Consider the following 57,671-nt stretch of genomic DNA (forward strand, 5'->3'; position numbering starts at 1 on the left):
GCCGGTAGTAATATTTAAATAATAATTTTCCTGTTCGTAATCAAATTGATAGCTTTTAGCTAAATCCAGTAAACAGGTATACACCTCCTCAAAATCCCACGGGTCATGTATATGCACTGCTACCGGATTAACCTGTGTATCCGGGGCAATGGTTTTAATATCCTGAATAATTTCAGCCAGTAACTCATTATCATTGACCTGATAAAGCAGCTCAAAGCGGGATACCGGTAGTTCCGGATGATTACAGACATCAACTGTTGGCCGCCAGCGCCCCCAGCGTTTTCTGCCTTTACCGCGCTGGTCAAGCACATTACCTAAAAAGCCGAATACAACGTTTTTCCTGTTCATAGGATTGTTTTACTGGTTTATAAATATAAATAAAATTATATATAAATTTATAAAATCATGCTGGATTTAATCAATAAAGATCTGGCAAATAATTTAAAAGTATAATTATTTAATTAAGAAAATTAATAGTTTATAAAAAATATCTAAAAAATTTACCTGTTGGTACAGTAATTGCAATAAAGCCTGTGTCTGCAATACATGCTGTCTGATATGGCAGTCAGGTGCATAGCGAATGCTGCCGGATTCGCCGCAAGGCCAATTTATTTGCATTATCAACATGTATTCCTGAGTATGAAAGACACCTCCCTTTCACGGAGTATTTTTGAATAGCTCACTGGATAGAGCAATTGGCACCTAACCAATCTGTGACAGGTTCGATTCCTGTTTCAAAAACCACGTAGTAATACTTGTCGTATTAAGCAATACCAGCCAGTAAATGGGAATAAGCAGAGTAGCAAAAGCTTAGGCACAGGAAAAACCGGTTAACCGAACAAACTCAACATCGTTGTTTTTGTCTGGGTAAAAAAACCGGATAGCAGGCAAAAAATTTATTAACCATAATCAGGCAGTAATCAGATTAAGGTTATCAATCTTTCCCCTGTTATTCCGTTACTTAATCCATTTGATTGTGTTCATCCGATTTACTGGCTGCAATAGACTGGAGAATGAATATGTTAACCATAATCGATGTAAAAAAAGGTGAGCTGGCTGTTGTAAATAAACGGGATGAAATCAACACCATCGTTAGCGCTGGCCGGCATACTTTCTGGGATCCCTTTTCAGCAATAACTTATTATCCGGTAGATTTGGCCGATACCGAAATCGAACCGAACATCGCTGAAAAGCTACTTAATTTTTATCCGCAGCTAGTAGAAAAATATTGCCATATCGTTAACGTTGCCGATAATGAAATTGCCCTGCGCTATGAAGAAAACATGCTGGTAGAGATTATCATGCCCTCTACCAAAGCACTGTACTGGCAGAGTTATAAGGCGCAATCGATTAAAAAAGTCACTTTGCAGCAGGGCTACCGCCTGCCGGATGAAATAGCGCTGGAACTGATACAGGCCAAAAATACCGCCAGATTAATTACCGGTATCGACAATATCAAACTGCATTATTTTGTAGATGAGCAGATTGGCACACTATTCGTAGATAACCAGTTTGTACAGATTATTCCGCCAAAATCCGTAATAGGCTTATGTGAATTCAAACATAAACTTGTATTGGGAAAATTCAAATTACAGGACAACCGTATCGATGACCTGCTGGCGGCCACGATTGAGCAGAATGCACCAGAACAGATGCAGCAATACTGTGTACAGATGCAGGTAGGCGCTAATCAGGCCGGATTACGCTTCGAGGATGACCTGCTGGTAGAAATCCTGCCGCCGGGAACAAAACGATTATATTGGCAGAATAACTGCAAGCAGCACATGCAGACTATTGAGCTGGCTGCCGGCTATCAGCTATCTGAGCAAATGGTACAGCAGTTATTACAGCCTAAATTGCGTCAAAAAGAAGTGATTGGTGACAGCAGCGTGCTGATTGCACAGGTACCGGCCTATCATGTTGGCGTATTAAAAGTAAATGGTAAAGTGGAACAGCTACTGGATGCTGGCATCACCGCTTACTGGCGCTTTAACCGCGAAATCAGCGTTGAAATCGTCGATACACGCTTGCAGACTGTCGAAATTTCCGGACAGGAAATTCTGACCCGTGACAAAGTCAATCTGCGTATCAATCTGGTAGCCAACTGGTGCTATACCGATGTATTAACTGCTTTTGCCAAAGCTGCCCAGCCGGTGGAACTCTTGTACCGGCAATTGCAATTTGCCTTACGCGAAGCAATTGGTACCCGCACACTGGATGAATTACTGGAAAACAAAGATGTGATTGACGAAGTCATCAATGCGCATATGCAGGCGAACATGACAGGCTATGGAATTGAAACCATTAGCGTAGGCGTGAAAGACATAATTCTGCCGGGCGACATGAAAACCATACTGGCGCAGGTAGTGGAGGCTGAAAAAGCGGCACAGGCAAATGTAATCCGTCGCCGCGAAGAAACTTCCGCCACCCGCTCCCTGCTGAATACCGCCAGAGTAATGGAAAGCAATCCAGTGGCTTTGCGCCTGAAAGAAATGGAAACACTGGAACGAATTGCCGAACGCATCGATAAAATTTCAGTTATAGGCGGTCTGGATCAGTTATTACATGGTCTGATCAACATCCCGGCGAAATAGCCGCTTAAACCATACTGATTGATTAAACAGAAAAATAATGAAAGATAAAAATGCAAAAATATGAAGTATTAAAAGAAAATAAAACCCGTCCGGTAAAAATGTGGACTAAAGGTGTACCCGTAGAAGATACTGCCAAAGCACAATTGCTGCAAACCGCAGAACTGCCCTTTATTTTTAAACATATTGCCGTAATGCCGGATGTACATCTGGGACGAGGCTCTACCATAGGTAGCGTGATTCCTACTACCGGCGCAGTTATTCCGGCTGCGGTTGGCGTAGATATCGGCTGTGGCATGATGGCTGTGCAATTATCACTTACCGCACAGGATTTGCCGGAAGACTTAATGCCATTGCGGCAGGCGATTGAAAAAGCCGTACCACATGGCTCTACCCCCGGTAATAAAAAATATGATAAAGGTAGCTGGCATAATCCGCCACCGATTGTACAAGCGTACTGGCAGCAGTTATTGCCCGGCTTTGAAAAACTCACCAGCAAATATCCGCGCTTTTTAAAAGCCAATAGCTTGCATCATCTGGGTACACTGGGCAGCGGTAATCACTTTATCGAAATTTGTCTGGATGAAACTGATCAGGTATGGATTATGCTGCACAGCGGTTCACGTGGTATTGGCCATGCCATTGGCAAATATTTCAGTGAGCTGGCGCAAAAAGAAATGAAAAAATATTTTATTGATACCTATCTGCCCAATAACGATCTGGCGTATTTTGCCGAAGGCACCGAATATTGTCGTGATTATCTGCAAGCTGTGCATTGGGCGCAGGACTTTGCCCGCGTAAACCGTGAAGTGATGATGCACAACACCATTGCTGCATTACGCCAAGTAATTAATGTGCCATTTACCACGCATCTGCAAACCATAAACTGCCATCATAACTACGTGCAGAAAGAACAGCACTTTGGTAAGAATGTATTTGTTACCCGTAAGGGTGCTGTTTCTGCACGCGAGGGCGAATTGGGGATTATTCCGGGCTCAATGGGGGCAAAAAGTTATATCGTGCGCGGTTTGGGAAACACCGAAAGCTTTCATTCCTGTTCGCATGGGGCAGGGCGGGTAATGAGCCGCGCCGAAGCCAAAAGGAGATTTACCGTTGCCGACCAGATGCAGGCTACCGCCCATGTAGAGTGCCGTAAAGATGCAGAAGTCATCGACGAAATTCCACTGGCGTACAAAGATATCGATGCCGTAATGCAGGCGCAGCAGGAGCTGGTGGAAATCAGGCATCAATTGCGTCAGGTTATCTGTGTCAAAGGCTGATGATTTAGCTGGTTTTACTGTATCAGGTATTTAGCCAGCTCAGACTGGCTACTGAATATAATCATTGCAATAAAAAAGGATGGCTATGCCATCTTTTTTATAATCAGAAGTAAATAGGACTGTAACTTAGCTGTTTGAAGCTTAATATAATCTTAAATCAATGATTTATGTAAGAATAGATGTAAGCAAGAAAACGTTGGATTGTTGTGTGCTTGATGCTGACGATGAAGTTTATCTGAAAGTGCAGAATAGTCGGGCTGGTTATGATGAGTTTGTTGGCTCTGTATGATGATGTGCATGTATGTCTGGAGGCTACTGGGGCATATTGGCAATCACTGGTTGATTTTCTGGGTGCTAATGATGTGCGCGTATCTGTAGAGAATCCGGCTAAGGTTCATTATTTTGCTAAAGCCAGTATATTGCGTATGAAGTCTGATAAGCGTGATGCGTTGTTAATAGCCGATTATTGCCAAGCTATGAAGCCAAGGTTGTATAGCCCATTAGATGAATCAGTGGCGGAATTAAGGCTATTGGTAAGCATGTATTATCGTTTAAGGAAACAAAGAGTATCTGAACGCGTGAAGCTGTTGGAGGTTCCGGCGCTGGTAAGGCATTTTGTTGAGTCCAATATAGCGCATTTCGATGCTCAGTTGTTGGAAGTGAAGAAGATGTTGGAAGCATTTTTTGAGGGTAACGCAGATTTAGACTGTAAGCCTAAGTTGTTGCAGACAATTCCGAGTATTGGTTTTAATTCCAGTGCGGTTTTATTATCGGTTTTGGCTTCTAGTAATGCGTTTGAATCTGCGAATCAGTTTGTAGCCTATCTTGGCTTGAATCCTCGCAAGATGGAATCTGGCACATCGTTGAAAGGTGCGGGGCGTGTATCTAAAGTTGGCAAGCCTGAGTATAGGGCTGCATTGTATATGCCCGCAGTGGTTGCTTATTCAAGGAATTTGTATCCTGATTTTGTAGCTAGGTTGCGGGAGAATGGTAAGATGCCGAAAGTTATTATTGTGGCACTTATGCGTAAGCTTGCGATTTATGCGTATACGGTTTATAAGACGAATTTTGTATAAAGTATAAATAAGTGTTAATTTTGTAAGGTGGTTGGAAATTCCTAATCTGTTGTTATTTTGCAATTTTATCCAATATGTGTAAATTTTTTGTTGACACTTAAAATGTAAATACCCCAAACTTAGTACAAGGTTTAGGTAGAAAATAATGCTGCTTGTTTTAGAGTTTTATACTCAATCGGTGTCATATTATTTAATGCCTCATGCGGTCTTTCAGTGTTATAAAGGGTTAGCCATTCTTCAGTTATCTTTCTTGCTTGTTCCAGATTATTAAATAGATATAAATCCAATACTTCTGTGCGATAGGTACGATTAAATCGTTCAATATACCCATTTTGATATGGGCTGCCTGGTTGAATATAATCTATAGTTATACCATGTGACTTTGCCCAATAAGTGAACGTATTTCCGGTGAATTCCGGTCCATTATCTACTCGTATTTTTAGTGGATAACCATGATATTCAGCTAGTTTATCCAGGTAACGAGTAATCCTGCCAGCCGGTAAACTGACCGCAATATCAATGCCCAGTGCCTCACGATTAAAGTCGTCTATCACATTGAAAGTTCTGAAACGCCGTTGATTGCGACTGCTGTCACTCATAAAATCCATTGACCAGCATTCACCTTGTTTATTGGGTACTGATAGTTTTTCTGGGCTTCGTGGAGGAATCCATTGTTTACGCTTTACCCTCAGATTAAGTTTCAATTCACAATACACCCGATACACACGTTTATGATTCCATTTATAGCCGAGCTTTCTGATGCGATTAAAACACTTGGGAAAGCCCCAGCGTAAATGTTTATCGGTAACAGCACTTAGTACTGACATAATCACTGAATCATCCGGTAACTTGGGTTGATAATAGTAAGCACAGCGACTTAAGCCAACAATAGCGTAGCTCATAGCAATAGTAACAGAATGACCTTCTTGTAGTTGTACAGCCCAAGCTTTACGTGCCTTTGTGGGCACTAAAGCTTTTTTATGATTTCTTCCTGAAGCTGGGATTTTAAGCTCAGTTCGGCAAACATCTGTTTAAGCTTACGGTTTTCAGCTTCCAGTTCCTTTAAACGTTTGATATCTGAAATTTCCATTCCGCTGTATTTTTCCCGCCATTTATAGAAAGTTGAATTACCCATGCCATAATTACGACAGAGTTCCTTGACAGGAATACCAGCTTCAGCTTCTTTTAAAATAGCTACGATCTGATGTTCAGACATTTTTTTCATGATTAAATCCTCTATGGGTTAATGGAGAGAATTTTCTACTTTTTGGCTGTACTATTTTAGGGGATAGTTACATTATTTGTAGTAATTACTCACGTTGTTTACAGTAATTTAAGAAATTAATGTAATGAATACATATTATTAAATGTAAAATCTAGATAGGAAATATTTTCTAGTTTTTATATTTTTGGATAATTCTTTTCCACAAGATCTGAATATACTCCCCCTAAACAATCACTACAGAAAAAATCAATTTGTTTAATTATAGATGCAAAATCTAATGGACGAATATAATCAAATTTATCGGTTTTAAAGCCAACATTTAATACAAAGCAATAATCTTCAAAATCATAGATTTTCAGGCCTTTTGAATGAGTTAAATTTTCCATAATAGATGAACATTTAGCAATTAAGCAGATATACTGAAAATTTTTATCTATATAAGTGGTCTTATTTTCAGGGTGAGCCATACAAAAATGTTGATTTGGTGTTATAGCAATTAAATTTTCAAGGTAATCTGCAATTTCAGGGAAATCAGACTTTGTGAAAATATGATGAATTTGGCTTGCTAAAATATTTTCACCTAATTGATAAATTTCAGATTTTCCGTTGCGATATTTATCATTGAATTTACGCACATCTTTTTTCGCTTTTTGCACCAAATATTCTCGGTAATTCTTTGATGGCAGATGTTCTAGCGATTGATGTTCTTGACGTGAAATTTGTTTCGACTTTCCTGATAGTTCATCTCGCCAGTTTGAGCGATTATAAGTGATATCTTGCAATGTAATCAGGTTTTCGGAAATATATCCTTTTTTTGTTCCACACTTTTTATATTTGAATGCTAATGGGTTAATGACCTTTGAAAAAATTCTTCCACACTCTGTACTACCATTAATTGGTGTATGGGTTATCGTGAATAATGTAAACGTTTCTTTTAATTGTTGATAGCTCTCTTTATCTTGTCTTTCAAGAAAATAATTAAAACTAGCTGCCAACTCACTGTCTACTAATACTTTTTCGATATAAAGAGTAAGAAAATTCAATGTATTTAATGGACGTAAAGCAATATCTTTTAATAATTCAAGGTTGTTAATTTCATATGAGTATCTGGTACCAACTTTAGTTTCAATCAAAACTTGACTATAAGCAAGTAACTTAATAGGTTGTCCAAAATACTTATCATATTCATTGCGTGATTTTTGGCTAGGATCTGGTTTTGAAAATATGGCTTGCACATTTTCCTGAGCATATTTACTATCCCAAATATCTTTAACTGTAAAAGGGATTGATGTGCTTGATTGTGTATATTCTAGAATACAGTCAGCAATAATTTGCACGACATCATAAGTGCATTTTTGATCAATCCAACGCGCATTACCTGATAGTCTCACATCGTAATTATATTTTGATAAGAAATTTTGAATCTGGATAGTACTCATTTTATATTCCTATTTTTAAACCAAACCAAAAGACGCTATTGGTATCAATATTTAACGATCTTGTCTGATAATTTCTTGCAATTTGATAAAAATGTCTGAATTCAGAACTTGCATAGTATTTTAACTCATCATCTGATAGATGGTATGAAAATTTAGGTATTAAAACTGCAACTGAACCATTCATAATGTAACCTTTTTGTTTTCGCATTAATCTAGGCTTATAGGTCATATTAGGTGTTAAATAAACATCTTCACGATCAAGATATTTAGCAACGGATAATTTTAATAGTTCAGTTTGATCAATATAAGCATCATAATTTTCTATATCTATAATTTTGTTACCTAAATCGCTAATATTTCTTGATTTTAAAATTCGAACTTGTTCTGAATGATTTTTAATTAACGATGAATTTTTATTTGTAATCTGACGATCTCTGAAAACAGTAAACTTGTTAAATTTTAACTTTTTAAATACCTTATCAAAATCTTGATCCCTATATATAACCCAATAAGGTAAAGCAGAGTCAAAAATATAATTTGCTTTCTGGTTTAATTTTAGTTCTTTAGGTAAAGAATATACATCAATATTTTTTTGATCATTTTCTTTCAAGTTACAAATTATATTGATTGTTTCTATTAATACACCCTTAAAACCTAATTCACCAAAATCTAAAATAGATTGAATCTTGCTATTTGTTAACTTTTTTCTTGTTTCCTTATATTCTGGGGTGTTTAGTAAATTTTTGGGCATAACCAAAGAAATAACGTCTGCACATTGTAACGATTTTTCTAGAAAAAAGGCCGAGAGATTTTTGATATTTTGGCTGTAATTTTCTATATCAAAAAAACTAAAGTCTGTTTTTTTGAGCTTTGTAAATGGTGGATTGCCAATAATTAAATCAAACCTTCTCTCTGGTTGATATAGCATAAAATCATCACAAATAAATTCGAGTTCAATATTATTTGGTAATCGTTGTTGACTATAAATCAATTTTACCCATTCTAAAGTTTTTGGGTTAATATCGATTAACGTGACTTTTACTTTCGGGATATGTTTATATTTCTCAAACAAGAAAGGTAAGAAATTACCTGCACCAACTGATGGTTCACAAATATGTAGTTGAGATTTTTCTACAAAATCAGGTAAATAGTTAATGATTTCTTGAATAATAAAAGGATTTGTATAATAAGCAGAGTGATTTTCTCTTTCACTATTACTCAATTCAATAATACGAGAAAGTACTGTGGTATCTATAGTATTATTTTTGAATTGCGATAAAAGGTAATTAGATAAACAATTCTCATCATTAAGTTGATGTTTTTTGATTAGTTGTAATATTTCTTTCTCTGTCATATCAAATTACTTGCTTAATCTTTTCTGCAACTGTTTTAAATATTGCTGTTGGTACAGCTTCACCAATACTTTGACGAATATTCATCTCATTTTTCTTAGAAATTTTTTGTTTTTCTACTAAAGGTAAATTATTCAATGTTTCTAATGATATATCAATCCATTTAAACTGATCAGGAATAGTCATTAATTTCATTAATTCACGAATAGAAAAGACACGATCATCTATTGGATGCACAGTATTCTGACTTGCTAGTTGATCATTTCTAGTATGGATACACGGGGCAACTTTATCATAAAGTTGGCGAGTGTATTTATCACCATTTTTGGATTTGTTAAGAATTATTTTACCATTTACAATTTTATGAGGACGTTTACTTAATTCGACATTATCAAAAGCACTTTGTCCTTGCTTAATATCTGTTATCCAAGCTCTCATATGTTCAGGGTAAACACGAAAACTATGATAAAAATCATTATTATCATATTCCCCCCAATCAAGAGATTTCATATTGCCAATTACTTGCTCAAGAGTAACTTCATCACGTTCGTCAGGAAAAAATTGACTAGGTGAAAGTAATAAGTTTTTATCTACCCCAATTACTAAAGTTCTTGTGCGAGATGAGTTTGAACCATAGTTCTTAAAATTGATAATTCGGTGTTCAACCTGATAATTTGTTGCCAATTCAGCTAAAATTAAATCACCAATAGCAACCACTTCGCCTTGATTATTCATACAACCTGTTTTCCAAAATGCTTGGACATTTTCTAAAATAAAAAAACATGGACGAATATGCTTTATCATATTTACGCTTTCAACTACAAGACTGTTTCGCTCAATCTCATTTTCTTTTTTCTTATGGTTAGCCACGCTCATACCTTGGCAAGGAGGTGTTGCAATAACTACATCAACACGATCATTACCTAATTTTTGCCAACGCTGGACTTCTTGATAAATGCGTTGTTTGGTTTCATCTTGTTTAATATCACCATTAATATATCCAGAATCAAATCGACACTTTTTATTAATTTTTTGGATATTAATTCTTCTTTCAATTAACTCATTAGTTGCAATACATTCATAATCATTTAATTTAAACCCATAACATCCCACTCCAGCAGATGAAAAAAGACTTATATATGTATGTTTTTTACTCATAAATTTCTCTTTAACATCACCTTGCTATTTTATCTTATATTTGTTTTCTTGAGAAGGTTTAAATACCCCATAGTTAGTACAAAACTGACGTAGAAAATAATACTGCTTGTCTCAGGATTTTATACTCAATCGGCGTCATATTATTTAGTGCTTCATAAAGTCTTTCAGTATTATAAAACGTTAGCCATTCTTCGACTACTTTCCTTGCCTGTTCCAGATCATTAAATAGATATAAATCCAATACCCCTGTACGGTACGAACGGTTAAATCGTTCAATAAAGCCATTTTGATATGGGCTGCCGGGTTTGATGTACTCTATAGTTATACCATGTGATTTTGCCCAATTAGTAAACGTGTTTCCGGTGAATTCCGGTCCATTATCTACTCGTATTTTTAGTGGATAACCATGATATTCGGCCAGTTTATCCAGATAACAGGTAATCCTGCCAGCTGGTAAACTGACCGCAATATCAATGCCTAGTGCCTCACGATTAAAGTCATCTATCACATTGAAAGTTCTAAATCTGCGTTGATTGCGACCGCTGTCACTCATAAAATCCATTGACCAGCATCCATCTTGTTTATTCGGTACTGATAGCCTTTCCGGGCTTCGTGGAGGAATGCGTTGTTTATGCTTTACCCTGAGATTAAGCTTTAATTCACAATACACCCGATACACACGTTTATGATTCCATTTATAGCCGAGTTTTCTGATGCGATTAAAACATTTGGGAAGCCCCAGCGTAAATGCTATAGCACTAGAGTACTGACATAATCACTGAATCATCCTGTAACCTGAGTTGATAATAGTAAGCACAGTGGCTTAGGCCAACAATAGAGCAACTCATTGTAATGGTAACAGGATGACTTTTAAAGCAATAATAGTGGTACAGCCAATTGAGCAATACTAGTAACAAAAAAAGGATGGCTGAGCCATCCTTTTGGTGTGATAAGGTGATTTAAATATCTACCTGCGCATTTAAGGCGTTGTTTTCGATAAATGCGCGCCGTGGTTCAACTTCATCACCCATCAGGGTAACAAAGACATCATCCGCAGCCATCGCGTCTTCGATTCTGACTTTCAGCAGCCGGCGTACGGTGGGATCCATGGTGGTTTCCCATAGCTGTTCGGGGTTCATCTCGCCCAGCCCTTTATAACGCTGAATACTTAGCCCTTTCTGGGCGGTAGTCATCAGTAAGTCCAGTGCCTGAGCAAAGCCGGTAACTTTGTTGCTATTGTCACCTTTAACCACTTCAATCGGCGCATCGATGATGCCGCTTAAGGTGGCGGCCGTCTGGCGAATATTCTGGTAGGCACGGCTTTCAGCAAATTTTTGCTCCAGATAGCTAACCATCTGATTACCGTGCAATTGACGGGTGATTTTAATCATTTGCACTTCATCGTCAGCGCCAATGCGTTCCAGCCTGATATTGTCATCATTAACCAGTGTGGTTAATGTTTGTACGGCTTTTTCGGCACTGGCTACGGTGCTTAAATCCAGATTCTCATTCCAGTAGAGCAGGGCATTCAGTACGGCACTGTCAATGATGCGACTTTCACGCATAATTATGTTTTGTGTCAGAATATATTGTTTGGCAATTTCGGCCAAGGCATTACCCTCAAGGGTGTTGTCGCCAATAATTAGCCGTATCTTGTCCAGTGCCAGACTGAGCAGGAATTGGTCTTTTGCAAATTCGTCTTTGAGGTAGCGCTCTTGTTTGCCGTGTTTGGCCTTGTAAAGCGGGGGCTGGGCTATATAAACATAACCGCGTTCTACCAGCTCAGGCATTTGCCGGTAGAAGAATGTCAGCAGCAGGGTACGGATATGCGCGCCGTCTACGTCGGCATCGGTCATGATGATAATGCGATGGTAACGCAGTTTTTCAGGGTTGAATTCTTCTTTACCGATGCCTGCACCCAGTGCGGTGATTAAGGTGGCCACTTCCTGACTGGCCAGCATTTTTTCAAAGCGAGCCTTTTCTACATTCAGAATTTTACCTTTCAGCGGTAAGATGGCCTGAAATTTACGGTCACGTCCTTGTTTGGCGGAACCACCGGCTGAATCCCCTTCGACCAGATACAATTCCGATAAAGCAGGGTCTTTTTCCTGACAGTCTGCCAGTTTGCCCGGCAGCCCCAAGCCATCCATCACTCCTTTACGCCGAGTAATTTCACGTGCTTTACGTGCCGCTTCACGCGCCCGTGCCGCATCGACAATTTTACCGGTAATGATTTTGGCTTCAGTTGGGTTTTCTTCCAGAAATTCAGACAGGGCTTTGCTTAATACTTCGTTAACCACCGGGCCGATTTCGCCAGAAACCAGTTTGTCTTTGGTTTGAGATGAGAATTTGGGATCGGGCAGTTTAACGGATAATACGCAGGTTAATCCTTCGCGCATGTCATCGCCATTGGTGTCTACTTTGGCTTTTTTGGCTACTTCGTTCGCTTCAATGTAGTTGTTGATGGTACGGGTCATCACTTGACGCAAGGCAGTCAGATGGGAGCCGCCATCACGTTGGGGAATATTGTTGGTGAAACACTGTACATTTTCCTGATAGCTGTCGTTCCATTGCATGGCACATTCGACGCTCATGCCATCTTTTTCACCGGCAGCATAGAAAACTTTTTCATGTAAAGCTGTTTTGTTGCGGCTCATGTATTGTACGAAGCCGGCAATACCGCCACTAAAGGCAAAGTTTTCATGCTTGCCATCGCGCTTGTCGAAAAGCTCGATGCTCACGCCATTGTTCAGAAAGGACAGTTCGCGGATGCGCTTGGCCAGAGTCTCGAAGTGGTAATCGATATTGCCGAAGGTATCGGTACTGGCTAAGAACTGTACTCGTGTGCCCTGTTTGTCGGTATCGCCTACTACAACGAGCGGAGCCACAACATCACCACGGCGGAATTCAACAAAGTGTTCTTTATTATTGCGATAGATAGTCAGGCGCAGCCAGTCAGACAGGGCATTGACTACAGAAACGCCTACACCATGCAAGCCGCCGGAAATTTTGTAACTATTGTTATCAAATTTACCGCCAGCATGCAGAATGGTCATAATCACTTCAGCGGCAGAACGGTGTTCTTCCGGGTGCATATCGGTGGGAATACCGCGACCATTATCTTCGATGGTAATGGAGTTATCAGCATTCACGGCTACGGTGATGTGATCACAATAACCACCCAGTGCTTCGTCAATGGCATTATCCAGAACTTCAAATACCATGTGATGCAGGCCAGTACCATCTTGGGTATCGCCAATATACATGCCGGGACGTTTGCGCACGGCATCTAAACCTTTTAGTACTTTGATGCTGTCGGCACCGTAATCTTCAGAGCTGTGATCTGTCATAAGAATTCTTTACTAAATCTGGAGCAGCGGTCATGCTGTTAAATGATGTACCTGTAGCCGGGATTTGATGCTAAACGCAATTCCGGTTTGCCTGTGTAAACAAGCTTGTTTCAGGGCAATTGACCAAAAGACTATTATAACAGAAAATCAGTTTTTTTTCATCCAGTTGTTATATTTAACATGATGTTTTGTCTGATTTTTATTTATGGATAATAATGCTGAATGTAAATAATAAACTGCCGTAAATCAGTTTGCTGGTTTCATAACGGCAAGGTGATTTACGGCAGTTGCTAAACTATTGTATGAATGGTATTTAAATACGCATCGGCATGACAATATATTTGAAATTCGGATTGTTGGGGATGGTAAACAGGGTGGAGCGGTTTGCATCACCAAAAGCCAGCTGCAAGTCTTCTACATGCACATTACGCAATACGTCCATGAGGTAGTTGATGTTAAAGCCCACTTCCAGTGTATCGCCCTGATAGGCAATTTCCAGTTCTTCGCGCGCTTCTTCCTGCTCGTTATTGTTACAGGTTACGCTCAGCAGACCGGGTTGGATTTGCAGACGGGCACCGCGGAATTTTTCATTGGCTAAAATAGCAGCCCGTTCCAGTGCGCCCAGCAGCTCGGTACGATTGGCCAGAAAGATTTTATCGTTGTCTAGTGGAATCACACGGTTGTAATCCGGAAATTTACCATCCACTACTTTGGAAACGATAATGGTGTCATTGCAGCGAAAACGCACTTGATTATTCAAAAGTTCAATGGTTATCGGCTGCTCGGGAAAGGTGAGTAGCTTAAACAGCTCCAGTACGGTTTTGCGCGGCAGAATGACTTCTGCTTTAGGTAAATCGGCTTCGATATTGCAGGCTGCATAGGCCAGACGATGCCCGTCGGTGGCAACCAGTCGCAGCTGATTGCCTTCGGTTTGCATCAGCAGGCCGTTGAGGTAATAACGAATATCCTGAATAGCCATGCTGTACTGTACCTGTGACAGCATTTGGCGGAATGCTTCCTGTGGCAGGGTAAAGGTAGCATCGACATTTTCGCCAACGCTCATCAGCGGGAAGTCTTCTGCCGGTAAGGTTTGCAGATTAAAGCGGCTTTTACCGGCTTTCAGCTCCAGACGGTTGTTGCTCCAGCCCAGTGACACTATGGCGCCGGCAGGCAGGGCGCGCAGAATATCTTGCAGTTTTTTGGCATTGGTGGTGATGCGGAAGTCCTCAGCTTCACTTTTCGGCCCTACGGTATCAATCTGAATTTCCAGATCGGTGGCCAGAATTTTAATTTGCCCCTGATGGTTTTCCAGTAATACATTAGACAGTATCGGTAAGGTATGGCGACGTTCAACAATGCCGGTTACGGCTTGTAGCGGTTTGAGTAAACTATCGCGTTCTGCTTGTAAAATCAGCATATTCTATTCCTTGGTTTAATCTCGCAAAATCATCATTAAGGTTTCATACGCTTTGGTTGTTTCGGCATCATTTTTGCGGAGTTTGGAGATGCTTTTTACCGCGTGCATAACCGTTGTGTGGTCGCGACCACCAAATCCGCTACCAATAGCGGGTAAACTAAGTGGAGTAAGCTCTTTGGCTAATGTCATGGCAATCTGGCGCGGACGAGCCAGATTACGGGTGCGTTTTTTGCCCACCATGTCACTGATGGTAATGCCATAAAATTTGGCTACTGTATTCTGGATATGTTCCAATGTCATCGGTTTGTGATTGACGGCCAGAATATCCTGTAATGCTTCTGTGGCCAAACCCACATCAATCGGCCGGCTGGCAAAACGGCTCTGCGCCACTACACGCTTAAATGCACCTTCCAGTTCGCGTACATTGCTGCGGATATGTTTGGCAATGAAAAATGCGGCTTCATCTTCCAGTTTTACCTGCGCCAGCTCGGCTTTTTTCTGTAGAATGGCCACACGCATTTCCAGTTCTGGCGGTTCGAGTTCCAGACTCAGCCCCCAGGAAAAACGTGATTTCAGGCGGTCATCCATGCCATCAATATGGGTAGGCAGGGTATCACAAGTAAGAATAACCTGTTTTTTTTCGTCAATTAAATGATTATAGACGTAAAAAAACTCTTCCATGGTGCGGTCTTTGCCGGCAATAAACTGCACATCATCCATAATCAGCAAATCTACCTGCTGATACTGCTGGCGCATGGCATCAAAAGATTTGGCATGAAATGCGTTCATGATGCCGCGAATAAATTCATCGGCATGAATGTAACGTATTTTTACTTTGGCTTCAGCGGCAAAGAGCTGGTTGCCAATGGCTTGTACCAGATGCGTTTTACCCAAACCAGTACTGCCATAGACAAAAAACGGGTTGTACATGCTGTTGCCCGGATTCTCAGCAATAGACAGGGCGGCAGCATGAGCCAGACGGTTGCCTTTACCTTGTACCAGAGCTGCGAAAGTGTGCTCAGGATTCAGGTTGGTTTCGGTATAGCGGGATTTTTTACTATTTTCATGAGCTGAATCGGCTGCAATTGCCGGTGCAGCCGCTTCGTGTTTTTCTGCTTTGGCCGGTTTGATATTGCTGCTTTCGCTATTGTCGGCAGGACTACTATCGCTTTTAGACTGGCTGTGTCGCAGCCGTTTGGCGATGATGTCCTGAGCGGATTCAGTCCGTTTGGGTGCTGCACGTGTTTTGGCTGTCGCCTCAGGAGCTGCTGGGTCTGTTTTGGGTATGATTTCGGCCGGATTTTCAGTCACTACTGTAGCGGCTGCCGTGTCTACAGCAGCCGTGCTGGCTGGGGTACTTGGCGATACTGCCTGTGTGGCTGCCTGCAAGGGGCGCCCCTGACCGATTTTCAGAATTAATGGTGTGCTGCCATCAGGCAAAATAGCTTGTCTGGCACTTTCTACAGCAGGCCAGAAACGTTCGCGGATATGGTTAAACGTAAATGTATTACGTGCAAAAATTACCCAGTTGCCATTTTCCTCGCCTACGGTTAACGGAGCAATCCACATCTGGTATTGCTGGGCGGGTAAGCTTTGCTTTAATTGCAATAGGCACTGTGGCCAAAATTCTGTCAGGGTCATGCGTGAAGCTTAAATTATCTGTCAATCGGGACTGGCTAAAGGCTGGAAACAAAATGCACCTATTATGCTAATTATACGCAATAAACAGGTTTATGACTATGATTTGTACTTTATGTTAAAGCTGTTGCCGTCAAGCTTTGCTGTAGATTATATTGATTGACAAAGTGCTGTTCTTGTTGTGTAATGCTACGTTTTATTTAGAGTTAATTCGGGAATAAATTATGAAACGCACTTATCAACCATCCGTTACCCGCCGCAAACGCACCCATGGTTTTCTGGTACGTAGCAAAACTCGTGGCGGACGCGCTGTACTGGCAGCCCGTCGTGCTAAGGGTCGTAAACGTTTGGCTGTGTAAGAATAAGAATGGATTATCATTTTGGCAAAAAATATCGCCTATTAAAAACGGATGATTTTTCATCCGTTTTTGCGTTACGTTGCCAAAAAAGCCGTGCCTGGATTCAGGTTTTTCAGGCACGCAATGCTTTGGGTTTCCCGCGTCTGGGATTGATAGTTGCCAAAAAAGTGGCCAGACGTGCCAACCGGCGCAATTACATGAAACGAGTGTTACGGGAATGGTTCCGCCTGCACCGGCATGAGTTGCCTCCGGTTGATATAATCATTCGTATACGTCAGCCATTCCGGCACACGGAGTATGCTGGCGTAGTCAGAACTTTACAGCAGTTGCTTGTGGCAACTGACGGGTGTAAAGCAACGTCGCAATGAGATATTTATTGCTGGGGCTGATTCGGTTTTATCAGTATGCCATCAGCCCGCTGCTGCCACCACGTTGCCGTTATAGCCCGACCTGTTCGCAATATGCAGTGCTGGCACTGCAAAAATACGGGGTATTTAAGGGTAGCTGGCTGGCGATAAAACGCATTTGCCGCTGTCATCCATGGGGTGGCTGCGGTCATGATCCACTTCCTTAGCGAACACACACGGAATACACTATGGATTTCAAACGATTATTGATATTTTTTGTGCTGACTATGGCGATTTTAATTGGTTGGGAAAAGTTATATCCACAACCTGAAAATCAGCCTGCAACACAACAAACATCAGCTACCAGCAATGCTACTTCTGCCAATGTGGCTGCTGATGGTGCTTTAAGTAAAACAGAGCCGATAACGGTTAGTACCGATACTGTTAAAGCGATTATTGATGAAAAAAGCGGTGATTTACGCCAGCTTACACTCAATAAATATAAAGCCACCAGTGACGCTAATAAGCCTTTTGTGTTGTTGGATAATGGTACTAATGGCCATCAGTATATTGCCCAGTCGGTGTTGTTGAACCGTCAGGGCGACTATCAGTTTAAAAATCTCACATTTACTGCGGCACAAAAACAGTACACGCTTAACGGTGACAAGCTTGATGTGCGTTTGACTGCTGCGGAACAAGATGGCGTGCAGGTTAGCAAAGTCTATACCTTCACCAAAGGCAGCTATCTGATTGGGCTGCGCTATGAGATTACCAACCATAATGCTCAGCCATTGCAAATGGATGTGGCCTACCGAGTGTTGCGCGATGACAAAGAGCCGGAAGGTAGCGGTTATTTTGATCATACTTATACTGGCCCGGTGTTGTATACCCCGAATGGTAAGTTTGAAAAAGTAGCCTTTAAGGATCTGGACAGTGATTATGCTTCTGGCCGCGACCGGGCAGATTATGAGCGTAAAACCAACACTGGCTGGATTGGTATGACCCAGCATTACTTTATGACTACATGGATTCTGCAACCCAAAGGTGGCAGCAGTGTTTGTGGCAGCAGTGATTGCCAGATTGATATCCGTAAACGCAGTGATGGCCTGTATTCGACTGGTGTGCGTGTACCTTTAAAAGATATTGGTGCCAATTCTACTGGCAGTTTCGGTATTTCCCTGTACGCTGGTCCGCAGATTTATTCTGTCATTACCAAAGTTGCTGATCATCTACAGATGATTAAAGACTACGGCAAAGTGTCGTTGTTCTCTTCACCTTTATTCTGGCTGCTGAACTGGTGGCATGGTTTGGTACAGAACTGGGGCTGGGCGATTATTCTGTTAACGCTCACTGTGAAAGCAATTCTGTTTCCGCTTACCCATGCATCGTATAAATCCATGGCTAAAATGCGTGCTGTGGCGCCACGCTTGCAGGCATTGAAAGATCAATACGGTGATGATCGCATGCGTATGCAGCAGGAAATGATGTCGCTGTACAAAAAGGAAAAAATCAATCCTGTTGGCGGTTGTTTGCCGATGCTGTTGCAGATTCCGGTATTTATCGGCTTGTATTGGGCTTTGTTTGCTTCGGTAGAATTGCGCGGTGCGCCATGGCTCGGCTGGATCACCGATCTGGGACGTCAGGATCCCTATTTCATCCTGCCAGTACTGATGGCGCTAACCATGTATCTGCAAACATTCATGAATCCGCCACCAACAGATCCGATGCAGGCAAAAATGATGAAAATCATGCCTGTTGCCTTTTCGGTAATGTTCTTCTTCTTCCCAGCAGGTCTGGTACTGTACTGGTTGACGAATAATATTCTAACGCTGGCACAGCAATGGTTTGTCAACAAACGCATTGAGCGGCAGGCGAAGCTGCACCGTTCATTGGATGCATAAAAGAACCGATAGCAAAAAGCACTTCAGAACGAAGTGCTTTTTTTATAGATTTATCTGATCAGGGCTATGCAGATTATTGGTTCTTATGCGTATATATATTTGAATGGTATGATGATTTTTTATTCTTATGTGGTGGCATAATACTTACCAAGTGCCATGCAGACAGCAAAGATAACGCTTTAAGATTTACAATAATTGAATCAATTAGAATTACCACATTTGACCAAATGTCATATTAGCACCAGATTAACTGTAAAATTATTTAGGTAATCAGGCTGATTATCCAGTGGGCTGCGCTTATAACAGGTAATGTTTTTGCTTGAGAATCTCTATTATATTTGTATGAATTTATAGCCATGCTATTAACTTTGATTATGGTTTTTTGAATTATGAATAATTAATAAGCTGGACGGTTTAATCAAAATGTTTTGGTAATTGATGATGCTGGTTTCTGCGATGGCTTAAATAGAAATGGTTTGAATGATGTGTGGCCATTTGATTGTACTGGGCGGATTCAGATTTTTAAATTGTATCCGTTAAGATGGCAGACAATTTTTGAGGTTGTGGAGAGATATCTGCCTGATTAGGCCTTATTTGTAAACTTGACAGGACTCAAAATAATAATGATTTAAAATAATTTGGTATTAAATGTAAACATTGTCAACTACTATACTAAATCAATCATTAAATTAATATTAATGCTTAAATAATAATGTAGTGCAGATGATTTAAAATCAAAAAAGCACTTCAAGTAGAAGTGCTTTTTTACACACATTGTATATTTTATGTTTTGAAATCGATTCAATATATCAGATACGCTAAATCTTAATATATAACAAATCAAATTTTGTGGTTACTACTATTAAGAATATGAATTAATTATACAGGTGTGGAGTTGGCCAGAATACTTCCAAATACTGCTATGATTATAAACCATAATACTACTCCAATTGCCATTAGTATTAAATTGGCTTTGCAGAAGTTGGCGCGATTAGGATTGCTATTACCACTGAAAGCCCATACTAGTATCATAATTAGATTAACAAAAGGAATACACATAATAAGAAGCGTGATTATCCAGTCACCTATAGACATGACTAAGTTACTGTTACTAATATTTGTGTTTGTTTGATTTGACATAATTAATTTAATAGTTAATAAAGGTAATTTATTTTACCATATTAGTAAATATAAATAAATATGTCATAGAGAATTTTGATTTACTGGTCTATAGGCCTGACGGATTAAGTTGCTTAGTAATCTGTCAGGCCTTTTCAGCAATTACTGTACGTAGGTTGTAGTTTGCTGTGTGGTTGTGGTCTGAGCCTGCTGTACAGGATTTACTCGGATTTCCACACGGCGGTTTTTCGCACGGCCTTCAACAGTGGCATTGCTGGCAATCGGACTGGCTGAACCATACCCGGTTGCACTTATACGGTTATAAGCCACACCACGGGAGGTCAGGAAACTGGAGACTGCCTGAGCACGGCGTTGTGACAAAGGAATATTGATGCTGTCATTACCCGTGCTGTCAGTATAACCAGCTATGGTGATATTGGTATCTACGTATTTGGCCAATACTTCGGCTACAGAAGACAGGGAAGAAGTGGCGCTGCCACTTAATTCTGAGCTATTGGTAGCAAAAGTGACGTTTTCAGGCATAACCAGTTTAATTTGATTACCATCGCGCTGAACATCAACATTGGTATTGGCTAGTTTCTGGCGCAATAATTTTTCCTGATAATCCATATAGGCACCAATACCGGCGCCAATGGCACCACAGCCTAGCGCCGCGTTGCGCGCGCCGCGACTGTTGTGTGTAATTGCGCCTACAATACCGCATACGGCAGCACCGCTTAAGCCATAAACGGCTGTTTTGCTGGCGTGTGTTTGGCCAGTAGTTGGATCAGTAACGCAGCCACTTAGGGCCAGAGTGGTTGCAGCTGCCAGCGCAGCCAGTGGTTTCATGATAGTCATACTTACTCCTTCTCTTCAAAGCTTGTTTTGGTTCTCACGATTAATGTTTTATGTCATCTGTAGCAGAAAAGCAAGTAAGGCGACTGGTTTAGAGAGTAACTCTCTTAGGCAGAATATTGGTATGCAAAAGGTATTTATTTGAGTTTGGAACTGCTTTAAGCGACAATTTTACCGCGCTATATTACAATTTAGGCTACATAAATCGTGCTTTTAGGCTCTCTAGCTCTTGAAAACAGCCAGATTAACCTTATACAAATAAATTACTCGGGTACATTGCTACCACTTAGTCAATTTGGAAACAGACATGCTCAGCTTGTATAACACTTTAACCAGAACTAAACAGGAATTTACACCGATTAATCCGCAGCAAGTGCGCATGTATGTGTGTGGTATGACCGTTTATGATTATTGTCACCTTGGGCATGCACGGGTAATGATCGTATTTGATATCGTAGCCCGCTGGTTGCGTGAACTGGGCTATCAGCTAGATTATGTCCGCAATATCACTGATATAGATGATAAAATTATTGCTCGCGCCAATGAACGTGGTATCAGTATTACCGAGCTTACAGATTTCTATATTCAGGCTATGCATGAAGATGCGGCAGCTTTGGGCGTACTCCCGCCCAACCATGAACCTCGTGCCACCGAATATATAGCGCAGATGATTGCCATGATTGAAGATATTATTGCAAATGGAAAAGCATATATAGCTGATAATGGTGATGTTTTTTATGCGGTGCGTGAATACCCGCCGTATGGACAATTGAGCGGAAAAAGTTTGGATGATCTGCGTGCCGGAGAGCGGGTTGATGTTGACGGACACAAGCGTGATCCGCTGGATTTCGTGCTGTGGAAAGCTGCCAAACCGCAGGAACCTGCATGGGACAGTCCCTGGGGACGTGGTCGCCCGGGCTGGCATATTGAATGTTCTGCAATGAGCAAAGCTCTACTGGGCAAATATTTCGATATACATGGTGGTGGTGCTGATTTGCAGTTTCCGCACCATGAAAATGAAATTGCCCAAAGTTGTGGCGCCGAAAAACAGGGTTGTTGTGATGAGCAGAATCACTTTGCCAGCCATGTTAAATATTGGTTACATAATGGTTTTATTCGTGTGGATAATGAAAAAATGTCCAAATCTCTTGGAAACTTCTTCACTATCCGCGAAGTGTTGCAAAAATACGATGCTGAGGTTGTGCGTTTTTTCATTTTACGTGCGCATTATCGCAGCCCATTAAATTATTCTGATGCACATCTTGATGATGCCAAAGGTGCACTCACCCGTCTGTATACTGCCCTGAAAAATACGCCGGCAGCAGACATAACTGTACATGCACAGTTAAATGATTATACGCGTCGTTTCTATGCAGCTATGAATGATGATTTCGCCACTGTTGAAGCAGTAGCTGTTTTGTTTGAACTGGCGAATGAAATCAACAAAACTCATGATGTTGAACTAGCCGGGTGCCTGAAAGGGTTGGCCGGTTTGCTGGGTTTATTGCAACGTGAACCTGAGGCTTTTTTGCAGGGTGAGGTAGGTAAAAAGGCGCAGGGTTTGGATAATGCTGCAATTGAGGCTCTGATTGCCGCACGGCAACAGGCACGTGCAGAACGCAACTGGGCAGAATCAGACCGTATTCGTGATGAGCTTACTGCGGCCGGTATTGTGCTGGAAGATGGTGCCAGTGGTACTAGCTGGCGCCGTGCCTGAATTGTTCGGTATATGCGGCTGCTTGAGTCAGACGTATAGGTCTTGACAGCAGTGTTACACTTAAAAAGTAGGATGTAATCAGTCGGGTAACTGCTATTGTAGGTTTGGCAGCCGGCTTGATGTCGCAGTTGCTATGTATTAATTTACTTGAAAATCTTACTCATGCGAGTATAATTATCCGATTGCAAACATCCGTTTCAAGAGGTACAGGCACAACCCCTGTACCCGCCAACCGAGGACGATACTATGAATAACAGCATTCAACCAAACTACCACGACGTAACCGTGACCTGCTCTTGCGGTAATACCTTTGTAACTAAATCCGCAATGGAAAAAGATACTTTCAGTATTGAAGTATGTTCTGCATGTCATCCATTCTATACCGGTAAACAGAAAATTGTTGACTCTACCGGTCGTGTAGACAAATTCAATCAGAAATACGGCAATATGTTCAAACGTTAATCCTTGTTTGCAACATGTTATATTTAAAAAGACTGCTATCAGAGCAGTCTTTTTTATTGGATCTGGTATTTATAATTTGTGATAATAACTGTATCTGCCTGTTTCACAATTAATCAGTAAAATAGTTTCTGTGTGATTAATGTACGCTAATATTGATAGCAATCAATGCTGGTTCAAAGTCTGATTAGACAATAGTCATAATCAGCTTGCCAGTATAAATAGTATAGCTGGTACTGGTATAGCAAAAGGGCTGAACGGCGTAGTTAAAGCCACCTGAGCAAATACATTCAGTATAATTTCGGACACCATTTTAGACGGTTTTTAACATCCGGATTATTGCTGTAAGTGGTTAGTGTAATGGCTGTCAGGATGGTATTGTACTAGAAAAATGATATCTGTCTGAATGCTGTGCAATACGGCGCTACCGATTGTAAGCACAGAACTGGCTAGAGGAGATAGTCATTCTGATTGAGTTCACTGTTGTTAGCCCAGCCCAAAAAATTATCTTTCCTGCGAGCTGTTAAATAAACATTCTCAGCCATGCCAAAATGCTATCTGAAACAAGTGAAGCATATTATAGCTTGAAGTCTGGGCAATAGACCGGTTGAGTATATCACTACTGTAATGAGGTAAGTGTTTTATTAAAAATCAAATTTCAGATTAAATATAAATTAAAACTTAAGATATTTAAAATACATTAGTGTTATATGCGTTTGAATTAAATATAACTGTTTCAGACAGTTAATAAATCAAATTTCGATAAAACTTAGAATGCGTATGTTAGCGATGTTAAACGGCATCTTTTTCTGAAATTGATATGGATTTTCACCTGTTCCGTATGCGGATAGAGAATGATACGATTAATTTTAATTTTGCTGTATTTATAAATTTAATGATATTGTTATTTATGGATTGGATCTTCCTATAATTAATAAATTAAAAATAATAACTTGGTGAAAGTTTATTGTGGAATTGCTCCTGAAATTGTCAAACTCAGGAATAGTTATAAAAATATTATTAATAATGATTATGTTATTCTATATAATAGTACAAAATTTATCAAAATATTTAGCGTATATTTTGTGCCTACAGATTGTAAGTAAAATTGATTGGAATAGTTGGCTTGATAAGATAATAAGGCATGAGATGTAAATAGGGTATTAAACATCTTTATTACTTTATTTGTAATAATCAGTGCTTTGTTTTAGGTAGTAGATTTAAAGGAAAAAGATGAAAAATTATGCAAACCGACTATAATGAAATGTTTTAAAGGTTATTATATTAATGGTGTTGCAGTAAAAGATAACGGTTCTATCTGTTTTCTTGCAAAAGAGATTCGGGATGATTTGGATCCTGTTCTGGATGAAGAGTTGTATAAAAAAAGGTTAGTCGTTTATCATCATAATGAACATGGAGATGAACAATGGGGCAATGTAACCTGGAGTGGACGGGGGGGGCTATGTGTATTGCCACGATAACACGCTCATTGAGTCAAGTTAATGTTGCTGATATGAATGGATATATCTATGCAATTGGAAGCGGTGCTGAAGAGGACAACCAAATACCTGATGAACCAGTTATTACAAATATTCGCTCCATTGGCGGCTATGCTTATGTGGCGGGTACTTTTAGGTATGTAGCGAAAAGGGGCGATGGCAATAATTGGCAAGAATTAAATAATGGAATTAAAAGACCAACTTTAAAAGAGGCTAATTCTATCGCTGGTTTCGAATTTATCGATGGTTTTTCAGAAAAGAGATATATGCTGGCGGTGGCAAAGGGGATTTATGGCAGTTTAATGGTGAAACATGGCGTCAGGTGTTTTTCTCTAGCGATATGCCGCTTGAGTCTGTCTGTTGCGATCAGGATGGATTTGTCTATATTGGCGCACAATGTGGTACGGTATTTAAAGGTCGTAACGATGAATAGCGTATGATTCATCGTGGTAATTTAGCGTTGCCTTTCCGTCAAATGGTGTGGTATCTGGATAGAGTATGGGCGACATCAGATTATGGTGTGTGGCAAATTGTCGATGATGAAGTGGTTCGTGCCGATTTACCGTCCGAAGTATCGGCGTGTGCTGGATATATTGATTGTAATGACAAAACCTTAGTTCTTGCTGGTATAAATGGGGCTGCCCGCCATTGAGAATGGGGAGTGGGATATTTTAATTGATTGCTTTGAAGCCGAAGAGAATTCAGATAATCAATAATTAATCTAGTAATATAAAATACTATATCGTTATGTCTGTTGTTAACTAATGGATAGCTCATTAAATAATGGGTTTGAATAATGAGCTTATCTATTTCAACTTACTCAGTAGTTAGTTAAGGTTGAAAGGTGATGTTATGATTGTGTCTTTTATTAAAAATGCATAATGATAAGTAATCATGCTCATACTCGGATATAAGGCAGAAATGATGAGAACAAATGTTTTTTATTAATAACAGAGAAGCCTGCTGTAAAGTATCTAAAGGGAAAAAATGTCATTCTGAAATAGGAGGATGAGAGAAGGAGGGATATTTTGTGCTGATGTTGGGTATTATAGATGGTTAAAGTTATTATTTAGAAAAATTACATGGTGAATTAGAAGTTAATCTGATAGATGAGTATCTATTTATGTTTCTAACAATTTGAAATGCAATGTTTCAATAAATATATTGCTCTGTTAATAACTAAACATTTGCTGATTTTTTTGTTATAAGAAAGGTTAATTTAACTGGTTATTTGGTAGTAAGCCAAGTAATCTGTATGGTTTAAGACGGTAAGCATTTCTGCGTTGTCTATAAGGTGGTGAACTGTAGGTCAATATATTATTTTATTTGATATTTTTATTCCTACTATGTGATAAGTATGGTAAGTTTTATCTGAGAATACAGTATTAGGGTTTAGTCCGTTATTTCTTGTTCAGTGGTAAATGGTGCAATTATTTTTCTTTAGAAGGAATTATTGGGTACACTTAGTGCTGTAATAGTAATAGGTAATACAATGATAGGTTTGATGATTATTACCCATGAGACTGTGGGGCAGGCAAATATGCAGTTGATTCAGCATATTTTTGGTTCTGTGCCTGATAAGGTTTCTCTAATTGGGGTGCGCAGCAGTGATTCGCTTGAAAGTAAACATACAGAGGTGGTGGAAAAGCTGTCAGCTTTGGATTACGGTCATGGTGTGCTGATTCTGACGGATATTTTTGGTGCTACGCCATGTAATTTGGTATGTCGGATGATTAAGCGAGACAATGTTATTTTGCTTACTGGGCTTAATGCTCCGATGCTGATTAAAGCACTTCAAAATTTTGCCAAAGCGGATGATGTGCATAAATTTGCTGAAGAGGTTAAAACAGCTGCTATTGCAGGCATTATGACTATTTCTAATCAGGATGAGCTGTGACATGATAAAAAAGGAAATTGAGATTGTTAATAAACTTGGTTTGCATGCACGGGCTTCAAACAGGTTTACGCAGGTAGCCAGTCGTTTTCAGTGCGAGGTATGGGTAGCGCGCAAAGATCGCCGGGTTAATGGTAAGAGTATTATGGGGTTGATGATGTTGGCCGCAGCTCAGGGTTGTGTGGTTGAGTTGGAGACTGACGGTGTGGATGAAAATCAGGCAATGCAGGCATTGGTTGAGCTGATTAACGATTGTTTTGGTGAAGACGAATAATGTGTATTGTGCTGCATGGCGTGGCAGTAGGAGCTGGGGTAGCGATTGGTCGAGCCCATCTGGTGATTCGAGGTATGGACGATGTACCCCATCGTGAGCTGTCGATTGATGAAGTATCAGCAGAGGTTGCCCGTTATGAGCAGGCGATTAAGACGACTCGCCGTCAGTTAGAGCAGTTGCGTACTGATATTCCGCAAAATGCGCCTTCTGAGCTGGGAGCATTTATTTCTTTACATCTGATGCTGGTCGGGGATGTGAGTCTGTCCAGAGAACCTGTTGATATTATTGAGGAGAAAGGTGTTAATGCTGAATGGGCATTAAAGCTGCAAACAGATAAGCTATCGGAACAGTTTGATGCAATTGAAGATAATTATCTGCGTGCACGCAAGCAGGATATGTTACAGGTAGTTGAGCGTATTTTTAAGAATCTGATCGGTCTGTCTACTGAGGTTGTTACTGAAGCCGAAGATTTTGAAGAAGATACGATTCTGGTTGCTCATGATTTGTCACCGGCAGATACTGTTTTTTTCAAGGACAGTCGGATTGCGGCTTTTGTAACTGATGCTGGTGGACCGACTAGTCACACGGCGATTTTAGGACGAAGTCTGGATATTCCATCTGTGATTGCATTGGGCTATGCGCGCGAATTGATTAATGAAGATGAGCTGATCATTGTAGATGGCACTATGGGTGTGGTTATTATTGCACCTGATAATGTTATTTTGAAGGAATATCGGCGCCGTTTGCGCGAATTTCGCAGCTTGAAGCGGCAATTAAATAAACTGAAAAATACGGCTGCGACTACGCAGGACGGAATCAATATTGAGTTGCTGGGCAATATTGAAAGTGCTAATGATATTAAGGCATTGCATAATCTGGGTATAGATGGCATTGGATTGTACCGCAGTGAGTTTTTTTATCTGAACCGAGATACTTTACCTACTGAGGATGAATTATATGCAGAATATACAGATGTGGTTAAAAAGCTGAAAGGCAAGCCTGTAACCATTCGTACAATTGATTTGGGCGTGGATAAAAATCCACGCTGGTTTGGTACCAGCAATGCTATGAATCCTGCTTTGGGTTTGACTGGTATTCGTTTATGTCTTGCTGAACCTGTGATGTTTCGTACGCAGATGCGGGCAATTATGCGGGCTGCTGTTCTGGGGCCGGTGCGGATGATGTGGCCGATGATTTCTTCGGTAACGGAGATACAGCAGTGTTTAACGCATTTAAATACAGCTAAACAGCAGTTACGTGACCGTTATGAAGAATTTGATGAAAATATTCAGGTTGGTGCTATGATGGAGATTCCATCGGCTGCGTTGACAGTTAATTCTATTCTGAAACTGATTGATTTTGTTTCAGTTGGTACTAATGATTTGATTCAATATACGCTGGCGGCAGACCGCAATGATGAGAGTGTGAGTTATTTATATCAGCCGGGACATCCGGCAGTATTGAAGTTGTTATTGCATATTATCCGTACTGCGGCGCGTTTGAATAAGCCGGTGTCGATTTGTGGTGAAATGGCTGGCGATGCTCAGTATACACGGTTGTTAATGGCAATGGGGTTACGCCGGTTTTCAATGAATGCAAATAATATTCTGGCGGTAAAAAATCAGATTATTCAGAGTGATCTGCTGACACTGGAAACTGAGGTACAAAAAGTATTACGTAATGATGATCCGGATAAGACATTAAAATTGTTGAAAAAATTTAATTCTTCACATGAATTAGCTGATGGTGCTGATTAAAATAAATTGTTTTGTCTGACTTGGCACAGTTTAACTGCTTTTAATGGTTATATTGATATAATGATCGTATCAGTATTGTTGTTGCCTGACAGTCAATATTGAGTAATTTTAGTGTTTTCCCGCAAATTGTCCACCGATATTCTCTCCCTTGGTATCGGTGGTTTTTTTTGTCTGATTGAATGTTATATGCATAAGGTATTGTAATCTGGGTGAATGTGTGATGTGTTTTTGCGGTATTGATATAACGGTCTGATTAATCCAGTTGCTAAAATGATTAATTACAGGCTGATGTCTTGAGTAAGCTGTTATAATAGTAGTCTATTTTTATACAATAAATTGATGATTCATGATGCAAGAACAATACTGTCCCGAGAAGATTGAACCGGCCGCGCAGGCACGCTGGCAGGAATACCGTTTATTTAATGCTGAAGATTTTAGCCCAAAACCCAAATATTATTGTCTGTCGATGTTTCCTTATCCGTCAGGCAAGTTACATATGGGGCATGTACGTAACTATACGATTGGTGATGTACTGAGCCGCTATCGATTACTGAATGGTTTTAATGTGATGCAACCAATGGGTTGGGATGCATTTGGTTTGCCTGCTGAAAATGCAGCGATGAAGCATCAGGTGGCACCGGCGCAATGGACTTATGACAATATTGCTTATATGAAAAAGCAGTTGCAGAGTCTGGGGTTTGCGATTGATTGGGAGCGGGAAGTTGCTACTTGTACGCCAGAATATTACCGTTGGGAGCAGTGGCTTTTTGTCCGTCTGTTTCAAAAGGGGATTATTTATAAGAAGAATGGCACGGTGAACTGGGATCCGGTAGACCAGACTGTGCTGGCCAATGAGCAGGTTGTAGATGGTCGTGGCTGGCGTTCGGGTGCGATTGTGGAAAAACGCGAAATCCCGATGTATTACTTCAAGATCACGGATTACGCCGAAGAGTTGCTTAATGGTTTGGATACGCTGGAGCACTGGCCGGAACAGGTTAAGACGATGCAGCGCAACTGGATTGGCAAATCGCGTGGTATGCAGGTGCGTTTTGCGCTGGCTGAAGACAGTAAAGCGGGTTTAACGGGGGAGTACGCTGATTTTGTACAGGTATATACCACACGACCAGATACGTTGATGGGCGCGACTTATGTTGCGGTAGCTGCGGAACATCCTCTGGCTACTGCTGCTGCTACGGATAATGCTCAATTGCAGCAGTTTATAGCAGAATGTAAGGCTGGTTCGGTAGCGGAAGCGGATATGGCTACCATGGAAAAGAAAGGTATGCCTACCGGACGCTTTGCTATTAATCCGTTGAATGGTGATGTACTGCCGGTGTGGGTGGCCAATTATGTGCTGTGGGGTTACGGTGATGGTGCTGTGATGGCTGTACCGGCACATGATGAACGTGATTTTGAGTTTGCTACTAAATACCAGTTGCCGATTAAGCAGGTTATTGCATCTACTCAGGCTGCTGATGAGTTTAATACGCAGGCATGGCAGCAATGGTATGGCAGTAAGGAGCAGACGCAGTGTGTTAATAGTGGTGAACTGGATGGTCTGGATTTTCATGCTGCGTTCGAGCGTGTAGGTGAAATTTTGCAGGCTAAGAATGCCGGTGCACCGAAAACGCAATATCGCCTGCGTGACTGGGGTATTTCACGTCAGCGTTACTGGGGTTGTCCGATTCCGATTATTCATTGTGATGATTGCGGTGATGTGACTGTGCCGGAAACGCAGTTACCGGTTGTGTTGCCTGAAAATGTAGTGCCGGATGGTGCGGGTTCTCCGCTGAGCAAAATGCCGGAATTTTATGAAACGAGCTGCCCATGTTGTGGTAAACCGGCTCGCCGTGAAACGGATACGATGGATACATTTGTTGAATCCAGTTGGTATGCGGTGCGCTATGCTTCGCCACAGTGTGATACAGCTATGGTGGATAAGGACGCAGCCAATTACTGGATGAATGCTGATCAGTATATCGGCGGGATTGAACATGCTATTTTGCATCTGTTGTACGCGCGCTTCTTTACTAAGCTGATGCGGGATGAAGGTCTGTTGAATGTTGATGAACCATTTGCCCGTTTGCTTACTCAGGGCATGGTGGTTTGTGAAACGTATTATCGTGAGGGTGCGAATGGCAGTAAAGAGTGGATCGCGCCACAGGATGTGGATTTACAACGGGATGATAAAGGCCGGCCACTGGCTGCAACGTTGAAAGCAGACGGTAAACCGGTTTGTATTGGTGGCATTGAGAAAATGTCCAAGTCGAAAAATAATGGTGTAGATCCGCAGGAGCTGATTGATCGTTATGGTGCTGATACTGCGCGCCTGTTTATGATGTTTGCTGCGCCACCAGAACAGTCTCTGGAGTGGTCAGATGCTGGTGTGGATGGTGCTCATCGTTTTCTGCGTCGTTTATGGCGTACTGTGTATGATTATTTACAGCAGGGTGCCAGTGTAACGGCGTTTGCGGGTAGTCAGGATGGACTGGCATCTGAATTGAAAGCGTTGCGTCTGAAATTGCACAGTACAATTGCTAAGGTGACGGATGATTATGGCCGTCGCCAGCAATTTAATACGGCGATCGCTGCGGTAATGGAGCTGCTGAATCAGTATGATCGTACTGATTGTCGTTCAGAGCAGGGGCGAGCGGTGGCACAGGAAGTGCTGGAGTCGGTATTGCGTCTGCTATGGCCGATTGTGCCGCATGTGTGTGAAACGTTATGGAATGAATTGTCTGTGCAGCAAACTTTATGGGATGCGGCATGGCCTCATGTGGATGAAGCGGCACTGGTGCAGGATGAAATCACTTTGATGGTGCAGGTAAATGGTAAACTGCGCGGGCAGATTACGGTTGCTGCTGATATCAGTAATGATGAAGTACAGGCTGTGGCACTGGCTGAACCAACTGTACAACGATTTGTTGATGGCAAAACACCGAAAAAGGTGATTGTGGTGCCTAAACGACTGGTGAATATTGTTGTCTGAGCTTTACTGACACTGAATAAAAAGACATGTTGTTAACATGTCTTTTTTTTATTGTTTTGCCACATGGCTACTGAGTTAAGGATTGGGAAGTTCATTTGCTTCTGTTAGTGGTTCCAGTACGCCCAAAAACGGATACGGTATACAGATAAATCATTTGTTGCCTATTTTGATTGGATTAAGCTCGTTGTTGTGGTTGGCTGGGTGTGTGTCATGGTGCCATTGATTGCTTGAAGATGGTGATTAGTGTTGTAAATTATGATGTTTGGTATGGTAGTTAAAACTATGGTCATGGCTAAGGTTGTGTGGCTAACTGGTGTGTTGACCAAAATGATAGTGGCCACAGATTTAAGAGAAACAGGATATTAAACTGCTATGCCTGTGCCCAGAAATCAATGCCACATTCTATAATTCCCAGTTCAGTGCTGCGATGAGTATAACGGCTAATATCACCGGCTATTGCTGCAATTGCATGGGTGCAGATAAGTAAACAAACAAGGTGCCGGTACGAGAATAGGGTAATACGGAAATCTGCCCGGATAGGTTTTCCAGATTTCTCCTGTGGGCAGATGAGGTGTAGCCAGTCAGCGGGTTATTCAGGTGGTGATTCTGGTGGAATGAGTTGGTTTTAAAAAATTTTTTGCGCGGTAAGTGTTGATAAATTAATTATTTGTAATGGTTATATTTTATTTGAAATTAGCTAGGCTTTAGCGCAATTCTTGTTCATGTTGTTTCATCCAGTTAGCTATAGAATTCAGGGCTGGTTTTAAAGTTTTTCCGAGTTCTGTTATCTGGTATTCCACTTTTGGTGGTACTTCGGGATATAGTTTCCTGCTGATTAATCCCTTTTGTTCAAATAACCTTAGCTGTTTGGTTAATTCTTTTTGTGTAATTGGCGAGATTGCACGTTTCAGTTCGCCAAAACGGATAGGCCCATTCGTGATTATTAAGCGGTATAGGATAGGGATAGCCCATTTCCCGGCAATCAGGTTGACGAATTTAACCATAGGGCAGTTAAAATTTTGATCTGTATTTTTTTCATTCTGCATAAATATTTTCCAATGGTATCTGTTTGGTACCTACTTTCATAAGTAAACTATTTAAATTATACTGAATTTAACTTTGCAAGGGAAAATATGAAAAAATGACAAGGCAAATATGCACTTATTACAGGCGCAATTAGTGTGATAGGGCAGGCAATGGCCAGAGAATTGATGGCCGCAGGTATTAATGTAGCCATTACAGGTAGAAATAAATAAGTTATGAGAAGCTAAAAATATTTAGGCGCAAATATATTAATATTTCTCGGCGATGAGTCTGATATTGAAGTATTGAAGTATCTGGCTGCAAGATTAATTGAAATCTGAATCAGATTAGATGCTGTATATATTAATGCAGCAGGTGTTACCCATCAGTCAATAATTGCTCCTGAGGCGGTAAAACATTTACAACAGGCAATGAAGACGCTGGTAACAATACGCGGTGTATGGGTAAAGGAATAGAGATCGCTAAAGCCACTGTTTTCTGTCCATGGATGAATCATCTTTTATGCTTGGATCAGAAATGCTTATTGATGGTGGTATGGGGAATATTTAACTCTATATGTTAATCAATTAATCAGTTCATAAAGGGATATATCAATCTGTCCTTTATGACGGTATAGGTATGGTCAGTGAGAATGGCAGAGAACATATCAGTATCAATCGGAAAGTATTTTGCATAGACAAATTATAAAAATAGGTATGTATTTGATTATATGCTTATTTTCATATCAATATAATGCTACTGTAAATATTTTATAAATATAATTATTCCTTATTTTTGGTAGATTCAATGAAAAAAGTAATTTCAAATATTTTATTATTTAAAGTTTCAGCGGGAATGTTATGTATAACTCCGCTATTCGCAAATGCCACAATTACTATCGGTGATTTTAATATAGGAAATTATGCTAATACGGGTATTGTGGCTAAGGATGACAACGTCGAGATAAAAATCACTTCTGCGACTGCACCGCATATTGATATGAATACTCGCGGTACTGCGATTGGTGTTAAAAATGGCAAGGTGTTAACCATTGGTAATATTGGTAGTACCGATAAATTTATTATTCGAAATAATGCCACGGGTGGTTACAATTCTGTTTATGGTTTTAATATCATATCTGCTGATGTTATTGCTAATAGTGAACTTGATGTAAGTCTGAAAGGTGGTTCAGGTATTTATATAGCAAGTGCAGGAAACGGGTTGTTTCAAGAAAAGGTTTCTATAACCGATACGGGAAATGATCAGTTTATTGGTATTCGTACTTACAATAATTCGACTACAGCAGCTTCAACAGGAACTTTTAATAAAGCAGTAAAAATTATTTCTTCAGGCAAAAACAGTTATGGTGTTTATTCACAAAGGAATAATAATCCTGATGCGTTAGGCGCTAAATTAATTTTTAGGGATAAAGTTATTATCAAAATGTCTGGTAGTAACAACGCTGATGGTATTTTCTTTGACCAAGTTCCATTTAGTCACAGCAATCCTAGGCCAGATGAAGGCAGCGTTATTCATTTCGATAATGGGATAGATCTTACTACTGAGCATGGTACGTCGATTTTTATGCAGCAAATCGGCGGCAAGTTAGCGGTTAATAGTGGCTTAAATGAAAACTGGATAATTTCTGAAGATGATCAACATTATAATGCAATAGTGGCACTTGCTGGAGAGGTGGATATTGTTGGCAGATCTAATATTAAAGGTGATGTCTCTTCATCCGCTAGTAAGTTAATGACAGGTAAGGATGTTATTACTACAGGTGTGGTTAATTTCCATCTTGCTAATGGCTCAACTTTATTAACTTCGATGGAAAATAATGCGTTATCTAATTTGGCAAATAAGGGGGTGATTAATCTGGCCATTTCTGGTGATGACAGCCAGTGGAAAATGACCGGCAGTTCAAGTATTGATTCTTTAACACTTGGTGATCATGCCAAAGTAAAATTTGGTTATACCTATGCGGCTCCGAGTTCGGTGGCTTTTGTTGATGGTGGCAATGCGATGACGTTAATGTCTGACTCCTTAGCGGGTGCGGGTATTTTTGCAATGCGAACTGCAATTGGTAGAAATTCTGCACATGATCTACTTAAAATAACAGGAACAGGACAAGCAGCAGGTAGTCATAAAATTACTATTGTTGATAATAAATCCGGTGCGGCTACGGTAACCGGTAATGAAAAATTGACATTGGTTGAAACAGAAGGAGGTAGGGCTGATTTTGGTTTGTCTGCACCGTCTTTTGATATTGGTGCCTATCAATTTAATACGTTAACCAAAGTCAGTGATGATCGGGGTGCCGGCACTGAAGATTGGGTGTTATCAGGGTCTGTAGCTTCTAATGACAGCGATAATAATAATACAAATGATAATGGCGGCCAAAATAAACCAGTTTCTCCAAAACCACTATTAACGCATACTGCGCAAAATGCAGCCAGTATTCTTAACTCAAATTATTTGATGAGTTATGTTGAAACGCAGACGTTATTGCAACGAATGGGACAAATCCGCACAAATGATATAACTCATGCTGAATCATGGGGGCGGATATATACAGGTAAATTAAGCGCTTTTAATGATAAGCGTTTATCTGATTTCAATATGAATTATTATGGTTTGCAGTTTGGTATTGATCGAAAACTGGGGCTCGGTAATCAAAATGTTTATTACGGTGTTATGGGTGGTCTAAGTAAAGGTAATGTGGATCATAATGTTGGTGATGGCCGTTCTAAAAGTTATTCTGCCGGGCTTTATGCTACCTTACAACGCCAAACGGGTCTTTATGTTGATGGCTTAGTGAAGTATATGTATATGTCTAACAAGTTCAATAGTCTAACCGGTGGCGGCTATTATGTTAAAGGTCATGGTAATACTAAAGGTTTTTCAATCGGCACTGAAATTGGCAAACGTGTTCAGCTATCTTCGCTAAAGCAAAATGCACAAGGATGGTATTTGGAGCCCCAAGCTCAGGTTACTTTTTCTCATCAGAATGGTGCAACGATTAGTGCGACCAATGGTTTAACAACTCAGTTAGGCCGTTATAATTCATTGATTGCACGCACAAGTATTATTTTGGGATACACGCTTCAAGGTAATGCAAATCCTGTAGATATTTATTTTAAAACAGGCTATCTAAAGGAATTTAGTGGTAAAACATTTTATACATTTAATCATGCTGCAAAAGAGAAATATGATTTTGGTGGTAACTGGTGGGATAATGCTATCGGTGTCAATGTGCAATTAAAGCAAAGGCATAATTTTTATGCTGACATGGTTTATTCGCTGGGTAATAAATTTGATCGGAAACAAATAAATGTCGGATACCGTTTTGATTTTTAAATATAAGAATTATTTATTGTTTGTGAAAGAAACGGTTTTCGGTAAGAATCGTCAGCAATGAAATTGATTTTTGATTTGTTCTTGGATTTTTATGTTGATGGTAATAGTTAATTTTATCATTCAGTCTCTCTTTAAATATTGGCGACTTTATTAATAAGGCCGCCATTTATTATTAAGTTGAAATAATAGATGAAAAAACCAAATTATTGAGATAAGGATTACTAACCGTGATTTTTAAATTTGTAACAATGATTACGAAGTAAGTTTGTATACGCCAGAATTCAAGCAATCATTAGATGCATTGCTATGGGGCAATTGTCATTTAATGATTGCATTTCAGTGCGTATCATTGTTTTAAATATGAGGTTGTTTTAATTTGGCTGGTGTTGTACACATTTATATAGATGCAGATGGTTTCTATGTCTGCATTCCGCTGATTGTTTGGCAAGTACAAAAGCAATTTGAACTGCAATTGTTAAGTACTCAGATTCAGTAATAAATCGCGAAAAACGTTTGGATCTTTGATAAAGGTAATTTCGCCAACCTGCGGGAAATGGTAATCAAGCAGACGCGATACCCAGAAGCGGATGCAAGCCGCCCGCTGTGCAATCGGAAAGTAATCCCGTTCGGCATCAGTTAGCGGTCGTATGCTTTCATAGCCGCGCATGAATGCCTGTTGCAGGTTGTGGTCGAGATGGTTGTCTGCCCGCCGTGCCCAATCGTTAACGGCAATGGCCAAGTCATACATGAAGTTGCCGTTACATGCATAGTAGAAATCAATAAAGCCGGCTACCTGTTCGCCATTCAGTAAGACATTATCACGGAATAAATCGGCATGGATGATGCCAGCAGGTAAGTCGGTACGCTCGTTTTTATCAAAAAAAGCAATTTCTGCCTGTAACAGCCGTTCGTCTTCTGCATCCAGAAATGGTGATAATCGGCTGCTGGCCTCATGCCACCATGAGGTATAACGTGGGTTATTCATGGTTAACGGGAAGCTGGTACCGGCCAGATGCATTTTGGCCAGCATGGCTCCGGTATTGAAACATTGCAGTGCAGAAGGGCTACTGGTATCGCCACCAGACAGACAGGTCACCAGACAGGCGGGTTTGCCAACTAATGTACTGTCCAAACGGCCGTCGATTCGTGCAATCGGGGCAGGGCAGGCTACGCCATTGGCGCTCAGGTGTTGGGTTAAATCCAGAAAGTAGGGCAGTTCAGCCTGAGACATGGCCTCAAATACTGTTAGTACATAACGCCCTTGTGTTGTGGTAACAAAATAATTGCTGTTGGTAATGCCCTGGGCGATACCTTGCAAACCAATAAACCGACCTAAATGATAATCGCGCAGAAAACTGCGCATCTCATCATCGCTAACGCTGGTATAGACAGACATGGACGTGACCAATCAAACAAGTTATAGACGGTATGGAAATCTGAAACAGGATATTTGTTCTGTGTCACCAGAACAAGTGCATGATAACAAAAAAATGTTGTTATTAGGCGGATGTATTAAGCTAAATTATGTTGTCTAATATTTATTTGGTATATAACAAAAAGGCATAAGTGAATGCATAAAGGCTATTTCACAAGCTGGTGGCTTTTGCGTATGCTGGGCTAGCACTATGTATCAAATGCTGGCCGATGTGCTGCTGGCGCAGGAGTATAAAATGAATTTATCTTTGCTCGCGAACACAGTTGTGTTCGCGTTGTTGTTATGGGTGCTGAGCCGTACGCATACTACTTGCTGGAACTTATCCCGAAAGGTATTACTGGGTATGATTCTGGGTATTGTATTTGGTTTGGGGCTGCAATTCGTTTACGGCACATCCAGTCCAGTGATTGATACTTCTGTACAGTGGTTTAATGTTGTTGGCAATGGCTATGTAGGGTTGTTGCAGATGGTGGTAATGCCGCTGGTGTTTGTTTCAATTCTGAATGCTGTGGCACGGTTACATAATGCAACCCAGCTAGGCAAGATCAGCCTGATGACGATAGGGATATTACTGTTTACTACGGCTATTGCTGCGCTGATTGGTACGCTGCTGACCAGTCTGTTTGGACTGACTGCCAGCGGACTGATTCAGGGCGAGGCTGAAACAGCGCGCTTCAATGCGATTCAGACCAATTATGTGGGCAAGGTGGCCGATTTATCGGTACCACAATTGTTGCTGTCATTTATCCCGAAGAATCCTTTTGCTGATTTAACCGGCGCCAATCCAACTTCTATTATTAGTGTGGTGATTTTTGCTGCTTTTCTAGGTGTGGCGGCTTTGAAGTTGCTCAAGGAAGATGCACCTAAGGGTGAACGGGTATTGTTGGCGATTGATACGTTACAAAGTTGGGTGATGAAGCTGGTTCGGGTTGTGATGCTGTTAACACCGTATGGTGTACTAGCTTTAATGACCAAAGTAGTAGCAGCTTCTAATATGCAGGATATTGTCAAGCTGGGTGGCTTTGTGCTGGTATCATATCTGGCGCTGGCACTGATGTTTGTAGTTCATGGTCTGTTGCTGGGGATATTTGGTATCAATCCGGGTAAATATTTTCAGAAAGTATGGCCGGTACTGACTTTTGCCTTTACCAGTCGTTCCAGCGCAGCTTCTATCCCACTTAATGTTGAGGCGCAGACGCAGCGTCTGGGTGTGCCGAAATCGATTGCCGGTTTTGCAGCTTCCTTTGGTGCGACCATTGGTCAGAATGGCTGTGCTGGTCTGTATCCGGCTATGCTGGCAACCATGATTGCGCCGACTGTGGGTATTAATCCTCTGGATCCATGGTGGATTGTCACACTGGTGGGGATGGTAACCATTAGCTCTGTAGGTGTGGCTGGTGTCGGTGGTGGTGCTACATTTGCTGCGCTGATTGTACTACCGGCAATGGGTTTGCCGATTACGCTGGTAGCTTTGCTGATTTCTGTGGAACCATTGATTGATATGGGGCGCACGGCATTGAATGTCAGCGGTGCCATGACTGCGGGTGCTTTAACCAGCCAGTGGCTGCATCAAACTGATAAGGCAATACTCAATAGCAAAGAACATAGTGAGCTGGTGCAGTAAGTGTTTTTATTCAAGTAGAAACAGCCATAGTTTTCAGCTAGTCTGACACAGTAGACTGGCTGTTTTTTTCTGGATAGAGTGCGGGGATAAGCTGAGCTGATTGCGGTTATGGCACAGATAGTAAAACAGGACAGTTAAATGTCCAACTGTCCTGTTGCTACCAAAAATGATGATGGCTGGATTTCGGCCAGTTAGTTATTTGCTTTGCAAAACAATCTGCAACATGCGCCGGATAGGTTCAGCCGCACCCCATAAAAGCTGGTCGCCAACAGTAAAGGCACTGATATATTCGCCACCCATACCCATTTTGCGGATGCGGCCTACAGGTACGGTTAATGTACCGGTTACTGCCGCAGGTGTGAGCTCATGCATGGAGGCAGTTTTTTCATTAGGCACCACTTTTACCCAGTCATTGGCGGTGGCCAGAATGTTTTCAATTTCAGCGACTGGTAAATCTTGTTTCAGTTTCAAGGTTAATGCCTGACTGTGGCAACGCATGGCACCTACGCGCACGCACAATCCATCAATAACAATCGGGTGTGCACTGCGGCCTAAAATCTTGTTGGTTTCTACCGCGCCTTTCCATTCTTCCTTAGACTGGCCGTTACCCAGATCGGCATCAATCCATGGTATCAGGCTGCCAGCCAGTGGAACGCCAAATTGCGCCTGTGGATAGGTATCGCTGCGCAAAAATTCGGCAACTTTACGGTCAATGGCCAAAATGGCACTGGCCGGATCTGACAGTTCGGAGCTAACCTGTGCTTCAATCGCGCCCATGGCACTAATCAGCTCACGCATATTCTGTGCGCCTGCACCGGATGCTGCCTGATAGGTCATGCTGGTGGCCCATTCCACTAAATCCCGCTCAAACAGGCCGCCGAGTGCCATCAGCATCAGTGATACGGTACAGTTGCCGCCAACAAAATCCCTGATTCCATTTGCCAGTGCTGCATCAATAACCGGACGGTTTACCGGATCGAGTACGATAACTGCTTTATCGCTCATGCGCAGGGTGGATGCAGCATCAATCCAGTAACCTTGCCAGCCCTGTTCACGTAAAGGCTGGTGTACTGCTTTGGTATAGTCACCACCCTGACAGGTAACAATAATGTCCATTTGTGCCAGAACATCAAGATTATGCGCATCCAGCAGAGTTTTTGCGGTCTGGCCAAAATCCGGTGCTGCGGTACCTGCTGCTGATGTTGTGAAAAAATACGCATCCGCAATGCTTTGAAAATCATTCTCTTCCTGCATACGCTGCATTAATACTGAACCCACCATTCCACGCCAGCCAACAAAGCCTACTTTCATCGGGTGCTCCTTAAATCATTTTAATTTAATCAAAATCTCTGCCATCAGAAATACTTCCAGTCTTTTAACCATAACTAGGACTATTTGTAAACTGTTAATTATTGTCTGGATACATTTTTGACAGTACAGCGAATCTTTAGCGGGGTTAATAATGCGATTTAAGGTGCTTCGCTGGCTGTATAGAATCGGTTGGCATTCCAGTGTACACTTTCGCCTTTGATTTTCAATTGGCATTACCGATGAATTTACTGCGTACTTTGGCTAAAGTCAGCAGCATGACTATGTTGTCACGTGTGTTGGGTTTCATCCGCGATACCATTATTGCCCGCAGTTTTGGTGCAGGTATGGCTACTGATGCTTTTTTTGTGGCGTTTAAACTGCCTAATCTGCTGCGGCGTATTTTTGCGGAAGGTGCGTTTTCGCAGGCTTTTGTGCCGATTCTGGCCGAATACCGGGAAACTCGTTCACCAGAGGCTACCCGGGCGTTTGTACAGCACGTGGCCGGTCTGCTTTCATTTGTACTGATTATTGTTACTGCCATCGGTATTCTGGCTGCGCCGGTGGTGATTTATATTTCTGCACCCGGCTTTCAGCAGGATGCCGATAAATTCTCCCTGTCAGTGCAGCTATTACGCATAACTTTTCCTTATATTTTTCTGATTTCGCTGTCTTCACTGGTGGGTAGTGTGCTCAATACCTATCATCAGTTTATTGTTCCGGCGTTTACACCTACCTTTCTGAATATCTCTTTTATTGTATTTGCCTTATGGCTGGCGCCTTATTTTCATCCGCCAGTTCTGGCTCTGGCATGGGCAGTATTTGTGGGCGGATTATTGCAGTTGCTGTATCAGCTACCTTATTTATTCCGGCTCGGTTTTCTTACCATGCCCAAGCTAAAATTTAGGGATGAGGCCGTTAACCGAGTATTAAAGCAAATGGCTCCGGCTATTCTGGGTGTGTCAGTGGCTCAGATATCTCTGGTAATTAACACCATTTTTGCTTCCTATCTGCAATCCGGTTCGGTATCGTGGATGTATTATGCAGACCGGCTGATGGAATTACCGACAGGCGTACTCGGCGTGGCTCTGGGTACCATTCTTTTGCCTACGCTGTCCAAACACTCGGCTACCAATGATATTGCCAGTTTTTCTGCTTTGCTGGACTGGGGGTTGCGTTTATGTATGCTGCTTACCTTGCCGGCAGCAGTAGGGATGGCGGTATTGTCATTCCCGCTGGTCGCTACTTTGTTTATGTACCGGCAATTCAATGAATACGATGCACTGATGACACAGGGTGCACTGGTGGCCTATTCTGTGGGACTGATTGGTCTGATTCTGATTAAAGTGCTTGCACCGGGGTTTTATGCCCGTCAGAACATCAAAACACCGGTGAAAATCGCCATTTTCACTTTATGCATGACGCAACTGATGAATCTGCTGTTTGTCTGGAAACTGCATCATGTTGGTCTGGCTCTGGCCATCAGCTTGGGTGCCTGTATTAATGCGGCACTGCTGTTTACCCTGTTACGGCGACATAAATTGTATACACCCAGTCCGGGCTGGGGGCGTTTTCTGGTGCGTCTGGTTCTGGCACTGATTATCATGGGTGCCGGCCTATGGCTATTGCAACAATGGCTACCATTTAACTGGCATAGTAATGGCTTGGCAAAAGTTGGCCAGTTAAGTGCTTTGATTATTGCCGGTATTGTTCTTTACTTTGGTGCTTTGTTTGCACTGGGATTCCGTATACGTGATTTTCGGCGCGCTGAAGCAGAATAGTGTGCAAGAAATTGGCTGAGTGAACGCAAATCACTTCAATTATTTGCGTTCAAACTCTTTTAATTCTTCGGCAATAAAATATTTAACCAAATCGGCGTATAATGTTCTAATTACTTCTCCATTCAACCCCAACTCATCAGCCCACTGTTTGCGCTTTTCCAGCATACTGTTAAAACGCTCTGTGGCCTGAACATCTGTCGTACTTTTTTTAAATTTACTGGCTGCCTTTACATAATTAAAACGGACAGAAAGTAACTGAATCACTGTATAATCAATATGATCTATTTCTTTTCGAATGTCGCTCATATCGTGACACTCAGCAGGCGAGTAAACGGGATGATATTGCATTACTGATACCTTTTATTTTCAAGTGGTTATACTGTAGTGCTGTTAATAAATGTTCATGGTTAAAATTTGTAAAATTAACAAACGCTATTTTATGACTAATCAAGTTTATAAAAGTTAATCTGATAAGTAAACCGGTATATCTGGCTTATTTAATATGCATGAGTATAAAATGCTATCTTGCTGTAAAAGTTGTAACCAGCAGGAATTAATAGAAAAATTTTATGACGTGCATTTATTATTTTATATGAGGGAAAAAAAGGGAAATCAAAAATAGTCTTTCAATAATAATAATGATAATTATTATCAATATCCCATTGAAAATATTATTTTTTTATTATTGATTAATGTAATACGTACTTTTAATAACGTTCGAAATTAGTTACAATACATCAACTTTACCAATATTTGCATAAGGTCGGCGCAACTATGCTGGCGAATTATTTCCCCATCTTGATATTCATACTGGTTGGCTTTGCCGCCGGTGTTCTGTTTATTTCTCTCGGTCTGTTACTCGGGCCCAATCGTCCGTACAGAATGAAACAGGAACCGTTTGAGTGCGGTTTTGAGGCATTTGAAAACGCACGCATGAAATTCGACGTGCGTTACTATCTGGTAGCCATTTTATTCATCCTGTTTGACCTTGAGGTAGCCTTTATGGTGCCTTGGGCTGTGGTGTTTAAAGAGCTGGGCGCGTATGGCTTCTGGTCGATGATGGTATTTCTGCTGATTCTGGTTATCGGCTTTGTTTATGAATGGAAAAAAGGCGCTCTGGAATGGGAATAGAAGGCGTTTTAAAAAAAGGATTTGTCACAACAACTGCCGATACCGTACTCAATTATGTGCGTACCGGTTCATTGTGGCCAGCTACTTTTGGTTTGGCTTGTTGTGCCGTAGAAATGATGCAGGCCGGTGCTGCCCGTTATGACCTTGACCGCTTCGGTATTATTTTTCGCCCGTCACCGCGCCAGTCTGACCTGATGATTGTGGCCGGTACTCTGTGCAATAAAATGGCTCCGGCATTACGGCGTGTTTACGACCAGATGGCCGAGCCACGCTGGGTATTGTCTATGGGTTCCTGTGCCAATGGTGGCGGCTATTATCATTACTCTTATTCTGTGGTGCGTGGCTGCGACCGCATTGTGCCGGTTGATGTATATGTGCCCGGCTGCCCGCCCACCGCAGAGGCACTGGTTTACGGCCTGTTGCAGTTGCAGCTGAAAATTAAACGTACCGCCACAATTGCGCGTGTATGAAAGTGAGGAAAATATGGCAGATATAGCAACACTGAAAGCCGTGTGTGAAACCACTTTCGGCGCTAAGATACGTTACTGTCTTGATCGCGGTGAACTAACACTGGAGTGTGATGCCGCTGATTACCATCAGCTGATGCAAACCCTGCGCGATCATGATGAACTGAAATTTGAAACGCTGATTGATTTGTGTGGTGTTGATTACCAGAGCTACAAAGATGAACCGTGGCAAGGCAAGCGCTTTGCCGTTGTCAGCCATCTGTTGTCTGTAACCAATAACTGGCGTATCCGTGTCCGTGTCTGGGCTGAAGCCGAAGACTTTCCCACCGTCGATTCTGTTGTCGATATCTATAACGGCGCCAACTGGTACGAACGTGAAGCGTTTGACATGTTTGGCATTCTGTTTAACAACCATCCCGACCTGCGCCGTATTCTTACTGATTACGGCTTTGTTGGTCATCCGTTTCGCAAGGATTTTCCCGTTTCCGGCTATGTTGAAATGCGCTATGACGAGGCCGAAGGTCGCGTTATTTATCAGCCAGTAACGATTGAGCCGCGTGAGATTACCCCGCGCGTGGTGAGAGAGGAGCAGTACGGTGTCTAAGTTACGTAATTACACCATCAATTTTGGACCGCAGCATCCGGCTGCACATGGCGTATTGCGCCTGATTCTGGAAATGGATGGTGAAAACATCGTTCGTGCCGATCCGCACATCGGCCTGTTGCATCGTGGTACGGAAAAGCTGGCGGAAACACGGACTTATCTGCAAACGCTGCCGTATATGGATCGTCTGGATTATGTATCCATGATGTGTAATGAACAGGCTTACTGCCTGTCGGTTGAACGTCTGCTCAATATTGAAGTACCCATTCGTGCCCAGTATATCCGCGTGATGTTTGCCGAGATTACTCGCATTCTTAATCATCTGATGGGTATCGGTTCGCATGCACTGGATATCGGTGCCATGACGGTGTTTCTTTACGCCTTCCGTGAGCGTGAAGATCTAATGGATATTTACGAGGCAGTATCAGGTGCACGTATGCATGCTGCCTATTTCCGCCCCGGTGGCGTATACCGTGACTTGCCGGATTTCATGCCAAAATACGAATCCAGCAAATACCGCAATGCCAAAGTATTGCAAAAACTCAATGCCAGCCGTGAAGGTTCACTACTGGACTTTATTGAAGACTTTACCAACCGTTTTCCCGCCTGTGTGGATGAATATGAAAATCTGCTCACCGACAACCGTATCTGGAAACAGCGTACTGTCGGCATAGGCGTGGTCTCACCAGAACGAGCCCTGCAAAAAGGTTTTACTGGTGTCATGCTGCGTGGCTCCGGTATTGAATGGGACGTACGCAAGAAACAGCCTTACGATGCCTATGCTGAGATGGATTTTGATATACCGGTGGGCATCAATGGCGACTGCTATGACCGTTATCTGTGCCGCATTCATGAGATGCGTCAAGCTAACCGCATTATCCGCCAGTGTGTGGACTGGCTGAAAGCCAATCCCGGCCCGGTGATTATTGACGACCATACCGTGGCACCGCCACCTCGCGCTGCTATGAAGGACGGGATGGAAGAACTGATTCATCATTTCAAACTGTTTACTGAAGGTATGCATGTGCCAGAAGGTGAAGTCTATGTGCCTACTGAACATCCTAAAGGTGAGTTCGGTGTCTATCTGATTTCCGATGGCGCTAATAAACCTTACCGGATGAAAATCCGTGCTCCGGGCTTTGCCCATTTGCAGGGCATGGATGAAATGGCGCGCGGTCACATGCTGGCGGATGTGGTTGCCATTATTGGTACACAGGATATTGTATTCGGGGAGGTGGATAGATAATGTTGTCCGCTGATAGCTTAAAACAAATTGATACAGAACTGGCCAAATATCCGGCCGATCAGCGTCGCAGTGCCATTATGTCGGCTCTGCGTATAGCGCAATCTGAGCTGGGCTGGTTGCAGCCTGAAACTATTGAAGAAGTAGCTGATTATATTGGTATTCCACCGGCGCAGGCGCTGGAAGTGGCTACTTTTTACAATATGTACAACCTCAAACCAGTTGGTAAATACAAACTTACCGTATGTACTAATCTGCCCTGTGCCTTGCGTGGTGGCGTGAATGCTGGTGAGTATCTGCAAAAACGTCTTGGTATTCGCTATGGTGAAACCACTGCTGATGGGAAATACACGCTGGTAGAAGGCGAGTGCATGGGTGCCTGTGGCGATGCGCCGGTGATGTTAGTGAATAATCATAAAATGTGTAGCTTTATGAGCGAAGAAGCCATTGAAGCGAAACTGGCGGAGTTGAACTGATGGCAATGTACCAGAATGGCGTGATTTTCGATCAGGTTGATACTTCCGACCCCAATTGCTGGACGCTGGAAGCCTATATAGCACGCGGTGGCTATCAGGCTTTGAAAAAAATCATCAATGAAAAAATGGCGCCGGATGATGTCATCGCTGAGCTTAAGACTTCCGGTCTGCGTGGTCGCGGTGGTGCCGGCTTTCCAACCGGGCTGAAATGGAGCTTTATGCCGCGTTCGTTTCCGGGCACTAAATATGTTGTCTGCAATACCGATGAAGGTGAACCGGGTACATTCAAAGATCGTGATATCATTGATTATAATCCACATGCGTTGATTGAAGGCATGATTATCGGTGGCTATGCCATGGGTGCGGCCGCTGGTTATAACTATATTCATGGCGAAATCTTCGAAAGCTATCTGCGCTTTGAAACAGCTTTACAACAAGCACGGGCTGCCGGTTTTCTGGGACAGAATATTCTGGGTAGTGAATTCAGCTTTGAACTGTATGCCCATCATGGCTATGGTGCTTATATCTGTGGTGAAGAAACGGCATTGCTGGAGTCGCTGGAAGGCAAGAAAGGCCAGCCACGCTTCAAGCCGCCATTTCCGGCGTCCTATGGCTTATACGGCAAACCTACTACCGTCAATAACACCGAAACCTTTTCCTCTGTGCCATTCATTATTCGTGATGGCGGCCAGCAGTTTGCCGATAAAGGTATTCCGAATAATGGCGGAACCAAGCTCTTTTCTGTATCCGGCCATGTTGAGCGTCCCGGTAATTATGAAATTCCACTAGGCACACCATTTAAAGATTTACTCGACATGTGCGGTGGCATGCGTCATGGCAAAAAGCTCAAAGCAGTGATTCCGGGTGGTTCTTCTGCGCCGGTATTGCCAGCTGACATCATGATGGAACTGACCATGGATTATGACGCCATTGCCAAAGCCGGCTCAATGCTCGGTTCTGGTGCCGTAATCGTCATGGACGAAGATGTCTGCATGGTGAAAGCACTGGAGCGGCTAAGCTATTTCTATTTTGAAGAATCATGTGGACAATGCACGCCCTGCCGTGAAGGAACCGGCTGGCTATATCGCATTATTCACCGTATTGCCTCTGGTAAAGGCCGGCCGGAGGATCTGGATTTGCTGGAATCAATTGGCAGCAATATGTCCGGACGCACCATCTGTGCACTGGCGGACGCAGCAGTGATGCCAATACAGGGCTTTATGAAGCATTTCCGCCCCGAGTTTGAGCACTACATCAAACACGGCAAACCCATGAAAGAACATCGCTGGTGCTAAGGCACTATCTGCTTAATTAGGATTGCGAACCTATGTTACAAATTCAAATTGACGGTAAACAACTCTCTGTCGAGCAGGGTAGTACGGTGATAGAAGCCGCCCATCAGGCCGGTACCTTTATTCCGCATTTTTGCTATCACAAAAAATTGTCTATCGCCGCCAACTGTCGTATGTGTCTGGTTGAGGTAGAAAAATCACGCAAACCATTACCAGCCTGTGCTACACCGGTTACCGATGGTATGGTGGTTAAAACCAATTCACCCATGACTAAAGATGCCCAGAAAGGGGTAATGGAGTTTTTGCTGATTAATCACCCGCTGGATTGCCCGATATGCGATCAGGGCGGTGAATGTCTGTTGCAGGACTTATCCATGGGCTATGGTAAAGGTGCCAGTCGTTATACCGAAGCCAAACATGCAGTGGTCGGCAAGGAAATGGGGCCATTGGTATCGGCTGCGGAAATGAGCCGCTGTATACACTGTACCCGCTGTATTCGTTTTACTGAAGAAATTGCCGGTAAACAGGAACTGGCGATGAAAAATCGTGGTGAACATTCCGAAATTACTCCGTTTGCCGGTAAAACACTGGAAACCGAGCTGTCTGGTAATGTGATTGATTTGTGTCCTGTTGGTGCCTTAACCAGTAAACCGTTCCGCTATGACAGCCGCTCATGGGAATTAAGCCGGCGTAAATCTATTTCTGCTCATGATGCCTTGGGCAGCAACCTGATTGTTCAGACTAAAGACCACACCGTACGGCGCGTATTGCCATTGGAAAACGAAGCCATCAATGAATGCTGGCTCAGTGATCGTGACCGTTTTGCCTATGCTGGGCTGTATCAGCAGCGCTTAACTCAGCCACAAATCAAACAGAATAACCAGTGGCATACTGTCGACTGGCAAACTGCACTGGATTACGTTGCCAAAGGTTTGCATGGTGTCAGCCATGACTTTGGTGCCGATGGGATTGGTATGTGGGTTAATCCGGCCAATACCATTGAAGAAATGTATCTGGCACGTAAACTGGCTGATGGCCTTGGTATTAATGCTGTAGACAGTCGTCTGCGTTCACTGGATGGCCGTTTGGCGGCCGCTGCTAAAGGCGCTCAATGGCTGGGACAGAACATCGAACAACTGGCAGAAAACGAAGTGATTCTGGTGGTTGGCGCCCGTTTGCGGCAGGAACAGCCACTACTCACAGCTCGTATCCGTCAGGCAGCCAAAAATGGTACCAAAATAGCTGTTCTGGCCGCTGCTGCTGAAGAATTGTTTATGCCCTTGCTGGCACAGGTGAGCCTGCATCCGTATCAGTGGATTGACTGGTTGAGTAATGCACTTAACAGCGAAGTAGGGCAGACATTATTACAGGCACAAAAAGCCAGCATTATTCTCGGTGCTGATGTACTGAATCACCCAGATGCCGCTGCTGTTTATGCTGCTGCACAGGACTTGGCTGTGGCTACTGATAGCATTCTCGGGATATTGCCACAGGCAGCCAACAGTATTGGTGCCGAAGTGCTTGGTGTGGCCGCCAGAAAAACAGAACATACCATTACTGCACAGATTGCGCAGCCAAAACAGGCCGTGATGTTGCTTAATGTTGAGCCAGACATGGATGTCGCCAATGGTGCTGCGGCTATTGCCGCACTGAAACAGGCGCAGACAGTGATGGCATTTAGTGCGTATGATAGTGAGGTATTGCGTGAGGTGGCCGATGTCATGCTGCCAATCACCCCATTTACCGAAACATCCGGTAGCCTCATCAATATGGAAGGCCGTTTGCAGTCTTTCCATGGCGTGGTACAGGCCTATGGTGAAGCCAGACCATTATGGAAAGTATTGCGTGTACTGGGCAACGTGCTTGAACTGCCGGGGTTTGAATATGAAAACACCCAGCAGATCCTGACAGATGCACTTGCTAAAGACCAGTTGCCAGCCTTACTGAATAACCAAATACAACCGGTTGCGACCACTGATCCCAATATCAGTCTGGTGCGGGTTGGCGGAGTGAGTCTGTATGCTACCGATGGCATTGTGCGTCGTTCTGCGCCCTTACAGAACACAGTACATGCCGCAGTGCCCACAGCGCGGATTCACAGTACCACGCTGAATACGCTGGGGCTGGCTGATGGGGATACTGCACTGGCCAGACAGGGAAATAGTACCGTAGCCGTTACAGTGGCTGCTGACGACACCCTGCCGGAAAACGTACTGTTGTTGCCATTACATCAGAGTAACTGGCAACTGGGTGCTTTATTGACCACTGTTGAATTGAGTAAAGGATAATCATGCAAGCGTGGTTTCAACAATTACTGGGTAACGACTTCGGCTTACTGGTGTCTGTCATTGTCAAAATAGTCATCATCATGCTGCCGCTGATTCTTACCGTAGCTTATCTGACTTATTTTGAACGTAAAGTTATCGGTTACATGCAGCTGCGTGTCGGCCCGAACGTAACCGGCCCTTATGGCTTAATCCAGCCCTTCGCTGACGTATTAAAACTGTTATTTAAAGAAGTTACCCGCCCGTCGCAGGCCAACAAGGCATTGTTCTATATCGGGCCGATGATGTCGCTGATGCCGGCTTTTGCTGCTTGGGCAGTGATTCCGTTCAGTGAAAGCTGGTTTCTGACCAGAATCAATGCCGGTTTGCTCTATATCCTGATGATTACCTCGCTGTCTGTGTATGGTGTCATCATTGCTGGCTGGGCTTCCAACTCCAAATATGCCTTTCTGGGTGCCATGCGTGCTTCGGCACAAACCATCTCCTATGAAATAGCGATGGGTTTTGCCCTGATTGGGGTGATAATGGTATCCGGCAGCATGGATTTTCACGATATTGTGATGGCACAAGCCAAAGGCTATGCCGGTGGTTCGGTTTTTTCATGGAACTGGCTGCCATTGTTCCCATTGTTTGTGGTGTATCTGATTTCCGCAGTGGCCGAAACCAATCGCGCCCCGTTTGACGTGGCCGAAGGTGAATCGGAAATTGTTGCTGGTTTTCATGTTGAGTATTCTGGTTTTGCCTTTGCCTTATTTTTTCTGGCCGAATATATATTCATGATTCTTGTGGCTGCCCTGACCGCACTGTTGTTCTTTGGTGGCTGGTTATCCCCCTTCCCGCAAAGCTGGGGTTTCATTGGTACACCAAGCGTACTGTGGATGTTCCTGAAAATGGCGCTGGTGTTGTACTTTTATCTGTGGATACGGGCAACTTTCCCACGTTACCGCTACGATCAGATTATGCGTCTGGGCTGGAAAGTACTGATTCCGGTAACCATCGTCGCAGTGATTGTATTGGGTTTGTGGATGATTTCACCCCTGTCTTTATGGCGTTAAACAGGGAGAGGCACTGATATGGCAAATATAATTAAAACTTTTCTACTGACCGAGTTGCTTGCGGGCATGAAAGTAACCTTAAAAAACTTTTTTGCACGTAAAGAAACCATTTATTTTCCCGAAGAAAAAACGCCACAATCGGTTCGGTTCCGTGGTCTGCATGCACAACGGCGCTATCCCAATGGTGAGGAGCGCTGTATTGCCTGCAAACTGTGTGAAGCCGTATGCCCGGCAATGGCGATTAATATTGAGTCGGAAAAACGCGAGGACGGGACACGGCGAACAACCCGTTATGATATCGATCTGACCAAATGTATCTTCTGCGGTTTCTGTGAAGAAGCCTGTCCAGTAGACGCTATTGTAGAAACACAGATTTTCGAATATCACGGTGAAAAACGCGGAGATCTGTATTTCACCAAACCCATGTTGCTGGCCATTGGCGATCGTTATGAAGAAGATATCGCCAAATGCAAAGCTGCAGATGCACCGTATCGCTAAGGGGTAGTCATGAATTTACCATTAATACTGTTTTATGTATTTGCTGCGGTCATTCTGCTGGGCGCAATCAATACAGTGATTGCCAAAAATCCGGTACATGCAGTTTTGTTTCTGGTGCTGACATTCTGTGCCAGTGCCATGATGTGGATTCTGATGCAGGCCGAATTTCTGGGCATTGTGCTGGTGGTGGTCTATGTAGGGGCAGTAATGGTGCTGTTCCTGTTTGTCATCATGATGCTGAATATTGATATTGAACAGATGCGCGCTGGATTCTGGCGTCATGCGCCCATTGCCGCACTGGTAGGTATTCTGACTGCTGCACTGCTGATTGTGATTCTGGTGAATCCACAGCTGGATTTAGCACATCTGGGTACAGACAAACCACTGCCTGCTGATTACAGTAATGTACGTGACTTAGGTATGCAGATTTACACGACCTATCTGTTACCATTTGAACTGGCCGCTATATTGCTGGTGCTGGGGATGGTTGCTGCCATTGCACTGGTACACCGGCAAACGCCTAATCCACGTCGTACCAATCCGGCCGAACAAGTTAAAGTGCAGGCCAAAGACCGTTTCCGTATGGTGAAAATGCAGCCTGAAGTGGCTACACCAATAACCGAAACCCGTGAAGAAGCGACAGCAGGGGAGGAAAAAGCATGATTACCTTAACCCATTATCTGGTTCTCAGCGCGATACTATTTGCCATTTCTGCCATGGGCATTTTTATGAACCGCAAAAACGTACTTGTGCTGCTGATGTCAATTGAATTAATGCTACTGGCGGTAAACTTTAATTTCGTGGCTTTTTCCCGTTATCTCGGTGACACAGCCGGACAGATTTTTGTCTTTTTTATTCTGACAGTCGCTGCGGCAGAATCTGCTATTGGTCTGGCGATTATGGTGCTGATTTTCCGTAACCGTCAGAGCATCAACGTACAGGATCTGGATAGCCTCAAAGGCTAACGGGTGAGAGGAACAAGAGAAAATTATGTCTATTTATCTGATTATTGCTTTGGCTCCACTCATCGGTTCACTGCTGGCCGGCTTGTGTGGCAAGCTGATTGGTCGTAGGGGAGCACATAGCGTGACCATTGCCGGTGTGGCTATTTCTGCGGCATTATCTGCGTGGGTGCTTTATGGTTTGATGAACGGCACCCGCCAGCCTTTTGATGAAAACGTCTATACTTGGCTGACCATGGGCGGGCTGGATTTTTCAGTTGGCTTCCTGATTGATAACCTAACCGCCACTATGTTAGTGATTGTCACCAGCGTGTCATTGATGGTGCATATCTATACCATTGGTTACATGAGTGATGATGATGGTTATCAGCGCTTCTTCAGTTATATCTCCCTGTTTACCTTTTCCATGCTGATGCTGGTAATGAGTAATAACTTTATCCAGCTGTTCTTTGGCTGGGAAGCAGTGGGGCTGGTATCTTATCTGCTGATTGGTTTTTACTTCAAACGTGACAGCGCCATCTTTGCCAATCTGAAAGCATTTCTGGTTAACCGTGTTGGCGACTTTGGCTTTGTATTGGGAATTGGCTTGATACTTGCTTATTTTGGCGGCAGTCTGCGCTATGCTGATGTGTTTCAGTATATAGATCAAGTGAAAAATGCCACCATCGAACTGATTCCCGGCCATCCTTGGTCATTAATTACCGTTACCTGCATTCTGCTGTTCGTAGGAGCGATGGGTAAATCTGCCCAGTTTCCATTGCATGTATGGCTGCCGGATTCAATGGAAGGACCAACTCCGATTTCTGCGCTGATTCACGCCGCCACCATGGTGACAGCCGGTATTTTCATGGTGTCACGCATGTCTCCACTATATGAACTGTCTGATACCGCACTGGGTGTGATTATGGTATCTGGCACCATTACCGCGCTGTTTATGGGCTTTCTGGGCATGATTCAGAACGACATCAAGCGAGTGATTGCCTATTCCACCTTGTCACAACTTGGTTATATGACTGTGGCACTGGGTGCTTCAGCCTATAATATTGCCGTATTCCATGTCATGACCCATGCTTTCTTCAAAGCCCTGTTATTCCTCGCGGCCGGTAGCGTGATTATGGGCATGCACCATGATCAGGATATGCGCCATATGGGTGGCTTGCGCAAGTATATGCCGGTAACGTGGATTTGTATGCTGATTGGTTCCCTGTCACTGATTGGTACCCCATTCTTCTCTGGCTTCTATTCCAAGGATTCCATTATTGATGCAGTCAAAGCGTCAAATCTGCCATTCAGCAGTATTGCCTATGTTGCGCTGGTAGCCAGTGTCTTTGTGACCGCTTTCTACTCATTCCGCCTGTATTTTCTGGTCTTTCACGGCGAAGAAAAATGGCGTAAAGCCGAGCATGGTGAGCATCATCACAGCGAAGAGCACCATGGTCTGCGTCCACAGGATAATCCGCATGAAAGCCCGCTAGTGGTAACCATTCCGCTGATTCTGCTGGCTATTCCTTCAGTATTTGTCGGCATGTGGGCCATCAAACCAATGTTATTTAGTGATTTCTACCAGCATGTGATATTCATTAATAGTGCAGCACATCCGGCGCTGGCTACGGTAGAAGAAGAATATCACGGCATCTTTGCCATGGCCTTACACAGCCTAACCACACCTGTGTTATGGCTGGTGATTGCCGGGGTAGTACTGGCGTGGTTCTTCTACATGAAAAAACCGCATATTCCAGCCAGAATCGTGGCGTCTATCCGTCCAGTTTATGCCCTGCTGGATAACAAATACTATCTGGATGCACTTTACTATAACGTTTTTGCCAAAGGCAGCCGTCTGCTGGGAACGTTGTTCTGGAAAGTAGGCGACGTTTTCATCATTGATAAATTAATCGTTAACGGTGCCGCGCGCGTCGTGGCTACTATTGCAGCATTGGTACGGCGGATTCAGACCGGCTACATCTATACCTATGCAACCGCAATGGTGGTTGGTGTGTTTGTGCTGGTAGCGTGGACTTTCTGGCCATTGCTGAAAACCATGTTCGGCGGTTAATTGAAAGCATTCAACTTGGTATCTTTAGGCTATAAATATGTACGATAACTTACTCAGTTTGGCGATTTGGCTGCCTGTGGCAGCCGGCATCGTAGTGCTGGCGACTGGCTCAGACAGGCACGCTGGTATAGCCAGAATGCTGGCCTTAATCGGTGCGCTGGTTTCCTTTTTAATCACCATACCGCTGTTTTGCAAATTTGATCGTTTAAATGGTGGCTTCCAATTCACAGAATTTCATGTCTGGATTGAAAGTCTCAACATCAACTATGCATTAGGTGTTGATGGCCTGTCTGTCCTGTTTGTGATTCTGAACAGCTTCACAACCTTACTGGTGGTGCTGGCTGGCTGGCAGGTTATTCAGAAACGGCCGGCACAATATATGGCAGCTTTCCTGATTATGTCGGGACTGATTAATGGCGCGTTTGCAGCCATGGATGCCATTTTGTTCTACGTGTTCTTTGAAGGCATGCTGATTCCGATGTATCTGATTATCGGTATCTGGGGCGGTCCAAGGCGCGTATACGCATCCATCAAGTTTTTCCTGTATACCCTGATGGGTTCGTTGCTGATGTTGGTTGGTTTTGTGTATCTGTCTACCCAGACTGGCGGTTTCTCAATTGAAGCATGGCACAACATCAAGCACATTGCCATGACGGCGCAGATTTTACTGTTTATTGGTTTTTTCCTGTCTTTTGCAGTGAAAGTGCCAATGTGGCCAGTCCACACATGGCTACCGGATGCACACGTGGAAGCGCCCACTGGTGGTTCAATGGTGTTGGCTGCCATTACCCTGAAGATCGGTGCCTATGGCTTCTTGCGTTTTATGCTGCCTATCCTGCCGGATGCCGCGCGTTATTTTGCGCCAGTAATCATCGTACTGAGTCTGGTAGCGGTGATTTATATCGGTATGGTAGCGCTGGTACAGACAGACATGAAAAAACTGGTGGCTTATTCTTCCATCAGCCACATGGGTTTTGTTACCTTAGGTTTCTTCCTGTTTACCGGCGGATATTTGAATGAATGGGCCTTTAAAGGTGCCATCATGCAAATGGTGTCACATGGGTTTGTTTCTGCTGCCATGTTCATGAGTATTGGTGTCATGTATGACCGCATGCATACCCGCGATATTTCTGCCTACGGTGGCGTGGTAAACAGTATGCCCGTATTTGCCTCTTTCATGCTGCTGTTTGCCATGGCCAATGCCGGCTTACCCGGTACTTCCGGTTTTGTGGGCGAATTCATGGTAATTGTTGGTGCAGTAAAAACCAATTTCTGGATTGGTGCTCTGGCTGCGTTAACCCTGATTTATGGTGCAGCCTATACCCTGTGGATGTTTAAACGGGTTATTTTTGGCACCATCAAAAACCCCGAAGTGGCGCAATTAAAAGATGTGAATAAACGCGAACTGCTTATACTGGTGATTCTGGCCATAGCGGTACTCGGTTTTGGTTTGTATCCTGAACCATTTATTGCCGTTGTTCATCAGGCAGCAAATGATTTAATTGTCCAAGCGGCACAAAGCAAACTGTAAGGAAATGTGAATGAACTGGACAGATTTAACAATATTTCCCGCTGTACCGGAACTGGTGCTGACTGTAGTACTGTTCACAGTGCTGCTGGTGGATTTATGGCTCAATGACAAACAACGCTGGATAACCTGTACCTTGTCAATCATTGGATTGATCATAACGACAACCGCACAGTTTCTGGTTTGGAAAGAACAGCCTCAATATGCGTTCCATGATATGTTTGTATTGGATGGTATGGCACAGCTAGCCAAGATATGCATGTATATTTTGGTGATTGCCTTGTTTATTTACAGCCAGTCTTATCTGCGCGCCAAGAATATCTATCAGGGTGAATTTTATACACTGACCCTGTTTGCCTTATTGGGCATGAATATCATGGTTTCAGCCTGTCATTTTCTTACCCTGTATGTAGGGCTGGAATTGCTGTCACTGGCGCTGTACGCTCTAATTGCCCTGCAACGCGACAGTGGTCGTGCAGCTGAAGCAGCACTGAAATATTTTGTGCTAGGTGCACTGGCTTCGGGATTGCTGCTGTATGGTATTTCACTGATTTATGGTGCAACAGGTACTTTGCAATTGCAGCAGGTGTTGGCTGCCAGTCAAAACAGTGCCAATCCGTGGCTATTAAAACTTGGCGTAGTATTTATTGTAGCCGGCATTGTATTTAAACTGGGTGGCGTGCCTTTCCATATGTGGGTGCCTGATGTGTATCAGGGAGCACCTACCGCTGTTACCGCACTGGTGGGTACCGCGCCAAAAATTGCCGCCACAGTATTTGCTTTCCGCATTCTGGTTTATGGCTTGCTCACCCAATGGGAAAGCTGGCGTGAATTATTGCTGATATTGGGTATTGCTTCGTTGTTAGTCGGTAATCTGGCCGCTATCATGCAAGCCAATATCAAACGTATGCTTGGTTTTTCTACCGTTGCACACATGGGTTTTATTCTACTGGCCTTGCTGGCGGGGCAAACTGGTTGTACCGCGGCCATATACTACGCCATCACCTATGCTTTAATGGCTTCTGTAGCGTTTGCTATTCTGATGTTGTTGTCCGGCAGAGATGTTGAATGCCAGAATATCAGCGATCTGGCTGGCCTGAATCAGAAAAATGCTTGGTATGCATTTTTAATGCTGCTGGCGATGTTTTCCATGGCCGGTATTCCGCCGTTGATGGGCTTTTATGCCAAACTGGCGGTTATCAAGGCATTACTCGCTAGTGGTTATCTGTGGGTTTCTGTATATGCAGTAGTCATGTCACTGATCGGGGCTTTCTATTATCTGCGTGTGGTTAAAACCATGTATTTTGATACACATAATTCTGTTGCAGAGTCTACTTTTAACATGACCTTTCTGGGTAAAGTAGTTTTATCTGTTAATGGTTTACTGTTACTGCTATGGGGTGTTTTGCCGGACAGCGTGATGGCTTGGTGTGTACAGGCATTGCTGCATAGTTAAAACGCTTTGCTCTTTCAGACAGCAGCCCCAATGGCTGCTGTTTTTGTAACTGTTGAATACCCTTATCAAAGATAATAACCACAGGTAAAATGACTCATATAACCGTTAAAATAACAACTGCAAGGTAAGCATGAATAATTCAGAATTTAATATCCACCAAGTTCAATGTGTGGTGGTAAAGGTAGGTTCTAGCCTTGTTACCAATGGTGGAGATGGGGTAGACCAGAATATCCTGAATATCTGGGCACAGCAGATTGCACAATTGCGAGCCCGTGGTATTCAGGTGGTGCTGGTTTCCAGTGGTGCGATTGCAGAAGGAATGAAACGGCTGGGCTGGCTGGTACGACCAAAAGCGATTAACGAATTACAGGCAGCTGCTGCTGTAGGGCAAATGGGG

Annotated in this window: 49 protein-coding genes and 1 tRNA gene (2 of these 50 cut by a window edge); 36 read left to right on the forward strand and 14 right to left on the reverse strand. The window is 42.8% G+C overall.

Annotation, left to right across the window (positions count from 1 at the left end; translation table 11 throughout):
• On the reverse strand, nt 1–348 hold the start of the coding sequence (rtcR, locus tag MJ761_RS05750; protein WP_093091909.1) for an RNA repair transcriptional activator RtcR. The gene continues 1,266 nt to the left of window position 1, outside the view; 348 of the gene's 1,614 nt are visible here — the first part of the coding sequence; its start codon is at nt 346–348; the stop codon falls past the left edge of the window.
• Nucleotides 349–668: 320 nt separating this feature from the next.
• Between rtcR and MJ761_RS05755 the strand changes: the two genes are divergently transcribed.
• The 4 genes from MJ761_RS05755 to MJ761_RS05770 all read left to right on the forward strand — a co-directional run bounded on the left by MJ761_RS05755 (nt 669) and on the right by MJ761_RS05770 (nt 4,947).
• Nucleotides 669–744 (forward strand) — tRNA-Arg (locus MJ761_RS05755).
• A gap of 275 nt (nt 745–1,019) precedes the next feature.
• The gene (locus tag MJ761_RS05760; protein WP_239392871.1) at nt 1,020–2,594 is read left to right on the forward strand and encodes a slipin family protein; all 1,575 of its coding nucleotides are present in this window, start codon (nt 1,020–1,022) and stop codon (nt 2,592–2,594) included.
• A 50-nt stretch (nt 2,595–2,644) separates the two neighbouring features.
• Complete coding sequence (locus tag MJ761_RS05765; RefSeq protein ID WP_093091911.1) at nt 2,645–3,871, forward strand: RtcB family protein; 1,227 nt, start codon at nt 2,645–2,647, stop codon at nt 3,869–3,871.
• Nucleotides 3,872–4,134: 263 nt separating this feature from the next.
• On the forward strand, nt 4,135–4,947 hold the full coding sequence (locus MJ761_RS05770; RefSeq protein ID WP_093091913.1) for an IS110 family transposase: 813 nt from the start codon (nt 4,135–4,137) through the stop codon (nt 4,945–4,947).
• A 131-nt stretch (nt 4,948–5,078) separates the two neighbouring features.
• Here MJ761_RS05770 and MJ761_RS05775 read toward each other — a convergent pair.
• From MJ761_RS05775 to dnaA, 8 genes are all read right to left on the reverse strand, one after another.
• Nucleotides 5,079–6,172, reverse strand: a protein-coding gene (locus MJ761_RS05775; protein ID WP_369796846.1) for an IS3 family transposase whose coding sequence is annotated in 2 segments (ribosomal slippage) — nt 5,079–5,929 and nt 5,929–6,172 — 1,095 coding nt in all. Because the reading frame shifts where the segments join, the coding sequence is not laid out codon by codon here.
• A gap of 176 nt (nt 6,173–6,348) precedes the next feature.
• A complete protein-coding gene (locus tag MJ761_RS05780) occupies nt 6,349–7,611 on the reverse strand; it encodes a restriction endonuclease (protein WP_093091915.1) in 1,263 nt (420 codons plus the stop codon).
• Between the two features lies 1 nt (nt 7,612).
• On the reverse strand, nt 7,613–8,965 hold the full coding sequence (locus MJ761_RS05785; RefSeq protein ID WP_218060203.1) for an Eco57I restriction-modification methylase domain-containing protein: 1,353 nt from the start codon (nt 8,963–8,965) through the stop codon (nt 7,613–7,615).
• Nucleotide 8,966: 1 nt separating this feature from the next.
• Complete coding sequence (locus MJ761_RS05790) at nt 8,967–10,121, reverse strand: DNA cytosine methyltransferase (RefSeq protein WP_218060204.1); 1,155 nt, start codon at nt 10,119–10,121, stop codon at nt 8,967–8,969.
• A 73-nt stretch (nt 10,122–10,194) separates the two neighbouring features.
• Complete coding sequence (locus MJ761_RS05795) at nt 10,195–10,875, reverse strand: IS3 family transposase (RefSeq protein ID WP_141683416.1); 681 nt, start codon at nt 10,873–10,875, stop codon at nt 10,195–10,197.
• 205 nt (nt 10,876–11,080) lie between these two features.
• On the reverse strand, nt 11,081–13,471 hold the full coding sequence (gene gyrB, locus MJ761_RS05800) for a DNA topoisomerase (ATP-hydrolyzing) subunit B (RefSeq protein WP_093091919.1): 2,391 nt from the start codon (nt 13,469–13,471) through the stop codon (nt 11,081–11,083).
• A 313-nt stretch (nt 13,472–13,784) separates the two neighbouring features.
• A complete protein-coding gene (dnaN, locus tag MJ761_RS05805) occupies nt 13,785–14,888 on the reverse strand; it encodes a DNA polymerase III subunit beta (RefSeq protein ID WP_093091921.1) in 1,104 nt (367 codons plus the stop codon).
• Between the two features lie 15 nt (nt 14,889–14,903).
• A complete protein-coding gene (gene dnaA / locus MJ761_RS05810) occupies nt 14,904–16,529 on the reverse strand; it encodes a chromosomal replication initiator protein DnaA (protein ID WP_093091923.1) in 1,626 nt (541 codons plus the stop codon).
• Between the two features lie 221 nt (nt 16,530–16,750).
• Between dnaA and rpmH the strand changes: the two genes are divergently transcribed.
• From rpmH to yidC, 4 genes are read left to right on the forward strand one after another with little or no spacing between them, the layout of a single operon-like run.
• Complete coding sequence (gene rpmH / locus MJ761_RS05815; RefSeq protein ID WP_004283944.1) at nt 16,751–16,885, forward strand: 50S ribosomal protein L34; 135 nt, start codon at nt 16,751–16,753, stop codon at nt 16,883–16,885.
• An 8-nt stretch (nt 16,886–16,893) separates the two neighbouring features.
• Nucleotides 16,894–17,253, forward strand: coding sequence for a ribonuclease P protein component (gene rnpA, locus MJ761_RS05820; protein ID WP_037407306.1), 360 nt, complete (start codon nt 16,894–16,896; stop codon nt 17,251–17,253).
• Nucleotides 17,250–17,459 (forward strand): membrane protein insertion efficiency factor YidD, encoded by a 210-nt coding sequence (gene yidD, locus MJ761_RS05825; protein WP_037407304.1) that lies wholly within the window; start codon nt 17,250–17,252, stop codon nt 17,457–17,459. Before rnpA ends, yidD begins: the two co-directional genes overlap by 4 nt.
• Before the next feature lie 21 nt (nt 17,460–17,480).
• Nucleotides 17,481–19,133: a membrane protein insertase YidC gene (gene yidC / locus MJ761_RS05830; RefSeq protein ID WP_093091925.1), complete on the forward strand. Its 1,653-nt coding sequence runs from the start codon at nt 17,481–17,483 to the stop codon at nt 19,131–19,133.
• 1,281 nt (nt 19,134–20,414) lie between these two features.
• On the opposite strand, the gene MJ761_RS05835 is transcribed toward yidC, so the two are convergent.
• Nucleotides 20,415–21,110, reverse strand: a complete 696-nt coding sequence (locus MJ761_RS05835) for a YiaD family glycine zipper/OmpA-like lipoprotein (RefSeq protein ID WP_051608220.1) — start codon at nt 21,108–21,110, stop codon at nt 20,415–20,417.
• A 304-nt stretch (nt 21,111–21,414) separates the two neighbouring features.
• Here MJ761_RS05835 and cysS point away from each other — a divergent pair, with 304 nt between their 5' ends.
• The 9 genes from cysS (at nt 21,415) to leuS (ending at nt 31,696) form a co-directional block, all read left to right on the forward strand.
• Nucleotides 21,415–22,824: a cysteine--tRNA ligase gene (gene cysS / locus MJ761_RS05840; RefSeq protein ID WP_037491212.1), complete on the forward strand. Its 1,410-nt coding sequence runs from the start codon at nt 21,415–21,417 to the stop codon at nt 22,822–22,824.
• Nucleotides 22,825–23,070: 246 nt separating this feature from the next.
• On the forward strand, nt 23,071–23,286 hold the full coding sequence (rpmE, locus tag MJ761_RS05845) for a 50S ribosomal protein L31 (RefSeq protein ID WP_037407294.1): 216 nt from the start codon (nt 23,071–23,073) through the stop codon (nt 23,284–23,286).
• 1,256 nt (nt 23,287–24,542) lie between these two features.
• Nucleotides 24,543–24,764 carry a hypothetical protein gene (locus MJ761_RS05850; protein WP_218060205.1) on the forward strand — a complete coding sequence of 74 codons (222 nt, stop codon included), beginning with the start codon at nt 24,543–24,545 and terminating at the stop codon, nt 24,762–24,764.
• Entirely contained in the window at nt 24,746–25,222 is a 477-nt protein-coding gene (locus MJ761_RS05855) for a hypothetical protein (RefSeq protein ID WP_218060206.1), read from the forward strand. Before MJ761_RS05850 ends, MJ761_RS05855 begins: the two co-directional genes overlap by 19 nt.
• Nucleotides 25,219–25,434 (forward strand): hypothetical protein, encoded by a 216-nt coding sequence (locus MJ761_RS05860; protein ID WP_218060207.1) that lies wholly within the window; start codon nt 25,219–25,221, stop codon nt 25,432–25,434. Before MJ761_RS05855 ends, MJ761_RS05860 begins: the two co-directional genes overlap by 4 nt.
• A gap of 852 nt (nt 25,435–26,286) precedes the next feature.
• On the forward strand, nt 26,287–26,679 hold the full coding sequence (locus tag MJ761_RS05865; RefSeq protein WP_176715064.1) for a PTS sugar transporter subunit IIA: 393 nt from the start codon (nt 26,287–26,289) through the stop codon (nt 26,677–26,679).
• A gap of 1 nt (nt 26,680) precedes the next feature.
• Nucleotides 26,681–26,950 (forward strand): HPr family phosphocarrier protein, encoded by a 270-nt coding sequence (locus MJ761_RS05870; RefSeq protein WP_093091929.1) that lies wholly within the window; start codon nt 26,681–26,683, stop codon nt 26,948–26,950.
• Nucleotides 26,950–28,707 (forward strand): phosphoenolpyruvate--protein phosphotransferase, encoded by a 1,758-nt coding sequence (gene ptsP, locus MJ761_RS05875; RefSeq protein ID WP_093091931.1) that lies wholly within the window; start codon nt 26,950–26,952, stop codon nt 28,705–28,707. The genes MJ761_RS05870 and ptsP overlap by 1 nt, the downstream gene beginning before the upstream one ends.
• Before the next feature lie 349 nt (nt 28,708–29,056).
• On the forward strand, nt 29,057–31,696 hold the full coding sequence (leuS, locus tag MJ761_RS05880; RefSeq protein WP_093091933.1) for a leucine--tRNA ligase: 2,640 nt from the start codon (nt 29,057–29,059) through the stop codon (nt 31,694–31,696).
• Nucleotides 31,697–32,400: 704 nt separating this feature from the next.
• Here the strand turns inward: leuS and MJ761_RS05885 are convergent.
• Nucleotides 32,401–32,742 (reverse strand): winged helix-turn-helix transcriptional regulator, encoded by a 342-nt coding sequence (locus MJ761_RS05885; RefSeq protein WP_037407285.1) that lies wholly within the window; start codon nt 32,740–32,742, stop codon nt 32,401–32,403.
• 117 nt (nt 32,743–32,859) lie between these two features.
• On the opposite strand from MJ761_RS05885, the gene MJ761_RS10945 reads away from it, so the two are divergent.
• Nucleotides 32,860–32,952 carry a hypothetical protein gene (locus MJ761_RS10945; protein WP_141683418.1) on the forward strand — a complete coding sequence of 31 codons (93 nt, stop codon included), beginning with the start codon at nt 32,860–32,862 and terminating at the stop codon, nt 32,950–32,952.
• A gap of 574 nt (nt 32,953–33,526) precedes the next feature.
• Complete coding sequence (locus MJ761_RS05890; protein ID WP_093091935.1) at nt 33,527–36,076, forward strand: autotransporter outer membrane beta-barrel domain-containing protein; 2,550 nt, start codon at nt 33,527–33,529, stop codon at nt 36,074–36,076.
• Between the two features lie 475 nt (nt 36,077–36,551).
• Here MJ761_RS05890 and thrB read toward each other — a convergent pair whose 3' ends face one another.
• Nucleotides 36,552–37,472: a homoserine kinase gene (gene thrB, locus MJ761_RS05895; protein WP_093091937.1), complete on the reverse strand. Its 921-nt coding sequence runs from the start codon at nt 37,470–37,472 to the stop codon at nt 36,552–36,554.
• Nucleotides 37,473–37,701: 229 nt separating this feature from the next.
• Here thrB and MJ761_RS05900 point away from each other — a divergent pair, with 229 nt between their 5' ends.
• A complete protein-coding gene (locus MJ761_RS05900; protein WP_275413928.1) occupies nt 37,702–39,135 on the forward strand; it encodes an L-cystine transporter in 1,434 nt (477 codons plus the stop codon).
• Nucleotides 39,136–39,330: 195 nt separating this feature from the next.
• Here the strand turns inward: MJ761_RS05900 and asd are convergent, their stop codons facing one another.
• Nucleotides 39,331–40,446, reverse strand: a complete 1,116-nt coding sequence (asd, locus tag MJ761_RS05905; RefSeq protein WP_093091939.1) for an aspartate-semialdehyde dehydrogenase — start codon at nt 40,444–40,446, stop codon at nt 39,331–39,333.
• 239 nt (nt 40,447–40,685) lie between these two features.
• Here asd and murJ point away from each other — a divergent pair, with 239 nt between their 5' ends.
• Complete coding sequence (gene murJ / locus MJ761_RS05910) at nt 40,686–42,224, forward strand: murein biosynthesis integral membrane protein MurJ (RefSeq protein ID WP_093091941.1); 1,539 nt, start codon at nt 40,686–40,688, stop codon at nt 42,222–42,224.
• 39 nt (nt 42,225–42,263) lie between these two features.
• On the opposite strand, the gene MJ761_RS05915 is transcribed toward murJ, so the two are convergent.
• Nucleotides 42,264–42,572 carry a chorismate mutase gene (locus MJ761_RS05915; RefSeq protein ID WP_093091943.1) on the reverse strand — a complete coding sequence of 103 codons (309 nt, stop codon included), beginning with the start codon at nt 42,570–42,572 and terminating at the stop codon, nt 42,264–42,266.
• Between the two features lie 426 nt (nt 42,573–42,998).
• Between MJ761_RS05915 and MJ761_RS05920 the strand changes: the two genes are divergently transcribed.
• From MJ761_RS05920 to proB, 15 genes are all read left to right on the forward strand, one after another.
• Nucleotides 42,999–43,355: an NADH-quinone oxidoreductase subunit A gene (locus MJ761_RS05920; RefSeq protein ID WP_093091945.1), complete on the forward strand. Its 357-nt coding sequence runs from the start codon at nt 42,999–43,001 to the stop codon at nt 43,353–43,355.
• Nucleotides 43,346–43,825 carry a NuoB/complex I 20 kDa subunit family protein gene (locus tag MJ761_RS05925; protein ID WP_037407271.1) on the forward strand — a complete coding sequence of 160 codons (480 nt, stop codon included), beginning with the start codon at nt 43,346–43,348 and terminating at the stop codon, nt 43,823–43,825. The genes MJ761_RS05920 and MJ761_RS05925 overlap by 10 nt, the downstream gene beginning before the upstream one ends.
• A gap of 13 nt (nt 43,826–43,838) precedes the next feature.
• A complete protein-coding gene (locus tag MJ761_RS05930) occupies nt 43,839–44,426 on the forward strand; it encodes an NADH-quinone oxidoreductase subunit C (RefSeq protein ID WP_093092005.1) in 588 nt (195 codons plus the stop codon).
• Nucleotides 44,419–45,672, forward strand: a complete 1,254-nt coding sequence (locus MJ761_RS05935; protein WP_093091947.1) for an NADH-quinone oxidoreductase subunit D — start codon at nt 44,419–44,421, stop codon at nt 45,670–45,672. Before MJ761_RS05930 ends, MJ761_RS05935 begins: the two co-directional genes overlap by 8 nt.
• A complete protein-coding gene (gene nuoE, locus MJ761_RS05940; protein ID WP_037407269.1) occupies nt 45,672–46,145 on the forward strand; it encodes an NADH-quinone oxidoreductase subunit NuoE in 474 nt (157 codons plus the stop codon). Before MJ761_RS05935 ends, nuoE begins: the two co-directional genes overlap by 1 nt.
• Nucleotides 46,145–47,440 carry an NADH-quinone oxidoreductase subunit NuoF gene (gene nuoF, locus MJ761_RS05945; protein ID WP_093091949.1) on the forward strand — a complete coding sequence of 432 codons (1,296 nt, stop codon included), beginning with the start codon at nt 46,145–46,147 and terminating at the stop codon, nt 47,438–47,440. The genes nuoE and nuoF overlap by 1 nt, the downstream gene beginning before the upstream one ends.
• Nucleotides 47,441–47,472: 32 nt before the next feature.
• Nucleotides 47,473–49,725, forward strand: a complete 2,253-nt coding sequence (nuoG, locus tag MJ761_RS05950; RefSeq protein ID WP_093091951.1) for an NADH-quinone oxidoreductase subunit NuoG — start codon at nt 47,473–47,475, stop codon at nt 49,723–49,725.
• A 2-nt stretch (nt 49,726–49,727) separates the two neighbouring features.
• Nucleotides 49,728–50,777 carry an NADH-quinone oxidoreductase subunit NuoH gene (gene nuoH, locus MJ761_RS05955; RefSeq protein ID WP_037407263.1) on the forward strand — a complete coding sequence of 350 codons (1,050 nt, stop codon included), beginning with the start codon at nt 49,728–49,730 and terminating at the stop codon, nt 50,775–50,777.
• An 18-nt stretch (nt 50,778–50,795) separates the two neighbouring features.
• A complete protein-coding gene (gene nuoI, locus MJ761_RS05960; protein WP_093091953.1) occupies nt 50,796–51,275 on the forward strand; it encodes an NADH-quinone oxidoreductase subunit NuoI in 480 nt (159 codons plus the stop codon).
• A 9-nt stretch (nt 51,276–51,284) separates the two neighbouring features.
• Nucleotides 51,285–51,938 (forward strand): NADH-quinone oxidoreductase subunit J, encoded by a 654-nt coding sequence (locus MJ761_RS05965; protein ID WP_037407257.1) that lies wholly within the window; start codon nt 51,285–51,287, stop codon nt 51,936–51,938.
• On the forward strand, nt 51,935–52,240 hold the full coding sequence (gene nuoK / locus MJ761_RS05970; protein ID WP_025329732.1) for an NADH-quinone oxidoreductase subunit NuoK: 306 nt from the start codon (nt 51,935–51,937) through the stop codon (nt 52,238–52,240). The genes MJ761_RS05965 and nuoK overlap by 4 nt, the downstream gene beginning before the upstream one ends.
• A gap of 25 nt (nt 52,241–52,265) precedes the next feature.
• Entirely contained in the window at nt 52,266–54,290 is a 2,025-nt protein-coding gene (nuoL, locus tag MJ761_RS05975; protein WP_093091955.1) for an NADH-quinone oxidoreductase subunit L, read from the forward strand.
• A 37-nt stretch (nt 54,291–54,327) separates the two neighbouring features.
• Nucleotides 54,328–55,821 (forward strand): NADH-quinone oxidoreductase subunit M, encoded by a 1,494-nt coding sequence (locus MJ761_RS05980; RefSeq protein WP_093091957.1) that lies wholly within the window; start codon nt 54,328–54,330, stop codon nt 55,819–55,821.
• A 10-nt stretch (nt 55,822–55,831) separates the two neighbouring features.
• Nucleotides 55,832–57,274 (forward strand): NADH-quinone oxidoreductase subunit NuoN, encoded by a 1,443-nt coding sequence (gene nuoN / locus MJ761_RS05985; protein ID WP_093091959.1) that lies wholly within the window; start codon nt 55,832–55,834, stop codon nt 57,272–57,274.
• 130 nt (nt 57,275–57,404) lie between these two features.
• Nucleotides 57,405–57,671 carry the 5' portion of a glutamate 5-kinase gene (proB, locus tag MJ761_RS05990; RefSeq protein WP_093091961.1) on the forward strand. 867 nt of this gene lie beyond the right edge of the window, so 267 of the gene's 1,134 nt are visible here — the first part of the coding sequence; its start codon is at nt 57,405–57,407; the stop codon falls past the right edge of the window.

It is taken from the genome of Snodgrassella communis (assembly GCF_914768045.1).
In the GTDB taxonomy this organism is placed as follows: Bacteria; Pseudomonadota; Gammaproteobacteria; order Burkholderiales; family Neisseriaceae; genus Snodgrassella; species Snodgrassella communis.

Coding starts and splice junctions, on each gene's coding strand:
- MJ761_RS05760 (WP_239392871.1), top strand. CDS start 1,020: ATGTTAACCATAATCGATGTAAAAAAAGGTGAGCTGGCTGTTGTAAAT.
- MJ761_RS05765 (WP_093091911.1), top strand. CDS start 2,645: ATGCAAAAATATGAAGTATTAAAAGAAAATAAAACCCGTCCGGTAAAA.
- MJ761_RS05770 (WP_093091913.1), top strand. CDS start 4,135: ATGATGAGTTTGTTGGCTCTGTATGATGATGTGCATGTATGTCTGGAG.
- MJ761_RS05780 (WP_093091915.1), bottom strand. CDS start 7,611: ATGAGTACTATCCAGATTCAAAATTTCTTATCAAAATATAATTACGAT.
- MJ761_RS05785 (WP_218060203.1), bottom strand. CDS start 8,965: ATGACAGAGAAAGAAATATTACAACTAATCAAAAAACATCAACTTAAT.
- MJ761_RS05790 (WP_218060204.1), bottom strand. CDS start 10,121: ATGAGTAAAAAACATACATATATAAGTCTTTTTTCATCTGCTGGAGTG.
- gyrB (WP_093091919.1), bottom strand. CDS start 13,471: ATGACAGATCACAGCTCTGAAGATTACGGTGCCGACAGCATCAAAGTA.
- dnaN (WP_093091921.1), bottom strand. CDS start 14,888: ATGCTGATTTTACAAGCAGAACGCGATAGTTTACTCAAACCGCTACAA.
- dnaA (WP_093091923.1), bottom strand. CDS start 16,529: ATGACCCTGACAGAATTTTGGCCACAGTGCCTATTGCAATTAAAGCAA.
- rpmH (WP_004283944.1), top strand. CDS start 16,751: ATGAAACGCACTTATCAACCATCCGTTACCCGCCGCAAACGCACCCAT.
- rnpA (WP_037407306.1), top strand. CDS start 16,894: ATGGATTATCATTTTGGCAAAAAATATCGCCTATTAAAAACGGATGAT.
- yidD (WP_037407304.1), top strand. CDS start 17,250: ATGAGATATTTATTGCTGGGGCTGATTCGGTTTTATCAGTATGCCATC.
- yidC (WP_093091925.1), top strand. CDS start 17,481: ATGGATTTCAAACGATTATTGATATTTTTTGTGCTGACTATGGCGATT.
- MJ761_RS05835 (WP_051608220.1), bottom strand. CDS start 21,110: ATGACTATCATGAAACCACTGGCTGCGCTGGCAGCTGCAACCACTCTG.
- cysS (WP_037491212.1), top strand. CDS start 21,415: ATGCTCAGCTTGTATAACACTTTAACCAGAACTAAACAGGAATTTACA.
- rpmE (WP_037407294.1), top strand. CDS start 23,071: ATGAATAACAGCATTCAACCAAACTACCACGACGTAACCGTGACCTGC.
- MJ761_RS05850 (WP_218060205.1), top strand. CDS start 24,543: ATGAAATGTTTTAAAGGTTATTATATTAATGGTGTTGCAGTAAAAGAT.
- MJ761_RS05855 (WP_218060206.1), top strand. CDS start 24,746: ATGTGTATTGCCACGATAACACGCTCATTGAGTCAAGTTAATGTTGCT.
- MJ761_RS05860 (WP_218060207.1), top strand. CDS start 25,219: ATGATTCATCGTGGTAATTTAGCGTTGCCTTTCCGTCAAATGGTGTGG.
- MJ761_RS05865 (WP_176715064.1), top strand. CDS start 26,287: ATGATTATTACCCATGAGACTGTGGGGCAGGCAAATATGCAGTTGATT.
- MJ761_RS05870 (WP_093091929.1), top strand. CDS start 26,681: ATGATAAAAAAGGAAATTGAGATTGTTAATAAACTTGGTTTGCATGCA.
- ptsP (WP_093091931.1), top strand. CDS start 26,950: ATGTGTATTGTGCTGCATGGCGTGGCAGTAGGAGCTGGGGTAGCGATT.
- leuS (WP_093091933.1), top strand. CDS start 29,057: ATGCAAGAACAATACTGTCCCGAGAAGATTGAACCGGCCGCGCAGGCA.
- MJ761_RS05885 (WP_037407285.1), bottom strand. CDS start 32,742: ATGCAGAATGAAAAAAATACAGATCAAAATTTTAACTGCCCTATGGTT.
- MJ761_RS05890 (WP_093091935.1), top strand. CDS start 33,527: ATGAAAAAAGTAATTTCAAATATTTTATTATTTAAAGTTTCAGCGGGA.
- thrB (WP_093091937.1), bottom strand. CDS start 37,472: ATGTCTGTCTATACCAGCGTTAGCGATGATGAGATGCGCAGTTTTCTG.
- MJ761_RS05900 (WP_275413928.1), top strand. CDS start 37,702: ATGTATCAAATGCTGGCCGATGTGCTGCTGGCGCAGGAGTATAAAATG.
- asd (WP_093091939.1), bottom strand. CDS start 40,446: ATGAAAGTAGGCTTTGTTGGCTGGCGTGGAATGGTGGGTTCAGTATTA.
- murJ (WP_093091941.1), top strand. CDS start 40,686: ATGAATTTACTGCGTACTTTGGCTAAAGTCAGCAGCATGACTATGTTG.
- MJ761_RS05915 (WP_093091943.1), bottom strand. CDS start 42,572: ATGCAATATCATCCCGTTTACTCGCCTGCTGAGTGTCACGATATGAGC.
- MJ761_RS05920 (WP_093091945.1), top strand. CDS start 42,999: ATGCTGGCGAATTATTTCCCCATCTTGATATTCATACTGGTTGGCTTT.
- MJ761_RS05925 (WP_037407271.1), top strand. CDS start 43,346: ATGGGAATAGAAGGCGTTTTAAAAAAAGGATTTGTCACAACAACTGCC.
- MJ761_RS05930 (WP_093092005.1), top strand. CDS start 43,839: ATGGCAGATATAGCAACACTGAAAGCCGTGTGTGAAACCACTTTCGGC.
- nuoE (WP_037407269.1), top strand. CDS start 45,672: ATGTTGTCCGCTGATAGCTTAAAACAAATTGATACAGAACTGGCCAAA.
- nuoF (WP_093091949.1), top strand. CDS start 46,145: ATGGCAATGTACCAGAATGGCGTGATTTTCGATCAGGTTGATACTTCC.
- nuoG (WP_093091951.1), top strand. CDS start 47,473: ATGTTACAAATTCAAATTGACGGTAAACAACTCTCTGTCGAGCAGGGT.
- nuoH (WP_037407263.1), top strand. CDS start 49,728: ATGCAAGCGTGGTTTCAACAATTACTGGGTAACGACTTCGGCTTACTG.
- nuoI (WP_093091953.1), top strand. CDS start 50,796: ATGGCAAATATAATTAAAACTTTTCTACTGACCGAGTTGCTTGCGGGC.
- MJ761_RS05965 (WP_037407257.1), top strand. CDS start 51,285: ATGAATTTACCATTAATACTGTTTTATGTATTTGCTGCGGTCATTCTG.
- nuoK (WP_025329732.1), top strand. CDS start 51,935: ATGATTACCTTAACCCATTATCTGGTTCTCAGCGCGATACTATTTGCC.
- nuoL (WP_093091955.1), top strand. CDS start 52,266: ATGTCTATTTATCTGATTATTGCTTTGGCTCCACTCATCGGTTCACTG.
- MJ761_RS05980 (WP_093091957.1), top strand. CDS start 54,328: ATGTACGATAACTTACTCAGTTTGGCGATTTGGCTGCCTGTGGCAGCC.
- nuoN (WP_093091959.1), top strand. CDS start 55,832: ATGAACTGGACAGATTTAACAATATTTCCCGCTGTACCGGAACTGGTG.